Origin of the sequence: Deinococcus sp. AB2017081, from assembly GCF_034440735.1 — a bacterium.
In the GTDB taxonomy this organism is placed as follows: domain Bacteria; phylum Deinococcota; class Deinococci; order Deinococcales; family Deinococcaceae; genus Deinococcus; species Deinococcus rufus.
Map to the genome: position 1 here is coordinate 113,017 of NZ_CP140099.1, position 57,671 is coordinate 170,687.

Consider the following 57,671-nt stretch of genomic DNA (forward strand, 5'->3'; position numbering starts at 1 on the left):
GCACGGCTACAAAGCGTGCGTCGAGCCCCTTCAAGATCGCCTCGGCACTGGCGGCGTACGCGCTGCTGTACGTGGCGGTCAGCGTCGTGGTGTCTGCGGTCGAGATCACCGTGAAGCTCATCTCGTGCGGGGCCGTGCGCACGCTGCTCGCGAACGTCGTCACGTCGACCACCGTCGCATTGGAGCGCAGCACCACGCCGTTGGTCGTGATCTCCTCCGCCCGCCACGGTTGCCGTCCCGGCTCCACCCGCACGGTCGGGGCCAGCGCCACCACCGCCGCCAGCACGGGGTTGTCCCGTCCCGGGGCCGGGGTGCGGTACGTGCGGGTGACCGTCACCCGGGTCGGGGCGGTCACGCGGGTCGGGAGTGGCGCGCAGGCCACCAGGGCTGGAATGAGAAGCAGGATCGCCTTCATACGTCACCTCGCACGGTCGTCATGGGCGGACGCGGTAGCCGTCCACGGTCAGGGGCAGCACGGCCGTCACCGTGTGCTCGCGGTCGAAGGTCTCGGGCGGGATCGCGTTCGGGGCCAGCACAACCGGGTGAGCCTGCAGGTCGCGGATGACGCGGGCGTCCGGCAGGTCGGTGAGGCGGTAGGTGACCGTGACCGACCGGGCGGTGATGCCCGGCACCAGGTAGGGCTGCTCGGCCCCGGCGGTGATGGGGGCAGCGTCGCGGACCACGGTGGCGCTGATCACGGACAGCTTCCCGAAGCAGAACTGCTTGATGTGGCCCTCCCCTACCCAGTGCTGTAGGTAGGGGGCGATTGGGGTGACGGTCACGCGGTCGTACCCGGAGGGAAACGACACGAGGGTCGTCGAACCTTCCAGCAGTCCGTCGAGCAGCGTCTGCGCGGTGTTGAGGGGCTTGAGGCAGGGCCGGACGCGCACATCGCCACTGCTGTCCGGCTGCAGGGCCAGGCCGCCGTGGTCGAGGTAGTCCTGGGCGGAGGCATTCAGGGCAGCAGGGTTCAGCCCGCAGTGGCAGGCCGTCAAGACGGTGCTGAGACTCACCTTCTGATGCCGGAACGAAGGCGTCGTCCGTCCACATAGGTTACTTGCGAACCTCACGCCATAGAAGCTTGCGCTCCCCATGGCTGGCTGACCTACGCTGGGCTCATTCGCGCCCACCCAATCAATGGTCAAGCGTCACTGATCAGTAACGCTTCGACCTTGTCGGCCAATCTCTACTTGACTGGGAAATCAGACTCTTTTGTAAAAGTTATAGTGCTGTTCGCGACGTCCAGGCGCATCCGCTTCCACAACACCCCTCGGCTGCTCTTCACCGTGATTTCCAACGTTTTAACTTTCGAATCGACTGTCACGCTGCGGAAACGTCCGTCGTAGAGCAACGGCTGCAGCTTGCCGGCGTCCGCCCTCACTGCCATGATGGCGTCGCGAGGGAGGTAGGGGCGAACGGCGTACCCGCTGACCTTGACAGCTGTGTTCATCAGGCCATCCGGCAGATTGATGAGGATCCGGGCCGCGTTGGTATATGCGAGCTGGCCAGCCCGTCGCTCAACCCCATAGAAGGGAAAACTCCACTGTCCACCCATCACATCAAGGAGCGCTCGTGTGGACGACGCCTTAATGGCGAACTCCGTGGAGGTAGCATTTACCGTCACGCCGCACCCGACGAATCGATAGGGCGTGCTCAGGACGTACAGGTCTTTTTTAACCGTCTTGACCGGCTCCGGGAAGCGCTCCTGCTCCCTGTACTGGATATCCCACGTACTCAGTACCTGCAGGGTGGCACAGTCTACCGGCCCAGCACCCGCTGTGAGACCGCCAACAGTAATGAGAGCGGCCATCCCCCTTGTGACAGCGGCTACGCAGATCCGACGACGTCCAGTGAAGGTATCCATACGCCGTCAGACTAACGTACTTATCGTTATCACACTTATCGTAACTGTACGGATGGTGATGGCACACCGAGATTGAGGAGATGCTGCACGACAAAAAGTCTCCCAGCCCATCACGGCGGCAGTTTGCTCGCCGACTACGGGAGGAACGGCTGGCGCGCAACCTCACCCAGGAAGGATTGGGAGAACTGGCGAATCTGTCGTGGAACTACATTGGCCAAGTCGAACGGGGCATTCGCAACATCAGCGTCGATAACATGGACGCTCTAGCCCAAGCGCTTGGACTCCCGCTCGCCGAATTACTCCTACCTATTCAGGAATGACCTTCATCGCTCCACTGGATGGGTGGTGGAGACGCTCCCAGATTTAGGAACCACAATTATCTCCAATCCCAGAGCGTCGAAGATTTCCTGCCACATCTTGGGCACTTTGCCGCTCTTGCCGGTCAACACGCGCGTGAGATTAGGGCGCTCTACCGAGATGAGATGCGCAAGGTCGCCATGCGTCATCTTGCGTCTCTTCAACTCCTGCCTCACCGCCTCTTGCACTTGCTTGTTCATAGCGCCCCGAATCTACCACTTCTAAATTTTGTGCCATATATTGACACAAGTATCCTAAAAAGATACAATATTCGCACCGTGTGAGGGCTGGCGCTTTCGTAGGGCGGGCTGCTCTCACACGGAATCCAAGTTGAGGTGGATCACTTGACAGTCTATCAACGATGTGGCGTGCCTTCGCAAGCACGTTCCCGGCCGAATACTGCTATCACTCCAGCCCGATTGAACTCCTCAGTGGTCATGTCTCCTAATACGCTCAGGGCGGTCGCCGCGGCCCGACAGCTCTCCCCGCACCCGGTCGACTGGATCGGCACGTGGGTGATGGGAGCTGACGGCCTCGCTCAGCCCGAGTCGGCCGACCTGCCCGTCTGGCAGCGGGCGCGGGCGCAGGCGCTGGTGTCTGCTGACACCGTTCTCATCACAGTCGGTCACTCCACCGAGCGGCTCGTCGTCCGCGCGTGGGTCGAGGACGACGAGCCGCCGCGCGCGCTCGAGGTCGTCTGGGCCCAGGCGGGAGGAGCACCATGACCGGCCGGACGCTCCTGACGGGGCCCTACGCCGGTCGCATGCTCGGGGCCCTGGGCGAGCGCTGCACTCCGGGCATGACGATCGTCGTCCCGAACGTCCAGGCCGGGATCGCTGTGACCCGGTATCTCCGGAAACACGCCCGGACAGTGACGCTCACGCAGTTGGCCCGGGACGTCCTGCGGCGCTCGGGATGGCGGGCGATGAGGAGCGGGGAGCGCGACCGGCTGCTACGCGAAGTGCTCGAGGACGTCGCGCTCGAGTGGCTGGAGGGCATCCGGGATCGGCCGTCCACGCACGCCGTGCTGCTCGGTCTGATCGGCGAGTTGCAGCGGGCCCACGTCGATCCCGCGGCCCTTTCCTCCGTGGTGGCCAGTCCCCGGGACGCGGACATCGCGCGTGTGTATGCCGCCTACCACGCTGCCTGCGCGGCGCAGCGCGTCTACGACGCGTCCGGCACCGAGCACCACGCCGCGCGCCTCCCGGATCTCGCGCCCCATGTGGTCGCGGTGACCGGATTCTGGTACCTGGACGCGTCGCAGCTCGCCCTGGTGGGCCGGCTCGCCGCGCCGGGGTCGCTCATGACCCTGCCGGGAGGGGCCGGCCTGCCCCGGCGTTCCCAGGAGACGGCCGACGCACTGGGCACCCAGGGCTGGATGACGTTCACGCTTCCGGGCGGCCCGGTCACGGCGGGCGACCACGTCACGGCCGGCGTTCTGGACGGGCATGTGGTGCCGGAGCTCATAGCGGGTGAGGCGGCCGACCTCGACGGTGAGGTCCGGCTCGCCCTGCAGGAGGTGCGGCGGTGGCTGAGGGCGGGCGTGCCGCCCGAGGAGATCGCGGTGATTGTCCGCCTCGAGGGCCGCTACATTGACGCGCTGGCGGACATCGGTGCGGAGTACAGCCTGCCGCTGCTCAGCGGCGCGCAGCGGCCCCTGCGGGAGGCCGGGCTGGGCCGGCTGCTGCGCGCGTGGATCCGCGCCCAGGAGAGTGGATGGGCCTACGCGGACACGCGCGCCCTGCTGACGGATCCGCTGCTCGAATGGCCGTGGACGCTGGAACGGGCCGCGGCGCTACAGGGATCGCGGCCGGCCGGCCTGGACGCGTGGAATCCCGACCTGCGCTGGCTGGCCCTGCCGGCCGTCACGACCCGCGCGGCGGGGTTCCGTGCCGTGCAGCGGCTGCTCCGGGAGGGTGGGGTGGGGGCCCGCTGCCGGCGCGATCCCGAGCTCAACCGGTGGGTCACTGCCGCCTTGCGGCATCTCCGCCCGTGGAGCGCGGACGACGCGGCCGGTGCGCGCGAGGCCGTGCTCGCGGAGCTGGGTTTCGCGCTGGGCGCGGTGACCCAGCCGGCCCTGAACACGCGCAGCGGGGTGCGGGTGCTCAACCCGCTGGGCGCGCTGGGCCGCTCGTTCCGGCGGGTGGTGATCCTCGGGCTGGCGGACGGGACCTTCCCCATCCGGCGCCGCGACCACGCGCTGGTGGACACGGTCACGCGCCGCCGGTGGGCCGCCGGCGGGGTCGCGCTGCCGGACGTGTTGAGCCTCGCGGACGTCGAGGAACCGCTGCTGCTCGGCTGCGTCGCCACGGCGCGCGAGCAGCTGGTCATCACCCGCCCCCGGCGGGACGACGCCGGCGACCCCCTGGCCCCGAGTCCGTTCTGGGCGCGGTTCCAGCCGGGCCAGACGCTGGCTGCTCCGCCGCCCGGCTCGGCGCTGGAGCAGGAGATCCGCCGCGCCCTGCGCGGCCACGCCAGCGCCGACGTGGCGCGCCGCGCGGCCTACGAGCGCGACCGCGTGGCCGGGCACCTGACGGCCCACAGCGGCCTCCTCCCGAATGGCGTGGCCGTGACGGAGCGCGCGTGGTCCCTGAGCGAGCTCCACGTCGCGTCGCTGTGCCGGATGCGGTGGTTTCTAGAGCATGGCCTCGGTGTCCGCGACCCCGGCCGCGCGTGGACGCAGCTGGCCCAAGTGGCGCTCGACGGTGCCCTGGGGGTGGGCGAAGACGGGCCGGACGCGCAGTTCGCAGCGGCCGGGCACGCCGTGGATGTCCGGGCGGCCGAGCTGCGGCGCAGCGGCTGGCACCCGGGCCGGTTGTGGCCAGTGCGGCGCTCGGAACTGCTGGCCGGCACGCGACGGGTGCTGCGGCACCCGAACTGGCAGCCGCCCGGAATGACGGTTCGGCGGGGCACTCACACCCGCCGCGTGACCGTGCAGGCCGGGGCGCATGCCGTGACGCTCAACGTCCGGATCGACCGGCTCGACGACGTGGCGGGTGAGGCCCGGGTCACGCTGTACCGGCCGGGCGACGCTCCCCGGGCCGTGGACACGGCCGCGGCGCTCACGGGGGCCCACCGGCTGGCCCTGACCCTGGAGGCGGCAGGGGCCGCGGCGGGCCGCTACGTGTCGCTGGCCTCCGGGCGGGCAGTGGATCCGCTGCCGGACGAGAATCAGGCGGTCGCGCCGCTGGCCGCGCAGGCCAGGGGGGTGCTGGCCGGGGTGCTGGACACCCTCGCGGCGGGCGACGTGCGGCCGAGGACGCCGGAGCCCCGCGTCTGCGGCGCGTGTCCGGGTCGGGCCGTGTGCCGGGTGGCCGCGTGACGGGGGCGGCGCTCACGGCCGCGCAGCGGCAGGTGGTGGACGCGCCGGGGCACGTGCTCGTGTCGGCCGGCGCGGGCAGCGGCAAGACCCGCGTGCTCGTCGAGCGGCTCCTCACCCTGCTCGGCTCGGGCGTGCGTCCGGAGGCGATCGTCTGCGTCACCTTCACCGACCTGGCGGCGCGTGAACTGTACCACCGGGTCGTGGACGGGGCGCAGCTGCGGTCGGTGGCAGATCCGGCCACCTGGGCGGTGATCCTACGCGATCTGCCGCTGATGACCATCGGCACCATCCATTCGCTGTGCGCCGTGATCGCCCGCACACACCCCGTCCTGAGCGGGGCGGGGGCCGCGTTCGAGGTGCTCGACGACACGGCCGAGCGGCTGTGGCGGCGCGCGCACCTGGGCGCGGTGCTCGCGGCCCTGCCACCGGACGTGGTGACCGCCGTGCCGGGGGCGTGGCGTGGCGATGCGCTCGAAACGCTGCTGGACGACCCGGTGCGGGCGGCCGTGGCCCTGCAGCGGGCGGAGGCGACGGCCGCCGCGGATGATCCGTCGGTGGCGCTGGGCCGGCTGTTCATCCACGTCGATGCCGCGTTCACTGCCCTGCGGTCGGCGCAGGGGGTCGCGACCTTCGCGGATCTCGAACGGTTCGCACTCCGCGCGTTGACCCACGACGAGGTGCGGGCACACGCCGCGACCCGCGTCGCGCACGTGCTCGTCGACGAGGTGCAGGACACCAGCGCGGCGCAGTGGGAGATCCTGCGGACGCTGGCGGGCGGGCACGCCGTGCTCACGCTGGTCGGCGACCGCCGGCAGTCCATCTACGGGTTCCGCGGCGCGGACCCCGCCGTGTTCACGGCCGCGCAGGACTTGGTCGTGGCCCGGGGCGGCTGCGTGGTCGATCTCGACGTCTCGTTCCGCAGCGATCCAGCGCTGGTCCAGGTGTGGAAACACGCACTGCCCCGCCTGCTCGCCCAGGACGACAGTGCACCCGCGCAGCGCCCCACCACGGCCGGACGGCGGGTGAACCTGCCGCCGGGCCCGCGGGTGGAGGGACACGTCGTGCTGGGCGACACGGCCGACCGCGAGGCCGCGCTGGCCCGGGGCGTCACGGGGGCGCTGCAGGCGCAGCTGGGGCGGCCGGTGTTCGACCGGGTCGCGGGACGCGTGCGGGGCGCGGGGTGGGCGGACATGACCGTGCTGCTGCGTGCCCGGACGCACCTCGGCGTTCTGGAGCAGGCCCTGCGCGACGCGGGCATTCCGTACGCGGTGCACGGCGGGCGCGACCTGTACCGCCGGCCCGAGATCCAGGACTGCGTGTCACTGCTGCGCGCGCTGGCCGATCCGCTGGACGACGCCGCCCTGCTGGCCACGCTGCGCGGCCCCTACGGCGGGTGGAGTGACGCGGCGCTGCTCGCGCTGGCCGACGCCCGCCCCCCCGGCACCGCGCTGTGGACGGCCCTGCAGGCCAGCACGTCGCCCGACGTCCGTCCCACGGCCGCGCGGCTGCACGCCTGGCGGGACGCGGCCGGCACCCTCAGCGCGTCGCGGGTGCTGCTGCTCGCCGACCAGGAGTCGCTCGCCCCGGCCGTGCACGCGGCCCTCCCGGACGGGGAGCGCCGCGCGGCGAACCTGCGGCGCTTCCATGCGCTGCTACGCACGTGGGCGCAGGACGGGAAGTGGAGCGTGCCGGCCGTGGCCCGGCACCTGGGCGACCTCATCAGCGTGGACGCGGCGGCCGGCGAGGCCCCGAGCGCCGTCACGGACGCCGTGCAGGTCATGACGGTGCACGCCGCCAAGGGGCTCGAGTTCCCGGTCGTGGCGTATCTCGGGCTGCTGCTGCCCCGGCACGCCCCTCCCCACCACGTACGCCTCGATCCGGAGCTGGGCCTCGTCGTGCGCGGCGAGGGGGCCGGCGCAGCCCGCTGGACCGCGTCTACCGCCCGCGCCGACGGGCAGCGGCGCGCGGAGCACGGGCGACTCGCGTACGTGGCCCTCACGCGCGCGGCCGACCACGTGATCCTGGGACTGGCCGCGGGGGTGGGGGACGTGGGGCCGTCCGCCGTCCGCGCGGCCTTCCCGGACGCGCCCTGGGCCCTGTATGACGCGGCCAGCGTGCCCCCGGTTCGGGCGCTGCCCCTGGTGGAGCGGGGCGGGCGGCGGGTGCTCGCGGCGCGGCCCGGCCCGGGCGCGTCGCTGCCCGGGCACCTGCCCGTCACGGCGCTCGCGGCGTATGCCCGCTGCCCGCAGGCCTTCGCGTGGCGGCACCTGGACGGGTACCTGCCGCTGGCCCCGCTGTGGTCGGCCGAGTCCGCGGACGCCCCGGTGCCGGTCCGCGGGCGGGACGTCGGCACAGCGGTGCACCGCGCCCTGGAGTGCGGGTGGACGCCGGCCGAACTCCGCCGGAGGCTGCCGGGCCTCGGCGACGCCGAGCTCGCCGAGGTGAGGGCGCTGCTCGCGGCCCTGGACGACCCCGCCTACGACGACCTGCGGAGCGGCACGTGGGCGCGCGAGGTGCCGCTGGAGGCCGAGTTCGGTCGGGTCGTCCTGCATGGGATCGCGGACGCCGTCGACCGGGCGCGCGGACTGATCGTCGACTACAAGACGGACCGGGACATGGAGCCGTCCGCGCACCGCCTGCAGCTCGCGGTGTACGCCGCGCAGCTGAAGGCGACCCGGGCAGGCCTGGTGTATCTGCGGCACGGACACGTGCACTGGTTCGGGCCGGACGAGCTGGCAGCGGGGCGGCAGGAGGTGAGGCGGCTGGTCGACCGCATGGTCGCCCTCGACCTGGCACCCACGCCGTCGCCAGCGGCGTGTGGCCCCTGCGCGTACGCCGGAGTGTGTGCCCATGCGGAGATACAGGGGGCAGAGGGTGAGGCATGACGGCACCGGCGGCTGTGCCGGCCAACGTGGGCGATGTCACGCCTGGTGGTCGACGATTAGACTCTGTCGTCGATCACTCCACACGGGCACCTGACGAGCCATCACGGCCCTGGGGCACCCCGTGACTTTGGATGTTTGACCGTCGGGCACCCCGTGACTTTGGAGGTTTGGCTGTCGGGCACCCCGTGACTTTGGAGGATTCAACCCGTGACTTTGGAGGAGTGTTGCCCTGGGGCACCCCGTGACTTTGGAGGTTTGGCTGTCGGGCACCCCGTGACTTTGGAGGATTCAACCCGTGACTTTGGAGGAGTGTTGCCCTGGGGTACCCCGTGACTTTGGAGGTTTGGCCGTCGGGCACCCCGTGACTTTGGAGGATTCACCCCGTGACTTTGGAGGATCTGTCTCAAAAATGACGTTGTCATCGCAGATTTGCCGGATCCCTGATGATGATTCATCATTCTTTTTATTCTTGTTTTTTAAAGATCATGATCAACAACAGGAGCGACCGTAGTCCGCGAGGGCATGACATACCATGGGTACATGTCAAAACCGGTGAGGCAGCCGCGCCCAGTCAATGGACACGACGAGCGGAACCTCGCCCGACTGTCACTGGTGCTGGCCAACAACCGCGTCCCCAAGACCCAGACGTCCTGGATCAAAGAGTTTGTCTCTCCCGACGACCTCGGCACCACGCTCCGCGTCGAGTGCACGGCTCCCCGGCACGACGTCGTGCCGCACGGCATGGACAACGACGTTCTGTTGGGCCTTGTGAACGCCTACATCTCGGCCGGCATGCCCATCAGCGGCGTGCTCCGCACCACCAGCTACAACCTGCTGCAGTACTCCAGCCTGGCGGATTCCGGCTTCCACTACAGCTCCCTGGCCGAGAGCCTGCGGCGCTTCCAGGGCACCATCTACAAGATCACCGACAGCTGGTACGACAACGAGCAGTACCAGTTCCGCAGCGTCAACACGAGCCTGGTGATGAAGTTCGTGGTCGTTGACCGGGATCGCCAGCCCGACGCGTTCAGGGAGCTCAAGGCGGACTCGCTGCTGGAGATCACCCTCGACAGCGACCTCACGGCCAGCATCCGCGGGGGCTTCATCCGCCCGCTTGACCTGCAGTTCCTGCGCAAGCTCTCCCAGCCCCTCCCCCGCCTGCTCTTCCGCGTCCTGAGTGAGCAGCGCCATCCCCACGACCAGCCGCCCGTGGGGAGCTATCAGGTGAGCCTGCGGGCATGGGGACAACACCTCGGCATCCTGGACGACCGGGCCTACCGCATCCGCCGCACGCTCGACCCCGCGCACACACAGCTGATCGACCAGGGTTTCCTCAAGAGTGTGGACTACCTTGGGCGCGGGGAGAAGCAGGAGGTGATCTACACCTTCGCTGAATTCGCCCTCCCGCCGGCGAATCCCGAGGCGGTGTCCCTGCTCACGCAGCGGGGCGTGAGTCACGCCATCTCGGTTCAGCTCGCCGCGGAATTCGGGCATGAACACGTCAAGCAGCAGGTCGCGAAGTTTGATGCGCTGTTGGCAGGCGGGTACAGGGCCCGCAACCGGGCGGCGCTGCTCGTCGATGTGATCCGGAATCCCTCCAAGTACCCCGAGAGCGGGCCGGCGGCACCTGCGCCGGACTCAGTACCCAGGCGAGTCACTCCTCGGGCTCCTGAGCCCCTTCTGGAGCCGCCACGGACGATTGCTGGGGCTCGGGTACTTCTCACTGGCGTGCGTCTGCCGGAGCCGCTCGTGCAACGGGCTGCCGAACTGTTCGTGGGTGGACACGTCTCGGCAACGGAGCTGATCGGCCTCAAGCAGGACAAGGACTCGGCACGCACTGTGACGACATGGGCGAATCGAGAAGCAGTGGATAATTCGTAGTCTGCCCCGAGGCCGGTATATAAATGTTGCCTTATTGTTGGCAATTCGATCAGACGACTCGGTGTGGAACGGCAACTCCGACCGCTTGTGATGCCAGCCTTGCATATATCTGGGAGTCCCAATCATTATCCAGTCGACTTGGCGATATTACAGTCCGTACCTCCTGTTCGACTCTGTGCCCCGGCTGTCTCATGACCTCGACGCCAACCCGCTGCGACCGGCTCCAGCAGAGACCATTCATGCTTCCCTGGAGGCCACGCTGGAACGCATCCGGCATCCCAGGCCCGGTACTCCCGCCGCACGGGCGGTGGCGGCCGTGGAACGTTACCGGCCCATCATCGAAGCGCACATCCGCCGCCGGGAGGCCCGCCACAACGCCCTGATGGTCATGCGGGCACTGACCCAGGCGATCTACACCCTGATCGAGGTGCGCGGGCAGAGCCAGGAGCGCACCACCACGTACACCGTCTTCACCGTGATGGATCTGCTCCCGGTCGTGACGGGCCTCTCCAGCGACCAGTGCGAGCGGGCGACCCGGAAACTGCAGGAGATCGGCCTGATTCACAAGAGCTCCGGAGCACTGCCCACGCGGACGCGGGTGACCTCCAGGGACGCCCAGGGCAATCAGGTCGAGCGTCAGGTCTACAAGGGCGGCACCTGGACGACGACGTCGTTCGTGAATGCCGAAACGGGGGTACGTACGGAGGCGCGGGTCTGCGCCGGGACGTGGGTGGCCGTCGTGCTGCGGCCGGCGCCTGGGCTCACAGCCAGGGTGATCGCGCACGAGCTGCCCCCATGCCCACGGGATCTCACGGCCGACCGTAAATGCGGACGCACCGCTTGGCAGGCCCAGCAGGAGGCACGCCAGGAAGTGCGGGAGTCATTACTCCTTTCAGGAGATAAGTTTGACATTGCCCCCCTATTACGGTGGTCGTTACCAGAAGAAGAAAAGAAATCCCTGGGTACTGAAGACTCCCGCACTTCGCTTTTTGCCGATGCCACCACCCCGCAGGAGCTGGTGTGGAGCCTCAGCCGGATCGTCAGCACCCACCCGCAGCACCGCCGCGAGGCCGTGCAAGAGGGAGCGGCGGCATTGGTCGAGGTGCTCCGAGATGAGGGCTGGGAGAAACACTACTACCGCGTCCTTTGGCGTGCCACTGAGGCAGAATTCCAGGGCATCCCGGCATTCGCACAGCTGGCCTTCGCTCTAGAGCGTACACTGGTCGCCAACCGAGAGCTGTACCTGCACCGGCCAGGAGCTTGGCTCGCCCGACAGCTTGAAGAGTGTGGATGGATGACTGCGGTGGGTAGGCCGACCATATAGCGTGGTGACTGATACGCCGTCACGCTCAGTCGCTCTGTTCTGCGTATGTCAGAACCCATTCATGCGATGGAGCCCAATATGCGCCAGTTATGCACTTTAGGCTAAATAGCCTATTGGCCGAATTTCGCTGAAAACGTAATATTATTCACGTTGGATCTCAACATTTCATTCGCCCATTTTGCAGGAGACTTGATATGACCAAAATCACATTTCATCCTCTTGGCAATGCTGACTGCGCCCGTATCGATCTGGACAACGGTCGCAAGCTGCTGATCGATTACGCCGACACCCACTGCACTGGCAGCGGCGACAAGTACATCGATCTGCCCACCGCCCTCCGCGCCGACCTGCAGCAAGCTAAGCGTAAGCACTATGATGTGGTCGCGTTCAGCCACCTCGACCTCGACCACTGCCAGGGCGCTGGCGAATTCTTCTTCTTCCAGCACAGCAATGCGCGGCAGGCGAGCGACCGCATCGTCATGACGCAGATGTGGGTACCCGCCGCGGTCATCACCGAGTCCAGAAACGACCTATGCGACGACGCAAAGCTCGTTCAGGCCGAGGCCCGGTACCGCCTGCGCGAGGGCCGCGACATCCTAGTCTTCAGCCAGCCCGACTGCCTTGACGAGTGGCTGCGTAACCAGGACATTGATCCCAGCACGCGTGATCACCTCATCGTCACCGCAGGCACGCTCGTTCCCGGCTTTACGCTGGCCCGTGACAACGTCGAGTTCTTCGTCCACTCGCCCTTCGCGTCCCACTTGAACGACCGCGGCTCCACGGTGGTTCGAAATGACGACGCCATTGCCTTCCAGGCGACCTTCCAGCACAGCGGCCGCGTCACCCGGGTCATGTTCACCGCTGATATCGCCTACGAGGTTCTCGGCAACATCGTGCAGGTTACCGAACTCAAGGGAAACACCGACCGACTGAAGTGGGATGTCTTCAAACTGCCGCACCACAGCAGCTGGAAGTCTATCGGTCCCGAAAAGGGGAAAGACAAGACTCAGCCCACGCCGGAGATCGAGCGCTTGTACGGCACCTACGGCGAGCGTTTCGGCATGATCGTTAGCACCAGCGATCCGATCCCCACCGTCGATACCGATCAGCCGCCTCACCGGCAGGCTGCCGCCTACTACCGGGAAAAGGCCCGTGATCTCCACGGCGAGTACATCGTGACCATGGAGCACCCCTCGCTCAGCACGCCCACACCGCTGGTCGTCGAGATCAGCGGCACCGGCCACGTGGTACTCCGGGGAAGCCTGACGCAGACGCCTTACGACAGCACTGCTCCCCGCGCTGGGTGATCATGGGGGTTCACTTTCCCCTGCTCACCACTTCAGCGTCGCTCGAGCAGCTGTGCACCCGCCTTGGCCGGGAACTCCTGCTGACTGCAGCGGCCGATAGGTCTGGTTTTCTGACCGTTACCGAGATTCGGCGCACCGACATCGCGGACCTGATCATCGTCACCCTTCACCCGGAGATTCCTACCTACCCAGTCCATCCCATCCAGCGCGATGAACCCATCGCATTCCTGATACCGGACGATCCGGATATGGCACCCGAGGTCTACGCCCTTCGCGAGGACTTCCCCGGCGTTCCCCACCTGATCCGGCCCCGGGTGGCCTTTCCAGGGCAACTGTGCCTGTTCGATCGGCCGTATGCGGAGTACCGCGCGCGGCTCAGCGGCCAGCACCTCGTGGAACGCACGCTGCTGTGGCTCAAGCTCACCGCGCTTGGTACGCTGCACGGGGAGGATCAGCCGCTGGAAGCGCTGATGCACCGCCGTGCAGGCTTCCTGGTGCTCCCAGCCGCGATGCGGACAGGAGCGTTTCAGCCCCTTGACCTAGTGAGCCGTCGGGACGATCCGAACAGCCCATTCCAGGTTATCGTGCCGAGGGAAGGCGGAACCGAGGTCGCACTCCTGCAGGTCATCACCAAGACTATGACCCACGGGGTGATCCGTCGGGAACCACGCACGCTGGGAGACCTGCACACCCTCCTGTTGACGGAAGTCGGCACCGACCTGCTCTCGGTGCTCGGCCGGCAGTTGCGCGACCACTACGGTGATGTGTCCCGGTACGGGCAGCGTCTGGTGATCCTGCACCTGCGGCTCCCCAAATCGCGGACGGCGGGCGAGCCGTTCAGCAGCACCGAGGATCTAGCGTTCATGATGCGGGATACGACCCTGAGCCAGCTGGGTCAGGTATTGGACGTGTGGGAGCCAGATGGCGCCGGGGGCATGGGCATGCTGCTGGGCACCGTGCCGTACCCGGAGAAATGCAGCTCGGTCGCGCTGGATACCATCACGGTGCTGTTCGACACCAGTCGCCAGGGCAGAGCCGCCATGAGCGGCCTCCCCTCCGACGACCGGCGCTTCGTGGCTCTGGGGGCGGGGGCACTGGGTTCGCAGGTCGTCACAAACTTGGTGCGGGCCGGCCAGGGCACCTGGGTCGTCGCGGACGACGATGTTGTCCTCCCCCACAACTTGGTTCGGCATGCCCTGTTCAATGATATCGCCGGGTGGAACAAGGCCAAGGTCCTCAGCCACGATCTCAACCGAACCTTCCAGGACACGCAGGTCGTAGGTCTTTCTGGTGACGCTTTGAAACCTCGCCCGGACCTTCAGGCGCACTTGGATGCCGCGGACGTCATTCTCGACTTCACCGCCAGTTCGCCGGTGGGCCGCCGACTCGCCCTCTCGCCGGAGCGGGGCCGTCGTGCCAGCGCCTTCCTCAATCCCACTGGCCAGGATCTCGTACTCTTGGTGGAGTCCAGTGATCGGCAGGTGCGGCTCGACCACTTGGAGCACAGCTATCTCCAGGCTCTGGTGGATCGCGACGAGCACACCAGCCATTACGGCTCGGTACCGGCACACCTGCGTTACGGGGGCGGCTGCCGCGACATCAGCGCCCAGCTGCCTCAGGATCTGCTGGCACTGCACGCGGCGACAGTCAGCCGGGCCCTGCGCCGGGCCTTAGCGCAGGAGGCTGCCTCGGCTGTCCTGTGGCGGACAGACGATGACGGTGCTGTCACGGTTCATCCCCTGCCCACGGGCCCATACGTGCAAACGCAGGTCAGTGGTTGGATCGTTCACGTCGACCCGCAGGTCATCGCCACGGCCCGGGCGCACCGGGACACGGCTCTAAGCCAGTCGCTTCCAGTGGAGACGGGCGGCACCCTCGTGGGCTCGATCGACCTGGATCGGCAGCACCTCTTCGTAACGGGGCTGCGGCCGCCGCCCACGGATAGTCGACACTATCCCGCGGCCTTTGAACGCGGCGTGGAGGCCCTACGTAGCGAAATCGAGCACATCGAGGCCCGGAGCGCAGGCGCGTTGACCTACTTGGGAGAGTGGCACACGCATCCCAGAGGGTTCGCGGCTCAGCCTAGCCGTGATGATCAGACGCTCTTGGCGTGGCTGCACGGGATTATGGCGCCATCTGGTTTCCCGGGCGTCATGCTGATCATCGGTGAACACGATGAGCGGTGGCTCGTTCAATCTCCGCAGACCGAGGTAATTCATGGACCTGAGTAAGTTCACTCTGGCGGTCTTCGATATCTTCGCGTATCTCCTTCCTGGCACGCTCCTCCTAGTGCTGCTCAGCGTTGGGGAGGCGACCTTCCTGAGCAGCAGCACCCTGAAGCTCTCCCAGTTCAAGCAGCTGGCCGTGCCGTTCCTGATCGGCGCGTACTTTCTAGGCCACCTCGCCAACAGCGTGGGAACCGTGTTGACTGAGAGAGTGAAGTGGTTGCGGGTGCCGCGGGGCGGGGCCCTCTCGGACAGGCTGTTCACTCAGATCCGGAACCGGGTCGTGTTGACCTTCGGTATCGACGTGTCCACCTTAGACAACCAGAAACTCGAGACTCTGGCGGTCTACAAGTTCGCGGACAGTTTCGTGGTGGCCAAGGACAAGGCTGCTGAACGCGAGAGCCTCCTGCTGCGAGAAGCTTTTGCCCTGAGTACCTTGGGTGTCTTCGTCCTCTGGTCCGTCGTCGGCGTGGCTGCTGCGATCAACGGTGGCCTGGCCTTCCGGATCGACGCCGCCAAAACCATGCTTGACAGAGGCCCAACCATCGCCATCACGGTTGCTGCTCTCATTCTGGCGTTCGTGTTCTGGCGTCGATACCGGCGTTTTGCACTTCAACGGCGCTCTAGCATCTACACGCTGTTCATGGCCCTCACAGCCAAGGTGCCCTGATCGACTGGGATCACATTCGGAATAGAGCGTTCAGGTGGCTGCTACGAGAAAGACTGAATCAACGTCGTCGATCTGAAGGCACCCCTGTTTAAGGCTGCCACAGCTGATGATCGGCAAGTAGGCATTCCATACTGGTGCGGCAGCACATGCAACATTGGTCGGTACTCATATACCGGAGCCTGACGGAACCGAGCGCTTCTCAACCCAGCAGGGATGCAAAGAATGCGCCTCGTCACCCTACCTGGACATGTCATAGTAGAGCCCTCACCGCTTACCTTCCCTTACAGCTGGAAGAGGTCGCCATGATGCCCGTTCCGCCTCAGCGTTCGTGCAATCTGCTACTCGAGGGTGGCATTACCAGCGGGATCGTGTATCCCGCGCTTATTACCACGCTGGCCGAAACGTACCGCTTCCGGCACGTGGGTGGGACGAGCGCCGGTGCGATCGGTGCAGCCTTCACGGCGGCCGCCGAATACGCGCGGAGTGGCACGATCCCTTACGACGGGATGGCAGTCATTGACCGTCTGGCCGCAGACCTCGGGAAGCCGATATCACAGACACCTGGCGCTCCTCTGCTGTTACAGGCGCTTTTTCAGCCCACGGACCAGACCCGCGGCACGTTCGAATTGCTGTCTGCCACTCTCGCGTCCGATCGCCTGACCCGTCTTCCCCTGAAGGCCCTGGCCCAGCAGCCCCTTGCGGGCCTGTTGGGCGCACTGCCGGGGCTTGGCGTGGTTGGACTCACCCAGGCAGCCGGGCGACCACCGGTTCAGGCAGGGGGCCTCGCCCTGGGCGGCGTCCTGGCCGTCGTGGGGGCTGTGACCGCCACCCTGGCTGGCGGAGTGCTGCGCGGCCGTCAGGCACTGGAAGCGTCGAGATACGGCGTTTGCCCGGGCCACATGCCACCTGATTATTCCCCTCCTGCCCTGACCGACTGGCTCAGCCAGGCCATCAATGAGGTGGCAGGCCTGCCACGTGATGGAGCTCCCCTGACATTCGCCGATCTGGAAGGACGTGGCGTTACGCTCAGGACGATCACCACCTGCCTGACGCTGGGGCGGCCCTATTCTCTGCCCTTCGCCAACAACTTGTTCTACTTCAAGAAAGACGAAATGAGAGCCTTGTTCCCAGATGCGGTCGTGAGGCATCTCGTGAACCACGGACGGCAGCCCGCTAATTTAGATGAGAAAAAACTGTACGCGTCGCTTGCACAGCGTGAGATCTATCCCTTGCCTGAAGGGAAGAATCTGCCAGTGGTCGTCGCAGTACGTCTGAGTCTGAGTTTTCCCATTCTGATTAGTGCCGTCCAACTGCATGCGGTCGACTACAGCAGACCGATGCCTCCGGGCGGCTATGACGCGACGCCAGTCCTTTTTACCGATGGCGGCCTGAGTTCTAACCTGCCACTGCATTTTTTCGACTCGGCGCTGCCTGAATATCCGACTTTTGCAGTGAACCTGCGGTCGTTCCCGGAAGGACAAGTCCCGGATCCCGACGAAGCTAAGAACGTCTGGTTGCCAGAGCGCTCGGTTCAGGGGCGTCTACCTGAGTTCCGTCCGGTAAAAGATCTGTCTGGCTTCGGGGAAGGTATTCTCGATACATCCAGAAACTGGAAGGATGGGATCTACATCACCGCCCCTGGCTACCGTGACCGTATCGTCCATGTGCATCTGGACGGGCGCGTGGAGGGTGGTCTGAATCTGAGCATGGACAACACAGTCGTACAGAGGCTCGTGAAGCGGGGGCAAGCTGCTGCCCAGGCGCTGATCGACAAGTTCAGCTCACCCGACGCGTGGAATCGGCACCGCAGGGTACGGCTCGTGAATTTGCTGTGCGCGGTTGCTGACGTAGGGCGGGAATATGAAGCTGCATTCGCGTCACCGGAAGGGACAATGTCCTGGGACGCTGTCCTGGCCGGTGAAGACCTTGGCTATTCATTCGCAGATTCAGAAGCCGCCCAATTCAATGATATCTCCACCAAGTTGCGTGAAATTGGCCAAATTGACGCGACGATGGATAACCGTCCGAAGCCATATCAGCAGCTCCGTCTGATCCTCGAACCGTAGGCCGCAGCTAACATCAAGGTTGTAGGGGAACGTTCTTGAGATGATCGAGTACGAGGCTATCCATCCGGGTGTACAGGGCGGCAGCAATGCCACGGGACGCTTCAAGGTTGAGCGTAAGCCCGTTCATGCGGGCGACGCCTCGTGCGCGCGTACGGTGAAAGTGCAGACCAAGGAAGCTTGACTTCAGGTCATCAATATCAAGGTCGAGGTGTGCCAAGCCAAGGCGCACTTCCTGGTTTACCTTCCGACCCACCGCATACATGAAGTTGAGATTGTTCCCGACCCTGATAGATTCGTCGAGAAGTCTGACCTTGCCGGTATTGCCTTTCTGAGTCAAGGTGTCGACCAGCTGGCTCAACAGGGTGTCCGCCGTGCCTACATACCCTGCTGCTGAACGAAGCAGGTCGGCTACGGCCTGGTCAATAGTGAAGTCGTTTTGCAGGGTTTCAAACGGCTGGTCAATATGGCGGGTTGATTGCCAGCAGCCTAGACTCGACAGGCCTCGCAGATAAGCGTCAAACCATTGATCAGCGTTCTGGCGGCGTCCGCTCACCTCGGCATTTGCACTGCACTGTGCAAAGTAGGTTGAGGTGGCGACAAGATGGGCTTCATCGCCCGTCAGTTCCGCACCCAGTACGATGGCCGAGCCGGGTGCGATTAGTGCATTGGGCGTCCCTGCCGTTCCGGCGCTTCTCGCGAAGGCGTTCCAGTCTTGTCCGTATTCACGGCGCAACACGTCAGTGTCCGGGGCCGCGCTGAGCCCATGCTTTGGCCAGGTATCACTTCGGAGTGCGGTGTCGACGACTGCTTTTGCGGGGTCGGTCATGCGATTCCTCCAGATTCAGCCGGTATTCGAAATACAGTGGCGTCTCGGTGACGCGCTTGGTGAACTCCTTCCATTTCGCCACGTCTTCCGGCGTGGCCCCATTAGGCGGCTCACTAGCCATCGGCTGATCAGCGCGCAGCACGCGGAATGAGGTACGGCGCCGCAACTCGTCGTACATCTCCGGGTAAGGCATGGCCCAGCCTTTCGTGCCCCGCGAGCGGGCGAACACTTCATCGACAGGGATCAGCGCGACGAGGTTTGGATGGATCATCAGTTCCAGCCCCTGGGCCTTCAGGGTTGCGTTGTGGCTCCCATGATGGCCGACCTTGTATATGGCAGTCCGTGCGAGTAGAGCGCGTGCGTCTACCGAGCGTGCCTCAGGCTGTCCTGTGTCGGTGACAGCAAATTGCAGATCAAACCAGGACAGCCAGTTACCGACTTGGGCGTCGCCTGGAAAGAGGAGCACATCCCCCCCTGGGGATAATTCGAAGGCAAGGACGAGGCTGGTGTTGTTGGTGTCCTGATCTAAATTCAAGGCAAGATCCGTTGCCATGCTGATCCACGAGGCGTCGAGTGTACGCCATGTTGCGTCCTGTGCGTTGTAAGCCGGGTAATGGGTCTCGATTCCAGCTTTCAAGTCGATGCGCAGCCGCTCATCGAAAGGGAGGGGAGGGTCGTTCGGTGCTGCGGTTCCGGCAGCGGAAGCTAAGGCATGACCAAGCAGTTGGGAAAGGTAGACCTCTTTGTTTGCTCCGGAGTGCGGATCTGAGCGCCTGAGAAGTGCTGGATCCCGTGGGGGTCCGAGAACGAACACCCGGGTTGCGGTGGGTGAAGCGGGGAGTACCCAACTTTCTCCTGGACTTAGGTAACGTACTCGGCCGCCCTGCTCCGAGACGTGGGCGGCTACCTGCATCATAATGTCGGACACGCTGGGCGCGCTTACGCCGCGAGCTGTGTCACCTGCGAATCCCAGCAGATTCTGTACTTCCTGCAATGCCATCGTCCGGTCTTTGTCACCCTGGTACATACCGGCAAGTGCGTGCGTCGATTCTTGGAGTGTTGTCGTTCGTACGGCGAGACTGTGTCGGAGCACCGCAGCTTGCGGATCGGCAGGATCCTCGGTCCATGCAAGCCACACCTCATCCACCTTAAATGTTTTGAACTTATCGAAGCCCAGGATGAAACCCGAAAGATGGTCGTAATGCTGATGGGTCAGGACAATGGCATGCAGATGCCCCCCAGTAGCCGTATAGATATCGAGTAGCGTTGTATGGAGCCGATTCTTGATTTTTTCCGAGTGTAAAAATAGCCCGCAGTCAATCAGAATGTGCCGCGGTTCATCCTCCCCTGGGAGAGTCAGCAGGAAACAGTCGCCCAGGCCGCCAAGGGTCTCTCCGTCCAGGCCATTGCGGTACATCCGGACGCTGGGGACTGCCGGCCCGGCCATTAGCGGCCCTCCGACGCTTGCCGGTGAACAAGCGCGAATGGCTCATTTAGGACGGTGCCATTGGAAAGTCCGAAATACATAGCGCGCAGTCCAGCGTTCAGGTCGCCGTTGACATACCGCCACACCCGTTCGAGTCGCTTGACACTATCGACGTGCTTGCGGACGCAGTACCGGATTAGTTTAACCGGGGTGGCTTGAGCTTCCCTGGAGGCGTCGTCTTTCGCTTCCTGCGGTAACGCTTCAAGATCGACCAACAGGGTACAACCGCCGCGAAAGACGAAATCCCCGTCTTTTGCCTGGGCAGGAAGTGGTGTACCTGTATTGATCGCCTGGCGAAGAGCATCGTTACTGTAATGGAAGCTCTGGGTCAACTCGATCACGAGATCGAGTTGAGATTGGCCGTCGGGTTCGATCCGTCGCGCCGGCCGAACAGAATGAACCTCGAGGCCACGCTTCTGGAAGTTGAGGCCCAGTGCAGCTGCCACCCCTCCAGGCAGGAGTGAGGTCGCCTGATCAGCCTGTTCCCGGCTGAGAAACTCTGAAAGGTGGTCGCTCAGCACTGTTTTGGCAGCTGCCATGGCCCGCCAGGCGCGTTCCCTATTGTGGCCCAGGGCCCAGCCCTGGACCTGCTGCCGGATCGCATTGAGCACGTCAAGGTTCATCAGGATGCCACTGAGGGTTAGCTGCTCCTGATCCGTCGGTTCCTGCCAGCGCAGGCTGGTTTCGGACAGACTATTGACGTTGGAGGGGTAGATTCCGCGCCGGCGGAATGCTTCGATCATGGCCGTACGGTAGGCCCAGCCATCCTCGCGGGTATGCTCGAAATCGGCTGTGATGATTGCCCGGAGGAACTCGCCAAAGGTGAGGTCGACTGGGGGACAATAGTCGAGAGCGCGAATGCACATATGTAGCACTCGCTCAGCCACCAATGACGCTTCGTCCGCCAGGCGTGCGACCAGATCGGGGTGCAGTGCGCCTGGTCCCAGGATTCCACTCCCTCCCGACGCGAGACGCAGAAGATCAGAGGTGCGGGCCTTGTAAATCATGTTGAACGCGTCAAAAACGGCGCCCACTAGGACGGCACCGCGCTGATGCGGCTCAAGGAGGTTTTCATACTCCGGCGTGTCTGTGCTTCCTCCAGATCCGGGTTCATCGAGACCATCGAGTGCGCTTCGCAGCGCGCCATACAGGCCCGTGCCCTGGCCAAATTCGCGGGCAAGATCTGCGAGCAAATTCTTGCGCCCGAGGTCACCCTGGGTCTGGGCAATTTGATTCCTCACAACGTCTGGGAACGTGAAGTGCAAGAAGAGGGCCACGAGATCTGAGAAGGCTTCGTGAAAGGCCAGAACATCTGGATTGGTTGCCTCGGTGAACCGCGGATGCATGCCGTCCAGCAACGCGTGTGTGGTTTCGTGGGCAATCACGTCATGGGACAGACAGGTGAAGACTGTGCCTCGCGGCATGACCTGTGCGCTACGGCGTGGACGGGCAGCGAAATAACCGAAAAGCAGTGCGACCCGGTCTGGGTCATAAAAGGCATTCTCTTCGGCCATAGCGTGCGGGTAGATCCGCAGACGCTGCACGAACTGGGGTTCGTCCGAGTCTGGGGGATGATCATCGGCCCAGAACGCTGTGCGGCCTAATGCCCGCTCGAAGTGACGAATGGTGGTGCGGGCAATCGCATACACCATTTGCTGATGAAATCGGGGGTCGCCCGTTGATGGCAGCAGACCATCCTGCGCCAGAAGCGACGGATGGTCGAGATTCACTGGCTCATAACAACAGCCGCTTGCTGGATCTATATCGATGACTTCCAAGTATTCGTCCACGGGTCCAGGAGTCACGTGCTCCCAGGGTACCCGCACAAAGGTTTGGTTGATCAGCGCGGTATCAATACCGAGATCAAGGCTGGGATCAAGGGCGTAGACCCGGAGGCGACGCCACTGAGGTGTGTCATATGGACGTGAACTGGAAGACGACGTCATTGTTACCTCCTGTTAACGTATAGAATTTAGGCTGCCTGCTATGCCGAGGCTCGCAAGGTGTGGATAGCCCAGTGCGCGTGTAATGTTGATTCAAGTGTAAGCTTATTTTGGTCGAGGCACAACACATTTTGCGAGGAGGCATGCCGTGGATGACCGCAGGGGTAATCTCGACCATACTGAGAAACGCCGTGATCGCGACGATCCCGACAAGCCCTTCCCCCCTATTGTTGATGATCGTCACCCTCAAGAGCACGAGCGCCCATACGGCGAGCAGCCGCTCCCGGAAGAACAGCCTCAAGATGATTCAGATCCGAGCTGGTAGTAAAGATTAACGCACTTAGGAGCGATTAGCAAAACAGTTGATCGTTACGTTGTTGTCTGTTCAATAGCCTTTACGCGCAATGGGTTAGGGTCTGTCATCGGAATGGATCTTCCAACTACCACTGGTTGATGCGTCGCCTTAGGCCCTGATCACTCCACTTGGCGTAGATTCTTGCCGTATCCAGTACTGAGTGACCGAGATGTCGCGCCACGTCATCAAGAGAAGCTCCTTCCTGAGTCAGGCGCGTCCCTGAGTAGTGCCGGAGGGCGTGATAGCCACGGTACGAAACGCCTGCTCGATGACAAAGCCGATGCAAGCGCTCTACAGAGGCGGTATAACTCCCGCCAACAACTGGTGATTCCCCCAGAGGAACCTTTTTCAAGGCCTTGACAAGCGTCTCGCCAATGACCACTCGCCTCTGTTTGCCACCTTTTCCGCGCCGGACGATGAGTTCCTGGCCGTCCAGGTCGACGTCAATACCTGTTAGAACCAGCGCTTCACTGATGCGCAGGCCACCGTGAGCACACAGTAGAAGCAGAGCCTGCATCCGCGTATCGGCATGCTCAAGCAGCTTCTGAACTTCATCATGGGTATACGGACTCCGCTTGTCCCAGGGAGCAGTCTTTTCGCGGACGGGTCTGACATCAGCGAAGGGGGTCGCCTGAGTCGCGTCTGCCCAGCGCAGCGCCGAATACAGCAGGCGAACGCCGGCGAGCTGCACCCGGGTGCTTGACGCGCTGAGCCCACCCGCTTCCGCTGAGCGCACGAAGCGGACGCCGTCACTGGAGGTGGCCCGCAGGAGGTTCACCGCCTGGGTACCCGCGTAGTTCAGGTACCGGTTCACGGCCCAGCGGTAGGCCCTCAGGGTGCGGGGGCTGGTGGCGGTACCGCTTGCTCCATGCAGGGTGAGGTATGACTCGGTCAGTGACCACAGCGCTTCGACGTCGCGATCCCGGCTCGCCTCGGCTGCACGGCGTCTCCTCTCTTCGGGATTGAGGTCAGCCCATCCCCGGGCGCGGTCGAACATCCCCAGCTGGTAACGCTCGATCGTCATCCCCACACCCCATAGATAACATACCTTAACTATGGGTTACGTGTTCGCTGTTCGCGAATCGCGAACGGCGAATACACTGAATGTATGCTCAAACCCCAGGATCTTCTGCTTCTTCTCAAGCTCCTTCAGTCCGGGTACACCTCGCACATGCAGCTATCAGCGAGCCTAGGCACGAGCTCGTCTGAAGTACACGCTGGCCTGAAACGCCTCAAGCAGTCCCGGCTGGTCAAAAGTGATGGTTCGCCTATCCGATCCGCCGCCCGTGAGGTTCTCCGCTACGGCGTCCCATACTTCCTCCCAGCTGTGAGGGGAGAACTTACCCGGGGCATGCCCACGGCCTACGCCGCCCCGCCCCTCAGCGCCCACATCGTTCAGGGCAGCGACCCGCCACCCATTTGGCCCGACCCTGAAGGCTCTGTCCGCGGCCAAGCCATGATCCCCCTCTACCGCTCGGTGCCGTTTGCAGCCCGGCAGGATCCAGCGCTTTACGAATGGCTCGCGCTGGTCGATGCCCTGCGGGGCGGAAGCACCCGCGAGCGCGAACTGGCCGGCAAGCTTTTGGATGAGCGTCTACAGACCCCGGTGGCTTCATGAGCAGTGCAGCGAACGTTGAGCGGCTCACCGAGACCCTGCGCCGTCTTGGCTCACTCGCCGAGCAATTGGTCTTCGTCGGAGGCAGCACCACGGCCCTCTTCATGACTGATTCTGCGGCCGCTGACGTCCGGGAGACCCTGGATATCGACGCCATCGTCGAGACCACCCGGGCCGGGTACAGCCGCTTGACTGAGGCACTGAACAAGCAGGGATTCTTCGAGGACACCACTGAGGGCGCACCGATCTGCCGGTTCCGCAGTGGCGAACTGATCCTTGATGTGATGCCGACTGATGCACAGGTTCTGGGATTTAGTAACCCCTGGTATCTCCCCGCGATTGAACATGCTGAGACCATGAACCTAGCGGACGGTCTGCAAGTGCGAACCATCGCCGCGCCCTACTTTCTCGCGACCAAACTAGTTGCCTTTCAAGGGCGGGGTGGAGGGGACTATGGCTTAAGCCACGACATCAGTGACGTTGTATCCGTACTCGATGGGCGGCCCGAAGTGGTCGAGGAGATTGGGCAGAGCGGCCACGAGATCAAGGTATTTCTAGCTCAGGCGGCCCGCGACCTCCTGACGACACCGGCGTTCACGGACACCCTTTCCTACCACCTACCGCCCGATTCAGCGAGTCAAGCCAGGGAGGGACTGATACTCGAGCGTCTGAGGCTCATTGCAGAAGTCGACCAAGAGCGTTCCTGAAGAGGCCAAGCAGCCCCTGTAGATCAGCTGATTCACCATCCTGGAGGGGTCAGGTCCGCGGGTCAACCTCTCGATCCCAGATGACGAGCACTTCGCTGATTGCAACGGTTACGTCTTGCGTGCGCCACCATATTCACTCATGGTCGATGGCCGCCAGAGATCAGGTAGACAATCACCACATTGAGCTGCATGTCTTGCACTTGGTCATCAGCTGGAAGGACCTCCACATGAATGCAGGCTCTGCAGCAAAAGGCGCAGCGCGTGGTCGAAAGTGGTGCCGGCCAGATCGGGGTTGGCACCCAGCGGTGGGCAGGCGAGGGATGTTTCCGGTGGACGGGGCAGGGGGTACGTGAGGGCAATGCGGATGGCCTGCCGGGCCTCCGAGGTGTGGCAAAGGTAACTTGTCAGGCTGCCGTACTCGGGTCGTGGGGGAAGTATCAGTGAGCGGGGGAGCTCCTGAAGCGGGGAAGCTGGTTGCACGCAGCGTGGACGGGCGAGGCACATGAGCTGAACACCCACCGCTCTCGCCGCTGCGTCCAGACGGGGAAGGGTCGGGGGCCTGGGCCGTACGGCACGTATCAAGGCCCGATTGGGCAAAAGTTTGCCGTCGTGCTCGACTCCTCCCACTCGGGTGACCAAGTGGCGGTCTCGGTGAAGTAAGTGACGCAACCCCCGTACGGCAGGGTGAACTGGGCAGCTTGCGGTGGCATCCCTGGCCTCATTCGGTAGGAAGGGAGTGAACGTGGCCAGCTTGGCGAACGCCTGGATCCTCGAAGGAGCGGGCACTGTACACCTGGGCCTCGGCGTTATGCCAGGTCAGCGTGTTGATCGCTTGGATGGCGGGCGAGACGAGGGACACAACACGGTGCGGGGGCAACCTCATGCGGCTCTGCGTCAAGGTGTAGGCCACGCGGGGGGTAAGCGGGTACACCAGTTGAAAGCCCTTGCGGCCCAGGCCCTGGCTGGCGGTGACGATCACCTTCCCGCCCTCACCCGTCTCCAGGCAGGTACAGACCGGGTGATCACTCGTCAGGAAAAAGGTTTCCGGCGGGCTGACGAGCAGTCCCGGGTGCAAGGTGCCGAAGTGCTCGGCCATCTGCGGGATGAGCTGGCCCGTCAGCATTTGCAGGTGCGCGCCCGTTGACAACTGGGTTTCACTCAGGGTTACCCCCGGCAGACCCACTTCCTGCCGCGCACGCTGGAATAGTTGTCGGCGGATGCGGGGTGTGCGCACCAACTGGAGGGCCGTGAATGTTCGGAGCAGCGGATCCAACTGCGCGACCGCCAGGGTGGGAACGTGCTGCAGGGCGGCAGGCACGATGCGCAGCAGGGTGGCGAGGTGGTTGTCGTACTGGTTCGCCAAGGCGGTCTCCACCTGAACGTCCAGCGCCTGGCCGTCGCGCCAGGCGTAGAAGTTTCGCTGCTGGGCAATGTTTAGGGGACTGGTGCTAAAGGTTTTGCCCGTGTCCTTGCAGTAGACGTGAACTTGCTGACGTTCATCCGCAAACTGGTACAAATACCCTTGCGGCACATAGTGGTGCCGGCGGGGCGTGTTGCCCTTCTTCCCCTTCACTGGGTCTCCCCCATCCACTCCAGATTCAACGCCAGCAAGCGCGAGAGCACCTCGTCCTTCAACGGCCTCTCCCCCCATACGTCTGCGAAGCCGGTTTCCCTGGTACTGGCCTTCTTAACGTGCTTCTCAAAGGCGTATTGATCTCCCGTCGCTTCCCTGAAGGGGGGAATTCGCCGAGGAGGGTGGACAGGCCGTGCCAGTGCTTCAAGTAGGCGGCGCGCTTGGAGGGAGTAGATGCGCAGGCACACCACTTCAGTGCGAATTCGTGCGGGTGCATGAAGGGCAGTATGGCGTGTGATGTCGAAAGGCCAGAACAGAAGTGGGTAACTTGGACAACGCTGCTGCGGCCAGGAACCTGACCTACCAGCTTGCGTACCTGCTTACCGTTACCCGTCAGGAAGAACGTCGTGCCCACATCTGTTTGGGCTTAACCTAGCGAAGGCCCAAATTCTGTCCAGATCGTCTGAGGAAGTGGTTCCGGAGGCCGAGACAGCTCCCTTCAGCAGCAGGTAGAGCGTGCTTCCTGTTCACACTCCTTACCTGAGAGGTGCATCCAGATGCCCTACTGCACGCATACGGGAGGTATGCCTGTCCTCCCCGCCGCCTTCCCTGGGTGTCATGCCCCGGAATGGCGGCCGGTGCGGCAGACTGCAGTCATGCCCGTCACCCTGCCGCCCGGCCTGGAGTACCAGCGGCTGATCGTGCAGCTCCAGCATGGACAGGAGGGTGCCCTGAAGGCCCTGTACGATGCGCTCGCTGGCGTGACCTACCGCGTGTGCCTGCGGATGCTGGTGTCCCCGGAGGACGCTGAGGAAGTCCTTCAGGACACCTTCCTGCGCCTGGAGGCCCAGGCCGGACGCTACGATCCGGCGCGCGGCACGGTGCAGACCTTCGTGTTGACCATCGCCCATCACCTGTGCCTGGAGCGGCTGCGTGCCCGCCGCGCCCGGCCACAGGCCCAGGACGGTGCGTTCGACGATCCGGCGTTCGACCTGCCAGCGCCTTCCCCACCGCGCGATCCCCTGGATCAGGCCCTGCTTGGCACCGCCCTGAGATCGCTCCCGGATACCGACCGGCTGCTGCTGGAGGACATGTTCTTCGGCGGGTACACCCACGCTGAACTCACGGCCCGCACGGGGTTGCCCCTGGGCACTGTGAAAAGCCGCCTGCGCCGTGCGCTGCTGAATCTCCGCGGAAGGATGACCCCATGATCCACCCGACGGAACTGCTGCCCGAATACGTCCTGGGTGACCTGGACGCGCCGGAGTTGGAGAGTGTCGAAGCGCACCTGACCGTCTGTGCCCCCTGCCGCACCGAGGTGGCCCGGCTGCGGGACGCCGTGTTCTCGCTCGCCGACGACCTGCCCGAGGCGGCCGTGCCCACCGGCACCTGGGAACGCCTGCAGGCCCGCCGTACCGCCGGGGCGATCCAACATCCGACTCAGCCGACGCCCACAGTGGTGCCCCGCCTCCACCGCCCGCGCTGGCCGTGGTTGGCGGCGGCCGCCGTCCTGGTGCTGGCCCTGAACCCCCTCACGATCCGCCTGATGACGCCACCGTCGCCGCAGACCACCGCTGAGCGGTGGGAGGCCCAGGGCGCGTCCCGGCTGACCCTCGCGTCGCCGGACGGTCGGGCGTTCGGTACGATGCTGGTGCGGTCGGACGGACAGGCCCTGGTGATTCTCACCCGGCCGGCGCCGGCCGGGCAGGTCTACCAGGCGTGGGGTCGCACAGGCAGTGGGACGGGCGCCCGCGTGCCGGTCAGTCTGGGGCTCACGGGCGGCACCGTCCTGCAGGTGGGCTGGCGGGGCTACGCGTCCGTGGGCATCAGCGTGGAACCCGCCGGGGGCAGCCCGGCCCCGACCCGCCCGCTCGGCCGGGTGGCGCTGCCCGGCGTGTAGACCCGAGGCGGTGATGGGCACGGCCACAGGCGGCCAGTGGACTCATCACAAGGGCGGCCCCCACGAGAGTGGGGGCCGCCCCGCCTCGGGCGCTCAGCCCTTGGTCATCTTGACCGGGGCGCAGATCGGCACGACGCTGGGGTCACTGGCATAGTGGACGTTGATGTACGCGCCCATATCGCCCGCGATCTTGGCCATGTCACCGCTCACCGTGACGGTCGCGTTGCCGCTGGCGTCCGACATGAAGTTCGGGAAGCCCAGCGTCACCGGCCCGTTGGACGCGCAGGGATCCGTGCTCGACGCAGGCCCGAAGGCGTGGTAGTGCGCGATATACGCCTTGCTGGGCGTCAGGCCGCTCACCGTCAGGGTGGTGCTGACCATGCCGCCACTCATGGTCGCCACGGCCTTGCCCATCGCAGCGGGATCGGCCGTGTTGGCGTTGTGCTTGAAGGTGTAGGTGGTGCCGCCAGCGCCCATCATCATGCTGCACGAGCCGAGCAGTGCGGTGGTGGCCATCCCCAGAACGATCTTGTATACGAACATACTGTCCTCCATGGTGCGTGTCCTGCGTTGACTCCGCCTCAGCGGTTGGTCACAGTGATCGTGGCGCTCATGCCATCGTGGTACGAGCAGTAGTAGGTATAGGTGCCGGGGGTCTTGAAGGTGTAACTGTACTTGTCCCCTGGCCGCAGGTCTGGCGACTTCAGGTCGGCCACTGTCAGGGACAGGACGTTGTGGGTGACCTGCCCGGTATGGAGCCAGGTCACGGTGGTGCCCGCTTTGATGCTCAGCGTGGCCGGCTGGAAGCGGTTGTCAGCAATGTTCACCGTCACGCCGGCGATGGTGGTGGGCGCGGCGGTGACCGGCGTGACTGCACCTTTCAGGACGGCAGCACACAGGGGAACGTCGGTCAGGTCGGACGCCCTGTGGACGTCGACATATGCCCCCAGCGGGCCGCGCAGGCGCGTGGGATTGGCCCGCAGAGTCACCGTGGCCTGACCCTGCGCGTCCGTTCTGAAGGCCGGGAAGCCTAGGGTGATGGGGCCACCAGACGCGCAAGGAGCCCCGCCTGCCGAACCCAGGGCATGGTAATGGGCGGCGTAGGCCGTGTTGGGCGTCAAGCCACGCAGGGTCAGTACCGACAGCGACAGGGCGGACGACACCGTGCGGACACTGAGCTGTCCAGATGCGCCAGCCGCTGTACCGGTGGCCAGCAAGGGGAAGGCCTGGGAGGTCTGCGTCTGGGCCACGGCGGGCGTCAACAGCAGGGCGGGCACCAGCGCGAAGTGAATGGATCTGAACATCTGGAGTCCTGTTAGCGCGTGAGGGGGCTGGTGGCGGCCGCGTCGTTGCTGTCACTCAGGATGGCCGGGCCGGCGTTCAGATCGGTGTCGAAGGGAGATACGGCGTAGGGCTGACCCTGATCGGTGAAGAGCTTGGCGGTCGTCTGGGGGTCTTTCGGCCAGACCACCAGATGGTCGAGGTTGACCTTGCTGGACTTGATGGCCGGGCCGTCAGGTTTACCGTCCTTGGCCGTGCCCCGCAATGTGAAGGCGTCGAAGATGCTCGCCATCGCGCTCGCCTCGACCTTGCCTTTCTTGTCGGCCTTGAAGTCCATCACGTGCTGCATGAGGCCGAAGGGAGCCACCGGCGACTCGGTCAGGAACAGGGTGTACTGAGCGCCGGGCGTGAGGCCCTCGGCCTTGAGGGTCAGGTCGTCCGTTCCTTCCAGTGACCGGATCACCACGTTCCCCGCGACGCCCTTAAGGGCTGCCGGCAGGAACGCGAAGGGCTTGTCGGGCACGCCCAGCTTGATCTTCACCGACGGCAGGCCGACCCGCACGGTTTTCAGGTTCTGGGTGCCCGCTCCGCTGGGCACGGCATTCGCCACGTACACCAGCGCCTGTGGCATCTGCCCGATCGGGATGGTCTTGATGACCGCATTGCTGGCCGTGTCGATCACGTCCACCGCGTCCTGGTCTTCCAGGCCGACGTACACCCGCGTGTTGTCACCACTGGGCCAGATCCCGTGCGGGGTCATACCGGTGGGGATGGTCGCCACGATCTGCGGCTTCGCGCCCCGTTTGATGACCTTCACGACGTTCTCACCGCCCACGGTGACATAGATGAAGTCGCCGGCCCCAGTACTCACCGCGTTCACGTGGTTGGTCACCTTGCCGGTGTCGAGCACGTGCAGCACCTTGAAGGTGCGGGCGTCGATGGCCGTGACCTTGCCCACGTCCTTGTGGGTCAGCCACACCTCCTTACCGTCGGGCGTGACCACCAGGTTGGGCGAAAAGGGACTGACGACCGGCACGCGGGCGATCACCTTGTGGGTAGGAACATCGATCACGTCGAGCTGCGCGGTGCGGCTGGAGTCCACGAAGGCGCGCTGTCCGTCCGGGCTGAAGACGACCATGCCCGGCCCCTGGGCAACCCTGATACGCCCGGTCTCCTTCAGGCTCGCCACGTCGATGACCGAGAGGTAGTCCTCACCGCGCACGGTGACCCAGACCTGCTTGCCGTCTGGGGTGAAAAAGCCCTCGTGCGGGCCGCGCCCGGTGTATACCGTGCCCATCACGTGGTTGTCGCGCGTGCGGATGATGGTCACGCCGTTCGAGGCATTGCTGATGACGCTCAGGTACCGCCCGTCAGGCGAGAATCCCAGGCCGTGGACGTTGACCTGCATGTCGTCGAGCGCTCCGAGTACCCCGGGCCGGGGGTGACCCAGCGGGATCTGGCCCACCACCGTATTGGTGGCGGGATTGATGACCGTGACGGTGTTCGAGGTCTGGTCAGCCGTGTACACCCGGTCACGGGAGGACAGGGCCGGGCCATTCAGCGTGGGCGGCTGCGTCATGCCCTGGGCGCCGCCGCCGCTGGCGTACTGGGCAAGGGCGAGGGCGCCGGTCACGCTGGCGGTGAGGAGGGCGGCGAGGGCGGGACGGGATGGACGTGGACGCTGGAACATGCTGACCTCGGAAACCAGGGGGATGGCTCTGCGACTGGGAGAGCGACGGACGGCTGGATGGGTGCCTTCATCACCCGTATGCGCCGCCTCCAGCTCCTGGATGCCCCCAGCACTTCACCGAAGCTTCACGGTGTCACGTGCCGGCATCCTCGAAGTGAAGGTCGCGCGACGTCCCGCTGATCTGCCGGCTCCGGGCAACCGGTACGCTCAGCCATGCCTACCTTCGATGCTCCGCACCCCATCACGCAGGGTGCAGGAACCGATCTGCGTGCGAACTGGACACCTGATGGCCAGTGGATCGTCTTCGAACGCTTGCAGGATGGTCGTCGGCGGTTACACCGTGTGCATCCGGATGGCTCTGATCTGGAAGCCCTGGCCCTCGATGAACCCGACGGCTCAGACAGCACCGGCCGTCCTGCGTTCTTCACGCCCAACGATGTCGTCTTCGTCAGCAACCGCCTGGGCCGCACGGCCCTGTTCCGGGAAACTCAGGGCCAGGTGACGCGGCTGCACGCCAGTGGGGAGCCCTGTTACGGGCCGGCCCTGGGCACCGCCGGCACCTGGCCGCTGCTGTACTTCCAGTCTGACGGTTCAGATGCGATGCACATCTCCGCGCTGGGGCAGGATGGGCAGGTGACCCGGCTCACCCACGCGATGGGCGTACAGGATCAGCCGTGGCCGTTCTCGGACGGACAGACCTTCGTCTATCACTCACAAGAGGATGGACGACATGTGGTGTGCCTCCAGTCCGTGCAGGCCGGGGCTGCGCCCGTAGTCTTGAGCGATGCGGATGAGGAGACAGCCTACGTGACCCCGTTCCCGTCGCCGGACGGCCGGTGGATCGCATTCACCTCGGCCCGGGGGGGCCAGGCGCAGGTGTGGGTGATGCGCCCGGATGGTTCCGAACGGCAACAGGTCACTTCTGGCGCACCGCACAGCTTTCCGGCCTGGAGTCCGGATGGACGCGCGCTGGTGTTTACCCAGGGAACACCGACGGCGGAGGTGCCCAGCGGGTACCTGGTCATCATCGGCGTGAGCTGACCTGCACACGCTGGGGATGCCCTTCGATATCGCAGGTAGCAAGTCCGCGAATGCTTCCTGGCCGCCAGCCATTTGGCGGGAGCGCGGTAGGCCCCACAACGGCTGACGACCGCAGCGTCACGGCGCGTGGGTTTCAGGCGTGTAATGGGCGGTCAGATAGGCGATGATCTTCCCGGCAGTCTCGTCGCTGATGAAGGTCGCACCGTACTTCTCCTTCATCTTGTACACCTCGTCGTGCCACGTGCTCCCCGGCAGAGGCGGCTGGGACGAGATAAAAGTGGTGGCGTGGCAGACACTGCAGTTCGTCTGCACCAGTTCCACGTCCTGGCCGGGCACGAGCGGCGGCGTGTCCTGCGGAATGGTGCCGATGGCGTAACTGGCGTCGGCGGTGTAAGGCGTCCTGGCCACTTGATCAATCACGCCGCGTCGCTGATCGACATACTGGGCAACGGTGGTGGCTGGCGTGGCGGCAGTCGCCTGCCCGTTCTGGGACGCTGTTGTGATGGCACCTGATGCGCCGCGCCCAGAAGCAGCGGTGGTCGAGGTACCTCCAGAGGAGCTGGCTGGGTTTGCGTCTGGCCTGATGGTGAGTGCGAACAGGGGCGCGGCGATGGCGAGCGCCCCCAGCGGGATGAGCAGGGCCGTCAGTACCGGTGATTTCATGCTGCTCCTTACCCGGCACGGCCGACGGTGACCGTCTGGCGCTCGGTGGTGTTCCACAGGTACCCGGATGGATTCCAGATGGCGTCGTCCGTCTGCGTGGCACCGCTGGCGTCCGTCGCCCGCACCGCCAGGGTGTAGGTTCCGGCTTTTTTTGGCGTCCAGGCGAAGCTCCAGGGCCGGAACGCGTATTCACCGTGGTCTTCACCCAGATTCGCTTCCTTCCAGGTCTTGCCGTCGTCCGTGGACACCTCGACCTTCGTGACCGCGCCGCGCCCGCTGAATGCCAGGCCAGACACGGTCATCGGCAGCCCGGCGGGAACCTTCACGGTCTCATCGGGCGTCACCATGAACGACCGCACCGGCATGCTGCCCACGGGCCGGAACTTCACCGCCTTGTCCTTGACCGCCTGCGGCGTGGTCGTCCCCCGGAGGTTGTCGGGCTGGAGGTAGGCGGTCGCCATCCAGAAGTTGCTGTCCTTCTCGGTCAGCAGCCGGATGAAGCTCAAGGTCTTCATCCAGTAGGTGGCGAAGTACCCGGGCACGACCAGCCGCACCGGGAAGCCGTTGACCAGGGGCAGGGGCTGACCGTTCATGGCATACGCGACCAGGCACCGGTCAAGCACCGGGTCGTCCAGGTTCAGGCTCTTCTTGTATTCTGCTCCGCCGCTGCCGGGTGCGCCCGCGCCCCGATCCAGGCCCTGGAACTGCACCTGCACGCTGCCCGCCTTCACACCGGCCTTCCCCAGCAGGTCGCGCAGCCGCACCCCCGTCCAGGTGGCGCAGCCCATCGCCCCATTCCCCCACTGTCCGCCGGGGCGGCGCGGCTGAAACCGGGTGCGGCTGTTCCCGGTGCACTGCATCACGGCGTTCACGGTGACCGGCTCGAACTCACTCAGCAGCTGAGCCAGACTGAAGTCCACGCTTCGATCCACGTGGCCCTCCAGTTTTAGCCTCCAGGTGCTCAGGTCGATGCTGGATGGGAAGATCGAGAGGTTGGAACGGATGAAAAACGCGGCGGTCGGTGTGAGGGCGCTGGCGAAGTAGGCGCGGGGCGTCTCGTAGAGCGGCGGTCGGTCGACCAGTCGGATGAGCGGCACCTTCTGCGGCAGGGTGATCAACGGCCCCAGGCCGTTCCAGGTGCCGAGGGGGCCGGGGCCGCTGAAGATCGGGGCGGCGCTGGTGGGTACGCTGCGCTGAGCCAGGGCGCTGCGGCCCAGGGCGAGGGTGGCCCCGGTTCCGCCCAGCAGGGCCAGGGCCGAGCGGCGGGTGAGGAGCGGACGAAATTCGGTGTCGTCGTTCATAGGGCCTCCAGAAGAGGGTAAGAGGGTGCACGGAGGTTGGGACCGTCTTCACGCATAGGGCAGGCCGGTCTCCTTCGACAGGGATGGGCTCTGGAACAGGTGACCGTGCCATGCGCCGTGGGTCGTGCGGGCCGTGACCAGGATCCAGAGGGCCGCCAGGATGACGACCAGCACGTGTCCCAGGGTGGTGAAGAAGTCCAGATGGGTCAGGGCAGCGAGCGCGAAGGTGGCAGCTGTGTACACCCCGAGCGGGAAGGTCAGGCCCCACCAGCCGAGGTTGAAGGGCAGGCCGCCCTTGAGGAACCGCAGGGTGGTCAGGGTCGCCAGGGCGAGCCACCACGCCCCGAACCCCCAGAGCATCACGCCGCCGATCAGGCCCAGGCCTACGGCAACCGGGGCCAGCGCACTCAGCCCCTGGGCCTGCAGCACACGGGGCGCGGCCTCCCCGAGTTGCAGCAGCGCCAGTGCGCCTGTGCCCAGCGGCCCCAGCGGCAGGAACATGCTCACGCCCAGCTCGGCACCTGGGAGGTTGTGTTGCGCGAGGCGCAGCACGAGGATCGTGATGATCATCAGGGCCAGTGGTACCGAGAGGGCAAACAGCACGTAGCCGGAGTACACGAGCGTTCCAGCGCCCGCGATATCCAGGTGCGGCGCGATCAATCCGGCGCTGGCAGCCGCCACCTCCGAGGCGACCACGGGCAGCAGCCACAGCGCCGTCATCTTCTCCAGCGCGTGATCCTGACGGGTGAACATCAGGTAGGGCACGAGCAGGCCGACTCCGGCCGAGAGCAGGGCGTCGAAGGCCCAGAGGTCGCGGGCCAGCCGCGCCGCGTCCAGCCCCCAGTGCGGCACACCGAAGGTGATCAGGCCGTTCACGATGGTGGCCAGTCCCATCGGGACGGCTCCCAGGAACATGCTCTGCACCGGGTGGTGGAGTGTGGCCCGGCTGTCGGCCGGGTACATCACGATGCGGGCCAGCGAGAGCAGGGTGAACAGCGCGAACAGCGCCATATTGAGTATCCACAGCACCTCACCGGTGGCTGCTGCCCCTGGGAGGGGCAGCTTGGGCAGCGTCAGCGACAGGATGCCGGTGCCCATACAGGCGGTAAACCAGTTGGGCGTGAAGCCCCTGATGGCCTCCGTGGGGGCCGCCAGCCGATTCAGCGGGTGCGTCATGATCATTCCCACAGGGTAGGGAGGCTAAGCTATAAACTCAAATAGCATCTCATTGTAGAGACCCAAATTTAGTGTATATCGCGAGCATGGCCTTGAACCCCGAGCATCTCCTCACGTTCGTACAGGTGGTGCGGCACGGCAGCTTGAGCGGGGCGGCAGCGACCCTGAACCTGACGCAACCCGCGGTGTCCAGCCAGATGAAATTACTTACGCACGCGGTTGGGGAGCCGCTGTTCACCCGACACCGCGCTGGCGTGACGCTGACCACAGCGGGGGACGGCCTGCTGCCCCACGCCCTGGCGCTTGCACGTGCCCTCGACGGCGCTCAGGGCTACGTGCGCGACCTGCATGGGCTGGCCTCCGGTACGCTCAGTGTGGCCGCGAGCAGCACCGTCGCGGCGGCCATCGTGCCGGCCGTTCTCGCCCGCTTTCACGCGCAGTACCCGGCGGTGACCATTCACGTACGCCAGGGCAACACCAGCGAGGTCATGACCGCACTGCACGGTGGTCAGGTCGAGCTCGCACTGATTGAGGGCTCGGCAGGCCCCCTCGGCCCTGATCTGCAGGCCGAGGTCTTCGCTGAGGATCACCTGGTGCTGGTCACGTCTCCAGACCATCCACTGGCGCGTGCTGGAAGCGACCTGACGGCCCTGCCACTGGTGTGGCGGGAACGCGGATCCGGCACGCGGGAGGTGGCCGAACTCGCGCTGGCCCGGGCCGGTCTGTCAACGATCACGCTGCTGGAACTCCCCGGCACGGAGGCCGTCAAGGAAGCGGTGATCGGTGGCCTGGGAATGGCCTTCCTGTCTGATCTGCGGGTGCGGCGTGAACTGCGAGCAGGGATTCTCACGCAGGTGCCCGTGCAGCTCCCCGGACTGCGCCGGCCGCTGACGCAGGTCACACCCCCGCCAGAGCAGCAGTCCCGCGCCGCTCGGGCGTTCCTGCACCTGTTGCAGCACACCGCGCAGAACGCCACGGATGCTGGGCCAGGCGGAACCTGAAGACGGTTCGGGCCTGCCTACAGGCGTGTCTGGCTGTTGGAGGGAAACACAACGGCCTTTCTACCTTCTGCCAGTCACCGAACAGCAAGTGCGTGGAGTAGCAGGTCATCGTGGTTCAGGGACTGTTGAGGACAGTTCAGTTCGTCAGAAGAAAGCAGAAGGGCACCACAGGTCGGCGTTGAGAATGCACCTATCGTGGGATAACGAACGTTTGCGCAAGGACTTTGATGAGGTGATGGCGAGCAGGTTCCGGGGTTGCGAAACACTGTTGCATAATCAGCAGCATCCGCACTACGTTTTCGCAACCCCGGAGGCCCCATGCAGATCGGTTACGCCCGCGTCAGCAAGCAGCACGACCAAGACACCGCCGCCCAGCTCCGGGCCCTGGAGGCGGCCGGCGCAGAGCGCGTGTTCACCGAACACGCTTCGGGAGGACGCTGGGATCGCCCCGAACTCCACCGCATGCTCGACCAGCTGCGCCCCGGGGACGTGGTGGTCGTCTGGAAGCTCGACCGGCTCAGCCGCAGCCTGAAAGATCTGCTGCACCTGATGGAGCTGCTGGGTGAGCGGAACGTGGGCTTCCGCAGTCTGACCGAGGCCATCGACACCACCACGCCCGCCGGCCGGATGATGATGCAGATGGTCGGCGCCTTCGCCGAGTTCGAGCGCGCCATGATCCGCGAGCGCACCCTGGCGGGACTGGAGCAGGCGCGCTCCGAAGGGCGCGTCGGCGGACGTCGGCGCAAACTCCTCCCGCACCAGGAGCAGGACATCCGCGAGTCGGTGCAGGCCGGGCGGCGCACGGCAGCACAGTGCGCCCGGTTGTTCGGCGTGCATCCCAGCACCATCACCCGGCTCCTCCAGCGGTGAGCGCCGCATGCACCGCCCCTGGACGCCCGAGGAACTCGCCCACCACTTCACCCTGACCACTGGGGAACAGGCCTTTCTGGGCCACAAGGGCGCGGCCGCCACGCTCCACCTAGCCGCGCTGCTCAAGACCTTCCAGCTTCAGGGCGAGTTTCTGGATCGTCCGCAGGCGGTGCCTGCGGCGGTCATCGACGTCCTGGCCCAGCAACTCGGCCTCTCTCCAGTCCTGTGGGCGGAGGTGGACTGGTCAACCCGAACCGCGCGGCGCTACCGCGACGAGGTGGCGGATTTCTGCGGCTTCCGGGGGTTCCAAGCTTCCGATGAGGCCGCCCTCATCGCTCACCTCACGCCCCTGGTCGCCGACCTCAACACGGACTCGGAGGTTCTGAAGCAGCGCGGCCGGGAGTTTCTGCGGGGACAGCGTCTCGTTCCGCCCACGGCACAGCGGTTCGGACGCTGCCTGCGCGCGGCCGTGGGCGCACAGGCAGAGCACTGGATGCAGCGCGTCCAGCGCCAGCTCAGTTCCCAGACCTGTCGGGCCCTCGACGCCCTGATCAGCACCGACGCGGCGGCGGATGACCTGCAACCGCTGCTGGTCGTCCGCTCCACGCTGGCCACCCTCAAGGACACCGCCGGGCGGGTCAAGGTCGACACCGTCCTGGCGGAACTCGCCAAGCTCACCGAGCTGCGCGCCCTCGGCCTTCCGCCGCAGCTGTTTCAGGGGGTTCCTCCCAGAGTGCTCCAGCAGTACCGGCGCCGGGCCGCCAGTGAACCGCCCCGCGAATTGCGCCGCCATCCCGCTCCCCTGCGCCACGTCCTGCTCGCCGCGCTGTGCTGGGAGCGGCTGGTCGAGGTCACCGACGACCTGGTGGAACTGCTGATCTCGGTGGCCCACCACATCGGCACCCGCGCCGAGAGCAAGGTGGAGGCGGAGGTGCTGCGGCACCTCCGGCGGGTGCAGGGCAAGAGTGCGCTGCTGTTCAAACTCGCCAAGGCCGCCCGCGCCCAGCCGGAACGGGCGGTGCGGGACGTGATCTACCCGGTGGTTCCGGAGACGGTGCTCGACGACCTGATCCGCGAGATGGAGGCCGAGGGAACCTATGGCCGCGAGGTGCGCCTGGTCACGCGCAACTCGTACGGTCACCATTACCGCCGGGCGATCTCGCTGCTGCTCGGCGTCCTGACGTTCCGCTGCAACAACGACCGTCACCAGCCGATCATGCGGGCGCTTGCCCTGCTGACGAAGTACCGGGATCGCCGGATCGGCACCTTTCCCCTGGGCGAGGACGTCCCCCTGGGTGGCGTCGTCAAGGACGACTGGCAGGCCCTGGTGCTCGATGATGCCGAGGGGCGCAGGATCAACCGCGTCACCTACGAGATGTGCGTGCTGACCACGCTGCGCGACAAGATCCGCTGTAAGGAGGTGTGGATCGAGGGGGCCGGGCGCTTCCGCAATCCCGACGAGGACCTCCCGGGCGACTTCGAGCAGAAACGGGCCGAGTACTACTCGGCCCTGAACCAACCGGGTGAAGCGCAGACCTTCACCGCTCAACTCCGCACCCGGATGGAGCGCGCGCTGGACGCCCTGAACACCGACCTTCCCGACAACGCCAGGGTCAGGCTGATCACGTCCAAGAAAGGCAAGGGGCGGCTGTCGGTCTCCCCGCTCACGGCGCTCCCCGAACCGCAGAACATCACCCGGCTGGCGGCGGCGCTGGTGCAGCGCTGGCCGATGACCAACCTGCTGGACGTCCTGAAGGAGACCGAACTGCGTACCGGGTTCACCGACGCCTTCCACACGGTGGCTGCCCGTGAGGTGCTGAGCCGTGAGGTGGTGCAGCGCCGCCTGCTCCTGTGCCTGCATGGGATCGGCACCAACGCCGGTTTGAAGCGGATGTGCAGTGGGGGTGGGGAGGACAGCTTCGCTGACCTCCAGTACATCCGCCGCCGATACGTTCAGAAAGAGCAGCTCCGGGACGCCATCAGCCGCGTGTGCAACGCCATCTTCCAGGCCAGGGACGCCGCCCTGTGGGGCGAGGCCACCACCACCTGTGCCTCGGACAGCAAGAAGTTCGGGGCCTGGAACCAGAACCTGATGACCGAGTGGCACGCCCGCTACGGCGGCCCCGGCGTGATGGTGTACTGGCACGTGGAGCAGCATTCGGTGTGTATCTACAGCCAGCTCAAGCGCTGCTCAAGCAGTGAGGTGGCCGCCATGATCGAGGGGGTGCTCAGGCACGACACCGAGATGGAGGTGGACAAAAACTATGTCGATACCCACGGCCAGAGCGAGGTGGGCTTCGCGTTCTGCCACCTGCTCGGCTTCCAGCTCCTGCCGCGCCTGAAAAACATGGGGCGCCAGAAGCTGTACCGCGCGAACAGGGGCGAGCCGGAGAAGTACGCCCAGCTCCAGGCGATCCTGACCAGGCCGATCCAGTGGGAACTGATCGAGCAGCAGTACGACGAGATGATCAAGCTCGCCACCGCCCTGCGGCTGGGGACGGCGGACGCCGAGAGCATCCTGCGGCGCTTCACGCGCCAGAACGTCCAGCACCCGACGTACCGGGCGCTGGCCGAACTGGGGAAAGCGGTGAAGACCGCTTTCCTATGCGACTACCTGCGCCAGGAGGAGCTGCGCCGCGAGATTCACGAGGGCCTGCAGGTCATCGAATCGTGGAACAGCGCGAACGACTTCATCCTGTACGGCAAGGGCGGCGAATTCACCAGCAACCGGATCGACGAGCAGGAACTTCAGATGCTGGGCCTGCACCTGCTGCAGGTCAGCCTGATCTACGTCAACACCCTGATGATGCAGCAAGTACTCGCCCAGCCGGAGTGGCAGGGCCGGCTGACCGGGGCAGACCTGCGGGCGCTGACGCCGCTGAAGTGGCAGCACATCAACCCGTACGGCACCTTCACGCTGGACATGCACGAGCGGCTGCCCCTGGAGTTCTAGCGGGCGCAGACGAGTTGGCCAAAATGTTGGCCTTCGCTAGGTTAAGCCCTGTTTACGTGACAGCCTCTGCGGTTCCGCCTACTCAGCGCTGGAAGGGTCTGGGTCTTCGTCTTCCACCACGGCCCAGGGCTCAAACAGGAAGGGGTATCGCATGCAATAGAGCGGGATCTCGGGGTCTGCCTCTGGCAGTTTGTCCAGGGACATGACGTGTGTCTCCGGGCAACGTTCGTTCGCCACCCCCTGAATCTCGTTTTCTAGGATTGCCCGAAGTGAGTGCCCGGTGGTCTTGGCCTGATGAACCGCCATCTCCAGCTCAATCAGGTCCATGAGCAGCATGTCGTAGGACGCGTTGTTTAAAGGATCGGCGGGGTACTGCCGCAGGTGACGGCCCAACAGCCGCCCAGCTCGGGGGGGCAGATCGTGAACCAGCGCGATCACCAGAGGACGACCTGACGCGGCATCAATTTGGGTCTGCACGTCCTTGTACTCTGAAAGATGGGCCCGGAGGTCGGAGATCTTCCGTCCTGCCTTGTCAGGGTGAAGGGCCTCGAAGGCCGCACCGTAATTGCGTTTTAAACGCGGTGCCGTCGGATCGGGAGCGGTCGTGGGTCGAGTTCGCGTGGCCTTGGCCTCAATCAGGATGGGGCGGTCGTCTCTAGGATCCAGCAGCAAGAGGTCGGGCCCCTTAATCCGCTCCCTTGTAGTACGCCAGTACTCCCGTTCAGACACGACCCGCGCTGGCGGGGGAAAGGCGTCCTGAAAGAGGTGCAGAAGGTACGTCTCCAGTGCTTTCCCGCGGGTGTTGTTGTAGGCGTCCTGCTTATCTGCCGGTATGGCTGCATCAAGCAGGGTGAGCAGCGTGTGGGATACCGCGATGCGTAGGCTGCTGCCCTCTGGAAGGACGTATTGCCCGTTCTTGAGGCGCACCAGGGGGCGGTGGTCTAGTGCGAAGGGGATGGTCTGTGGGGTGTCCGTCAGCCCCAGATGCATATGGCTGTCCTGCCAGGCACGTAGCTCTGGTACGGTGGCCGAGAGACAGGCGAGCGCTGCGTCCACCACCGCCCGGGGAATCCGTAAGGCCTGCGTAAACCGCTCGGCAGTGAACTGGAGGTGCTGAAGGCGCCAGGGTCGCCCACCTTCCACCAATGCGAACCAGACCTCCATCCTCTCAACTTGAGAGTTGAGGTGCAGGGCTTGATCGACGCCTTCGCCACAGGAGAGCTGCCAGGCTTCGAGCAGGATGATGAAGCGCAGCAGGTCGACCAGGGACAGCCCGTAGCGGTCGGCGAACACCTGATCGACATCGAGGTATTTCTTTCCCTGTGGGGCCGAAGCGATCAGGTGGCCGTACACCTGCTGGGCCCGGGCCGCCAACGTGATGTTCTGGTGCCTCAGTTGATTGGCCATCAACGGCAGGAGAAGCGTGAACAGGGTGTCTCGCTCCTCGGGCATGTGAAGACCGTCCACGGTCATGCACTCGGTCCAGCGCTGATCCAACTCACGTGCGGTGATCCGTTGCGTCTTGTACTCGGCGGCTTTCGAGCGCAGGACGGCGAGGAGAAACAGGCGCCGGAGTGCGAAGACCAGCAGCGTCCGCGCCGCTGGGACTTTGCCCTGCAAAGGCTCGTCGCTCACGTTGAACAGGGCGCTGAGGGTGAGCAGGTCCGTGAGGTCGTACGGGTTCAACCTCTCCCCGATCTCGTCAATGGTGGACGGTGGAGGACGGGTCGCCCTGGGGTTCCTGCGCTGATCCGGAGGAATACGGGATACCCGCTTGCTGCTCATGCGAGGCGACTCCACTGGGGAGCGGTGGAACGTGTCCACCACCCGACACGTGGCCGGAAGCGCCCCCCAACGTTCTTCATCGAGCTGATTGCGTCACGAAGGCGACGTTGAATTTGGGCATCGCGAACAGTATGGCGTAACCCATGTCCCAGCGCGGCCCAGTTGCGACTGCAACACTTTGAAGGGTTGTGTCGCCTTAGAGCCAGGATCAGAACACGTGTTCAAACAGCGTGCCGGGACGTGGCTGCTGACTGCCCTGCAGGAGTTCCGGGAACAGGAACGGCATGCCACGTCTTTCGCACCGCAGGTGATATTCGAGGTGGGCGTGGTAGCGCTGGCTGGGCAGGACGATGAGGTTGTCCGGGGCATTATTGGTGCTGTTGCCGTCCTTGTGGTGGACGACTTCGCCGGCCAGCAGGGGGCGGCCCAGCAGCTGTTCGGCAAGGACGCGGTGCAGCGTACGGCGACGGCCGGTGCGGGTGTCTCTGATTCTGATGTAGCGTTTGTAGTGTCGCATGTGAAGGCCGCTCCAGTCATTACCGGGCACAAGATGAAGAACGTTGGAGATCACGTTTTTAATGATGTTAGTCTAACATAACTTATAACGTTACTTTCAAGGTCAAATCTGAAGTGTCTTCTCGGAGTAACCTGAATTTCACTTATTTCATTTGACTGCGGTATACTGCGGGCATGACTGTGGCGTTCACCCCTCCCCAGCAGGATCTGGAGCAGCTCAAGGTCCTGGCCGAGCGCCTCTCCCAGGCGGACGGCCCCCTCGAGCTCGTGCTCGGGCAGGGCGATCACGCCCAGCGGATCACGCTCTCGCCCCTGGTGGCCCAGCTGCTCCAGGCCTCCGTCCAGGAACTGGGGGACGGCCACACCGTCGCCCTGGTCGCCACGGAGCAGGAACTCACCCCCGCCGCCGCGGCCCGGCTGCTCGGCGTCAGCCGCCCTCACCTCGTCAATGCCCTGCTCCACACCGGCCAGTTGCCGTACCGCATGGAAGGCACCCATCACCGCATCGCCCTGACTGACGTGCTCGCCTACCGCGACGAGCGCGACCGGCGTCACGCCGCGGCGGACGCCCTGACGCGGCTGACGGAAGACCTCCAGCTGTACGAGCAGCCAGCAGGGAACCCACAGTAAGTGACGGCCGGCCCGTCACCCCACCTTCCAGAAGCGTTCTGCGACGCCAACGTGCTCTACCCCTCGCTGCTCCGTGATCTGCTCATCCGGCTGGACATCGAGGGCCTGTGCCGCCTGCGGTGGTCGGACGAGGTCAACGAGGAATGGATCCACGCGCTCGTCCGTGACCGCGGCCTGCCGAGGGCACCCCTCGACCAGACCCGGCTGCTGATGGACGCGGCCGTCCCCCACGCCCGGGTCACGGACTACCAGCACCTCATGCCAGGGCTGCACCTGCCGGATCCCGACGACCGGCATGTGCTGGCTGCCGCCCTTCACAGCGGTGCCCCTGCCCTGATCACCTTCAACCTGACCGACTTCCCGGCGGCCGCCGTGCCTGGCACCGCCCTGGCGGTGGTGCATCCTGACGGCTGGCTGGCCCCGGTGCTCGCGTAGCACCCGCAGGCCACTGATCGGGTGCTGCGTCGGCTCATGGCACCATTTAAGAAGCCTACGCTCACCAGCAGCGATGTGGCCACGGCGTTGTCCCACCTGCAGCTCCCACAGTCAGCTGCCGTACTGCAGGACATGCTCGACCAGTGAATCTGTTAGGTTACTTCACAGGTTGATTTCAACGTTAGCAATAACGTTTGATTTGAGGTGCACATGATCTATGTGGTAGGCGGCATCAAGGGTGGGAGTGGCAAGACGACCGTGGCGACAAACCTGGCGGTGGCCCTGGCGCTGGATGGACGGGATGTCCTGCTCGTAGACGCCGACGACCAGGAAACGGCGACGGACTTCTCCGCGTGGCGGAACGAACGCCAGGGTGGACAGACGGGTTATACCGCCGTCCAGTTGACCGGGCAGGCGGCCCGTGAGGAACTCAGGAAACTGGCGGCCAAATTCCAAGACGTCGTGATCGATACCGGGGGGCGCGACACGACCAGCCAGCGGGCCGCCCTGACCGTGGCCGACCTGTACCTCGTGCCATTCAACCCCCGCAGCTTCGATGTGTGGACCCTGGAGAAGGTGGCGCGGCTGATCCAGGAGATCCGGACAGTCAACCCGGAACTGAAGGCCCACGCGTTCCTGAACCGGGCCGATCCCCGTGGCAGCGACAACGACGACGCGGCGGAGGCCCTCAAGGAATCGGAGGCCCTGGCCTTCCTCGACGCGCCGCTCGGGAACCGCAAGGCCTACGCCAACGCGGCCGCGCAGGGCCTGGGTGTGCTGGAGCTCCGACCGGACGACCGCAAGGCATCCCAGGAATTCCTGCACTTGTACCGGCAGGTCACCGGCAGGGAACCGCAGTTCGCAGCGGGCAGGGGAGAGTAGGCATGGCCGTCTCGCGTGCCCCCAAACGGCCACCCGCTCCGCCGGCCATCCCGGAAGACCGGGTACAGGAAGTCATTCGCCGCGGGGGCACGGTCGCCGCGGATCTCACCCTGCCCACCGCAAGGGAAGCCGACGCTCAGGTCGACGAGCTGAAGAACGTCCAGCTCCGACTCTACGAGAGCACGCTGGGTGAGATTGACCGCCTCCGGCAGGCCGCGTCCAGAGGGAGGCGGCCGAAGTCACGCCATGCCTGGCTGGTCGATGCCATCGAGGAAAAGCTGGAACGGGAACGTCGAAAACAACGTTGAAAAGAATATTGGATTAAACGTCGCTGAAAACCTCGGATCCGGTGTTGGTAGTAACGATACGCGTATGGCTTTTTCCTCTTCTATGCTGCATACCGTACGTCTGCCGCACCCGTGGTCGTCAATCGTGCCTGCCCCAACATCACCAGTGTCGCAATGATCTCTTCCACCTGACTGGGCCTTGCGCCTGTGAAGGCCAACGCAACCTCACGTGAGGTCAGCGGCTGTCCTGCCTGCTGCAGACGTTGACGCACCGCCTGAACCTGCGCCGGCAGGGACGTTGGGAAGGGCTGGAGTGCCGCCACTTTCGGCACGGTAGGGGGCACCGCAATTCCTAGGCCCTCCTGCACACGGCGTCCTGGATCCTGGTATTCGGGTCGAAGGTAGCGAACGGTGCCCGCGCGTTCCTCCGCAGCCCGAGCGGCATTGAGGGAAGCGAGGGTTGCCAGGATGTCCTGGTCTGACGGCCGCGATGCGGTGCCGTAGGCAGCTGCGACTGCCTCATCCAGCCGGTCATGAAGCTCCCTGAGCACCGTGATGAGGCCTTGATCGTGAATCTTCTGTTCGGCGGCATCAAGGGGCTCCCCACTCCTGAGCTTGGCGAGGACGTTGTACATCCCTGTCAGCGTCAGGGCCGGGTGAATCTCCTGCCTGGCCTTCCGATGGTCATCGAGGGCCTGAGCGGACTCACGGATTTGGCCCTGCTGTTCCGGGGTGGCGTATGGGAACGGGAACGTCTCGAAACAGGTCGTCTTGTTGTAGCGGGGATCATTGCCCACCCCTAGCCTGCTTCCCTGAGCGAGAGACCACACCACGTGGTGTCGGCTGCTCAGCACTCCGAGGTGGTACGCGTCCTCGAAGCCAAAGGTCACCAGCGTGCTGTCGGGGACAACGCTGGCGTCAATAAATTGGAAGACCTGGTGCTTCGCTGTCTCCAGCGTCACCACGTAGCGGGTCAGCCCTGCCGTGAACGCCCGGAACACGGGCCGCGAGTGACCCAGCACCCACCAGAGCTCCCGGAACAGGGCGTTGTTGTTTTGCTGACGCAGGTCATAGACGTGGTTGCGCAGGTGCTGGTAGAGGGCGGGGAACTCGGAGCGTACTCCCTCTTCAGGAAGACCGTGGAAGTCGATGACGTACTTTCCACGTGTCCGGCTCATCAGATCCCGCCCATTAACGTAGGGGCGGACGTGCCTGGCCACCACGGGATCCGTCATCGCTCCGAAGCTTGCGGCTTCGTCCTCAGTCAGCAGAAATCCCGCGCCAATGGTTTTCATACCGACGGCGCAGAGTCCATCGTTGGCTTTCAACGGAAGTGTGTCGGTCAGGTTCACGCCAACCGTCAGGTTCGGGTGGATCATGCCGGTCACGCTGGAGGTCTCGCCGACCAGCGTGTCGCCTTCACCGGCCGTGTCCAGCTCACGCGTCACCGTCGTGAGCTCGCCACTTGTCCGGCCGGCCTCGCCGACGGTCATGGCCACCCGCACCGCCGCCCCATCAGCGGCATCCACCCAGGGATGATCGGGAATAGCGGACACCAGCGACAGGGGGGTGGTCTCGTTCTGGAGATGACCTTCGAGAACCCGCCGGTTGTAGGCCTGGGAAATGGAATTGGTGGTGATGAAACCGAAGCGACGCACCGCTCCCGCCCGAACCAGCTCAGCGGCCCGATCCCACCACCGCAGTACGAAGTCGGTGGCCTGCGGCACCTGGGGCCACGCCGCCTGAAGGGCATCCACGTAGCCGTCCCCGAGCGTCTCGCGCATGCGTTTCGAACCGAGAAACGGTGGTTTCCCACGATGTAGTCCGCCCGTGGCCAGGGTGCCGGCCGAGGATTGAGGTAGTCCTCGTCCTGACGTGTAGCCGCCTCATCCGGAACGTTGACTCCAGTGACCGGGTGCACCCTGAAGGTCGCGCCGTCCCAGCGGGTGACGGGAAGGCCGGTGCTCGTGACCCGGGGACGTCGGTCGTCGTAGGCGAGCACCGCATCTCCCTGGCGGATGTTATGGAAAGCCTGGAGGATCGGCTCTGGAGGCCGGGCCTTCCCATGTTCCCGGGCGTACAGCTGGAGGTAGCCGATCCACAGCACCAGCTCGGCCACGCTGGCGGCCCTGGGATTGAGCTCAATGCCCAAGAACTGCTCCGGGCTCACACCTATCAGGGGGGCGGGTCCGCCCAGGGCGACCAGCGTTTCCACGACCTCGGCCTCAAGGCGTTTCATCAGTTCCATGCTGACGTACAGGAAATTGCCCGTCCCACATGCGGGATCAAGCACCTTCGTTTCCTGGAGATGCCCCAGGAAGCGCTCGACCAGGGTACGGGCCTTCCTCCGGGCCGCGTCGTTGCCCTCATTTCTGTCCAGGGTGTTCTGAACTTCCACCTGCGTGTTGCGCCAGGTCTCACGCAGCGGCACCATCACCGTCTGATTCACCAGACGCTCCACGTACGCCCGTGGCGTGTAGTGGGCACCCAGCCTGTGCCGCTCCACCGGGTTCAGGGCACGCTCGACAAGCGTCCCGAAGATGCTAGGTTCTACCTGACTCCAGTCATGTTCGGCCGCCTGAATGAGCAGGTTCAACTGCGGGTCGGTGACCGGCAGCACCTCCACCCCTTCGAACAGTCCGCCATTGAAGTGCAGCACCTGCTCCTGCAGCGCGACGCTGTACCCACCCGTCGCCATCTTGCTCCACAGCTCCTCGACGGTCGGGACGAAGGCCTCCAGTCGTCCTCGCAGGGTCTCCAGCGTGCGGCGGAACCGGAAGTCGGAGATCAGGCCGACATCTTCCGCGAACATGGTGAAGATCATCCGCGTGAGAAAGGCGCTCACGCGTTCGGAACTCAGGAACTGCCCCTGCGCATCAGTCTGCCGTTCCAGACTGCGGCTGAGGGTGGCCAGCGTCTCGGCCACCTGCCGGGTGACCCGGGCGGCATGGTGGCTGGGATCGAGGCTGAGTGGGTCGAGCCAGATTCGTCGCAGCCGCTCACGTACGTCCTCGCGTCGGAGGTCGTCGAGGAGAATCCGGTGGGTTCGGGCTTCGGGGAAGGGCAGGTAAGCGCCGCCTGTCCGGGTGAATTCCGCGTAGACCTCGATGGCATGGCCGACGTCCACGACCAAAATGAATGGCGGTCTGCCCTCGCTGGGTGGCAGGAGCCGGACATACTGCTCGGCCTGCTCGCGCGCGCGCCGCATGAAGGTGTCCCACCCTGCAGTACCCCGCGTCCCATGTCCCTTCTTGCGCAGCTTCTTCCCCATTGCAGTCAGCAGCGCCTCTTCCTCGGCCACCTCGCGCTCGACACCCTGTTTCGCTTCCAGCACGAAACTGCCCCGGCGATAGAGGTCGATGCGCCGGACGCTGCGCTGCCCCTCATCGTGGGCCTCAACCACACTGCGTTCCAGGACGTATGCGTTATCCCGATCGTCAGGTCGGGTCGGTTCCGGTTCAGGCACGCCGAGCACGCGGCACAGTTCACTGAGGAACTGCCCGTAGTTGGCACGCTCGGCACCGCCGGAGCCGGCCCAGCGCTGGATAAAAGTGTCCACGTTCATTCGTCGCCTGGAGTCTGTCATACCGTCGTGGCGTCGCGAGGCGCAAGATGTTCGTTGCCTACAAATAGGAAGGCACTGATCTACTCTGTAGCGGCTGTGTTGGGAGGACGGGTCAGCACATGCTAGGCCGTGGCCTGGATGCCGTACCTGCGCTGACACTGGCCTCTACGCCGTGCATCATGGCTTCAGGTGTCGAACGCCTCGAATTCACATTCAGATCGCGTGACGGCACAGCTTGACGCGCTGGTGACGGAATCGGCTGTCCAGCACGCCGTCCGTCAAGGTGGGCATCACGTGGCCGGTTTCGGGCTGTGGGCGCTGCGCCGTCAGGCCGGCCGACGCGATGTGGTGGCCCGCGTCCTCGGAGAAACGCGGGACTGGACGTGGCTGGCGTTCATGGCCGCGTCGCCCCATGATCTGCTCCCTTCAGATGCGACGCTGCTTGCGGATCTTGTTCACCGCCTGCATGGCGTAAGTGCCATTCAGTGGATGGCCGGGGAGAATACCTTGACCTTCACCAGTTGGCCGCTGAGCACCACCACGCTGCGCGGCCGGCCGCACTTGGTACCGGGGCGTCCTGCCCCTGTCCGCACCGTGCCGCTCCCTTCCTGGCCGGCGGCCGACCAGGAGCTCCGCTGGCCGGGTGTGTCGCGGGAACGGCTGCGCGCTGCACTCGTGGAGGCCACCTATGTGGAGCAGGTCGCGGCGGCGCGCCCAGGCGACTTCACGAACATCGATGTGGTCGCCGCAGGGGAAACCTGTCCGGTCATCGTCGAGGTCAAACGGCGCACCCGCCGTCCAATCCGAGAGGGGGATCCGCTGCGGCTCACCCTGAGCCAGACGGCCACCCTTCACCACCTGGCTCAGGTGGGATGTGAGGTGCACATCGCCCTGCGGATCGTGCCCCCCAGCCAGGCGTCCCCTGCCCAGTGGCTGACCGCCGGCCGGTGGCACGCGGCCTCACCGGTGATCAAGCCAGGCTGGACGGAGGCCCTGGTGGAATTGTACGGCGAGGTCGGTGACCCTTCGGTCGATGCCCTACGGAAGGCCCGAAGCCTGGGTCCGGTCGGGGATGGGACCCCGCTGTTCCCTGCCGCTCCCCCAGTCCCGGTGATCCTCCCCCCCCAGCCTCCTCTGAAGGCGATCAACACACCGGCCCGGTCGGAACCGCGGGTTCCGCAGACACCTCGGGTCAAGCCTCCCCGGAGGCTGACAGCCTTTACCGGCACTTACGCGTTCCTGGACGCCTGGCATCCAGTGCCGGTGCGTCTGGGAGGCCGAACTTACACCAGTGCCGCGACCGCCTTCCTCGCGGCCCAGACGCTCGACAGCGTGGCGCGCGAGCGCCTGACCCAGGTGGACACGCCCAGCCTCGCCCTGCAGGTGGCGCGGCGCAGCGACCTGCGCGCCGACTGGGCCGAACTGCGACCCACCGTCGCCCGGGAGATCCTGCGGTTTGCCTTCCGGGCCGAGCGGGCCCACGCCCTGGTCACGACCCTGCCGCTGGTGCTCGCGGACGGGGAGGTGCTGGACGGCCGGCTGTATGGCCTGCAGGGCCGCCCTGGCTTGGAGACGCTCACCGGGGTACGGGCCGATCTCGCACGACAGCAGGCGACCCTCGGGGGCCGCACCTGCTGGGCCTGCGCGAGGTCCCAGCCGTCGCGCTGGTCGGCTTTCGTGCGCTGTGTCCACCCAGCCGGGGTGATGGGCACCCTCGCGTGTGTGGGGGCCGCCGCCGTTCAGGGGCCGACCGGGGATGCGGGCGCGCCGACAGTGCCCGTAACGACTCTGGCCGGGCTAGACTTTCTCCCTTCAGAAGAGGCCGCCTTCCGGCCCTGAGCGGGGGGTGGCGGGCTGCCGTGCGGCCGCGTCTCGGGCCTGCACGGCCAGCTGGTCGGCCCGTTCGTTCTCCGGGTGACCGGCGTGTCCCTGCACCCACTCGAAGGTCAGGGTGTGGGGTCGCGCTGACTGGGCCAGAGCCTGCCACAGATCCGGGTTCTTGACGTTCTTCCACTTCTTCGCGATCCACTTCTCCAGCCAGCCCTGCTCGAACGCATCGATGACGTACTTCGAGTCGCTGACGACGTGCACCCGGCAGGGCTTCTTCAGCGCGCGCAGGCCCTCGAGCAGGGCGGTGAGTTCCATGCGGTTGTTCGTCGTGGGGTGCTCCCCACCGGAGAGTTCCTTCGTGTGCCCGCCGCTGGACAGCAGGCACGCCCAGCCGCCGGGGCCGGGATTGCCGGAACACGCGCCGTCCGTGACGAGGCGCACCAGGGGCCGGGAGTCGGCAGAGCTCACGACCGCAGTGTGGACGACCCTGGCCAGGTGGAGGTGACGATCTGACAACGGGGCCTACGCTCCACGTTGACAGTACCTGCCAGCGGACAGGGTGCAGCGCCTCCTCGACATGAATCCCTGCAATCTGGACAGCACGGCGGCATGCTGCATGCCACACTGATGTGATTCGGAGTTGTACCCAGGTCAGGGGTGTGAGCACACCACGAGGTTTGGAATGAAGTGCCCCGTCTGTCTGTCCGACTTCCCTGAGGGACCAACCGCCTGCCCAACGTGTGGCTGGCCCGTGCCAGTCGACGAGACGCTGCCACCTGGAACCCTGCTCCAGGGCGGCCAGTTCCGCCTCGAAGGCACGCTCGGCCAGGGCGGGTTCGGCATCACCTATCTGGCCACAGACCTTCAGCTCCAGCGTTCGGTGGCCATCAAGGAACTGTTTCACAGTGACTGGAAGCGTCAGGGCCTGGTCGTCCAGCCATCTCGGAAGCTGACGGCTGCGGAGTTCCAGGACGTCCGTGACAGTTTCCTGGCCGAAGCACGGGTGCTGGCGCAGTTCGCGGATCCTGGGATCGTGCAGGTGTACGCGCAGTTCACCGAGCACAACACCGCTTACCTGGTGATGGAGTACCTCCAGGGCGAGTCGATGGCATTTCGGCTCGGTCGCACGGGTACCATGCCTGCTGCGGATCTTCTGCGTGTGACCAGGGAACTCGCCCGGGCCCTCCGTCACCTGCATGCGGCGAACAAGCTCCACCGAGATATCAAACCGGAGAATGTCATCCTCGAACGCACTGGGCGTGCTGTGCTGATCGACTTCGGTTCGGCCCGGGAGTTCCGGGCGGGCCAGACCACCCGGATGACCCAGCTGGTCACGCCAGGGTACGCGCCGCTGGAGCAGTACCTCGCGCAGAGCAAGGCGGGGCCGCCTGCGGATCTCTACGCTCTCGGCGCGACGCTGCATCATGCCCTGACCGGGCAGATGCCGCCGTCCGCCGTGGAGCGCGCGGCCGGCACCCCACTGCCACCCCTTCCCCGCGGTACGCCTGCCGGTCTGGCGCAGGCCGTGGACTCGGCCCTGCAGATGCATATTGGCGACCGGCCCCAGACGGCCGATGACTTCCTGAGCCTGCTGACAGCGCCCCAACCTGCCCCCAGAGCCCCACGACCGGCACCCCAGGCACCGGCACCACCCAAGTGGCCCAACTTCGGACCGAAGCCGCTGATCGGTTATCTGAAGCACCAGCGGCTCACCCCCAACGACTTCATGAATCAACTGGAGGACGGCCGCATTCAGATCAGCGAACTGCCTCCTGAGGTGCGCGCCGAGCTGCTCCGCATGTCATGGATCAATGCCGCAGGGGATCTCACTTTCCGCCACGCGTGGGGGAACGTGCCGAAGGCCCAGCCCCCCAAGCCCACGGGGTCGCCTTCTCCACCAGCACCCAGCAGGCCGAAACCTCAGCCTGCCCCGCCATCTCCGCGAACACCCGCACCGGCTCCACGACCGGTACCTCCGCCACAACCAGCGGTGCCAGCGCCCCCTCCGTCAGGCAAGTCTCCAGTACCACCCCCCTCACCAGCTCCATTCCCGGCTCCCGACGAGATCCGCCACCTGTGGGCGGCAATCATGCATGTGCCGCGTCCCGTCGATATCCCACTGGCGGTTCCACCGCTGCCACGGCCGCCCCGTAAGATCTCGGTGCGCACCTACGTCACGGTGGCCGGGCTGATGCTCTCGCTGGGGGGCTGCGCGTGGGGATTCGGCACCCTCAGTCTGACCTCGGTGGGGTTGAGCCTGTTGGGCTTGATCGTGGTTGCCCTGATCTCCTCGGGGAACCAGGGATCCCCTGAGTCACGTCTCATCGCCCAGGTGGAGGCGGTCGATCACCGCATCGCGCAGCGCGTGAACCGCTATCAATACCATGAAGGTGTATGGCAACGGTTTGATGCCCAGCTGAGCGCATTGGAGGGCATCCGTGACCAGCTGTACGCTGCCGATCAACTGCTTGTTCGCCGCGAGGAGGAGGCCCGCGCCAAGCGGAAGGCGGCTGATCTGGAGTGGGAGTTGCGGCGAACCCGGTTGGAGCCCGGCGTGGTGACGGGAGTCGGCGTCAAACGTGTCGATGCACTCCGGCAGCGTGGTCTTTCGACGGCCCATGCCATGGATCGGGGGAAGCTGGCGCGCGTCCCGGGCATCGGCGAGAAGACGATCCGAGATCTGATGCAGTGGCGGGCTGAGGTCGAGAGAAGAATTGAGGCAACGTTGCCCACTTGGTCAGGTGATCCGCTCCTCCACACTGCCGTGTCGCTCGAACTCCAGCAATTGAGACAGCAGCTGGCGGATGGCCCCAGTCGTCTGCAACTCGTCATCAGAGAGGGTCAGGCTGCTCACACTTTGGCGCAGCATGAGGTACAGCAACTGGTGGCCGAGCGCGATGGACTCTTGGCGCAGCTCTGAGTGTAACGGTCGGGTCAGATGCTACTGACTTCGCAGTTGGGTTCCTATCAGCAATGGGGGAGGATCAGCACCTGTCCACTGTTCAAGGAACGCAGGTGCTTCGAGTAAATACCTTCAGTGTACTTTATTCCGCCCGGCCCCTACGACTACACCGGTTGTGGCAAGTTGTTGGCGCCAGGGCAATGAAGGAGACCCAGTGAAGCAGGTGGCCTGAAGTTCAGGCCACCTGCTTCACGACGTCGCGCCAGAGCGCGAATGCCCGTTGTTGGTGGTGACGACGATGATGCGCGGGAACGGTACAGCGGGCCGAGTGGTGTAGATTCGTGATTCTGGCGTGTAGGTCAAGGAATCCCTGGGCTCGATGTCGTGACCTGAATCCTCGCTGCTGCCGCTCTTGTCGGCGTGTGGGTCGATGGGATTGTTCCACGAGGTTATTGCAGCGAGCCGTAGACACGACTTGGACGTGCTCCACGCTGTGGAGCACGGGAAGCGTGCGAGGCGCCGCACCGTAGCTCCACAGCTTGTCGGTGTGGATGATGGCTGGGACGTCATGCTCACCCAGGAGCCGGAGGAAGAAAGCCTTAGCCGTCTCTGTGTCCCGGCGCCGCTGAAGGAACACATCCAGCACAACGCCATGTTCGTTGACCGCCCGCCACAACCAATGAGTAATGCCCCCGACCTCCACACGCATTTCGTCGAGATGCCACCGGGAACCCCGGCGGGGTTCCCGGTGGCGCAGGTTCTGGGCGAGCGGGTCACTGAATTTGATACACCAGCTGCGGATGGAATCACGGGTGACGCAAATCCCTCGTTCCAGCAGCAGTTCTTCGACGTCTCGGTAGCTCAGCGTGAAGCGGTGGTAAAGCCAGACGGCGTAGCCGATGACGGCCAGGGGAAACCGGTAGCCGGGGAGCTTCTGACCGCTCAGCATCGCATCACCCTACGCCACCAACTTGCCACAACCCTGGCGTTGAGGTGGGAGCAGTGGAGCCAGTTGGCTCCACTGCTCGTCCGTCAGTTCATAGCGTCGTACCACAAGTCATTCTTGCCTGTGGATGACACTTTGCGGACAGAACCTAGCAGATGTTTGTACTCATGTCAAGCTGATGAGAGCCGCATCTATGCTGGAGTGTTTGTAGAATTGATATGTCTAAGAAAATTTAAAATCTTAGATGTTGTGAGCATGGAGGAAGCCATGGAAGATCAGACCTTAGCGAGTGATTTTACGTTCAGCCTGACATCGTTCATTGACTCTGCTAAAACTGATGGAGGTACGCCTGAAAATGTTGTACTTAGCCGCCCAGTTGGCAGTGTGACATATCAGTGCTCACGTTGTTGTACTCAGACCTATCCTCCTTCATGTGGTGGTGGCGGTGGAATTGTCGATTTTGAGGATATTTGATTGTTTAAGAGATCACAAGTAGTAATTGGTGATTCTATATAGTTTTTGTAGAACTCTTGCTATATTAGTGCCCGACTTGACAAAAATCATGTCGGGCACTAGTCTGTATATATGACGCAGCATGGAGAGGCGGCTTTGCTTTATGAGATTTTTTCAGGTAAAAGAATAATAGATTTTTTTTCTAATGCTACCAAAACCACTGTTGATGTGATAGAGATACAAGAGAAACTGGAAAAGATACTACAGATGTCTGGTAAATTATTGAGTGTTGAGCCGTCTGGAGACCTCTGGAGAGTCAATTTTAGAACTCGGGTGCTCCTAGTTCGCATCGTTGTTAATGCTCTGATGAAAATATCAGATCTTCGTGTTATCTCTATGATGGACGTATGCGAGAGTATCGACAGTATTTGTGATGAAATTAGAGATTTCGGTGATTGTGTTTCCTTTTCGATTACAAGAAATGGATTAGAGGTACAAAATCATAGAGTCGATTCTCAAATGCAAATTGCGTCACTGTTTAAATTATTTATTGCTCGAGAGTATTTGGATTTGAAGAAAAATTATTCTGATTTTGACAATCGGATTATAAAGATCGACTCAGCTATGGTAAGTCTGCAAACTGGAATTCTTCAAGATTTCCCAGATAAAACTTATATTAATTATAATATGATTTTTAATCTTATGTTATGTTTGAGTGATAATACAGCTGCCGATATGTTGTTAGACATAGTTGGCAGATCTTCTATCGAAAAGTATTTATCTGAGAGTAGTATTCCTGCGATGAAAACACGCGAGTGTTATGTTATGAACACTTATTATGAAAAATACGCAGATCTATGGTTTGCATCAGACTATCATACTAGGTTGAAAGTTTTGGCTTCAACTCCCTATGACACACCCAGTATTCTACATTTTTATAGAGAGATGATTGGTACACCAATTGGATGGTATTCAACAGCAAAAAAGATTAACAATGTAATGTCTGATTTGATCGAGTGCAGTATATTGGGTTTTGGTAAGCCGCCGATTATATTTGACGTCAATAGATTCACTTTTTTTCGCTATAAGGGCGGCTCATCTCCAGGTGTATATGCTGTATCTATTTCTCTAAAGTGTCATTCGTCAGATCTATACACTATGACGTTTATTTTAAATAATTTTCTATCACATATGGATTTTGATACTATGCAGAGAAAATTGATAGCTCTAATTAGAAAGATGTCGTATAGTTTGGAGATGGCATGAATAGTCAAGCAAAGATGTATGAATTTTTTAAGATATACAGACGGACTTTTGGATTAGCAATGCAAGCTGATAAAAATGACACACAAGTCATTCTAATTATGTCTTGCATTAATGCATTTTCGCCATTAATTGGCATTTTCATTACTGGACAGATTGTAAATCACCTTGCTCAAAATCCACTTAACGTCAAATACTTGCTTACTCTGGTATCGTGCTGGGCGATAGTCTCAATCCTATCTACTTATTTGTATACAATTTTACCTATAAAGCAGGCTCGGCTTGCGGATAAGCTAAATATATTCATCAATGTCAGTGTAATGGAAAAGAGCAAATCGTTTCAAGGGATTGGAAAATTCGAAAACGTTGATTTTCATAATAACCTTACGCAAATTCAAAATGAAGCAGTGTATAGAGCTAATAACTTGGTTTTTATGTCAATTAACATTATCACTAATACAATTCTGTTAGCAGGAATATTAATTCTAATATCTAGTATTAATGTACTCCTTGCCGCTATACTATTTGTAGTCTTGTTACCATATGCAAAAGAAACAAGTAAAATTGCTAGGATACAGTTAGAAGAAAATTATGCCATGAACACAGACTACAGGAGAATATCTTACTATTCGCAATCTGTCTTATCTGGTACTACTGCAAAAGAGGCAAGAATGTTTAATTTTTATGAATTTTTTATTGAAAGATTTAAAATTCTTTCAAATGAAAGGGCCAATACATTGCATAAACAACGGATTGCAAGATCTAAAATTTCCCAAACATTACTAGTTATTGAGGAATTAGTAGCATTTTCTGGTTTAGCTTGGTTAATACGTAGCGCTTATTTAGGTAATTTAACATACGGAAGCATAATTATTTATATACAAGGTGTAGCGCGATTACAACAGGCATTAGATCAGACTGCTCAAGATATATCTATGCTATCTGGAGATCTGCTTTACATTAGCGGACTTTACTCATTTTTAGATTCACATGATGAAATGGAAGGCGGACATTTAACGCCTAATCTCGACACAGTTGAAATTACTTTTGAGAATGTATCGTTTTCGTATCTGCCTGGAATAGAAATTTTGAAAAATATATCATTAACGATTGACAACAGGCAAAGCATCGCCATAGTTGGGGGAAACGGCAGCGGTAAATCTACGCTAATGAAGTTGATTTTGAGGTTTTATGATCCAACAGAGGGAAGAATATTGATAAATGGCATTGATTTGACTTTGATTGATCAGGAGTATTGGAGATATCACATTCTTGTTATGTTTCAGGATTATAATAAATACCATCTAACTATTGGTGAAAATATTTCATTCGATAGTCAAGATATCAATTTTATGAGTGGTGCTACGAAGATTTCTGGATTCTCAAAAACTATGGATAGTAAACTATTAAGCTACTCGACTCAGTTGGGCCGGCAATTCGATGGCGTAGAGCTATCTGGAGGAGAATGGCAGAGGCTGGCTATGGCACGCGCACTAACGAAAATGAGTTTCGCAAAAATTGCTATTTTAGATGAACCCACGTCGGCTATAGATCCTGTAATCGAATCGGAGGTTTTTGACTCTTTGACTACTGTTCTAAACAAGATGACATCTATTGTAATTACACACAGGATGTATGCCGCTAAAGTTTGCGACATTATTATTGTAATGGAAGAAGGACAGATTGTGGAAAGAGGCAATCATATTGACTTAATAAAGAGTAATAAAAATTATAAACAACTTTGGGATACACAAGCTGGATTGTATGATTTAGCGTTAGGAGATAATAATGAAGATTAACTACTTTAAAAGATTTGTTTATAGACTTCCAATTTTAAGTTTTGATCAAATATCGCCTATATTTGAAGGAAAGTATGATATTTTTAATAATCACGA

At 63.2% G+C, this 57,671-nt stretch carries 48 protein-coding genes and 2 pseudogenes (2 of these 50 only partly in view); 28 read left to right on the forward strand and 22 right to left on the reverse strand.

Annotated features, from left to right (window positions below):
- From U2P90_RS18840 to U2P90_RS18850, 3 genes are all read right to left on the reverse strand, one after another.
- Positions 1-415: the 5' portion of a hypothetical protein gene (locus tag U2P90_RS18840; protein WP_322474739.1), read on the reverse strand. Its footprint begins 5 nt before the window's first position; the window shows 415 of its 420 coding nt (coding positions 1-415); the start codon lies at positions 413-415; the stop codon falls past the left edge of the window.
- A 19-nt stretch (positions 416-434) separates the two neighbouring features.
- The gene (locus U2P90_RS18845) at positions 435-995 is read right to left on the reverse strand and encodes a hypothetical protein (RefSeq protein WP_322474740.1); all 561 of its coding nucleotides are present in this window, start codon (positions 993-995) and stop codon (positions 435-437) included.
- A 191-nt stretch (positions 996-1,186) separates the two neighbouring features.
- On the reverse strand, positions 1,187-1,864 hold the full coding sequence (locus U2P90_RS18850) for a hypothetical protein (protein WP_322474741.1): 678 nt from the start codon (positions 1,862-1,864) through the stop codon (positions 1,187-1,189).
- Between the two features lie 80 nt (positions 1,865-1,944).
- Between U2P90_RS18850 and U2P90_RS18855 the strand changes: the two genes are divergently transcribed.
- On the forward strand, positions 1,945-2,184 hold the full coding sequence (locus U2P90_RS18855; RefSeq protein WP_322474742.1) for a helix-turn-helix domain-containing protein: 240 nt from the start codon (positions 1,945-1,947) through the stop codon (positions 2,182-2,184).
- A gap of 3 nt (positions 2,185-2,187) precedes the next feature.
- On the opposite strand, the gene U2P90_RS18860 is transcribed toward U2P90_RS18855, so the two are convergent.
- A complete protein-coding gene (locus U2P90_RS18860) occupies positions 2,188-2,421 on the reverse strand; it encodes a helix-turn-helix transcriptional regulator (RefSeq protein ID WP_322474743.1) in 234 nt (77 codons plus the stop codon).
- 237 nt (positions 2,422-2,658) lie between these two features.
- Between U2P90_RS18860 and U2P90_RS18865 the strand changes: the two genes are divergently transcribed.
- From U2P90_RS18865 to U2P90_RS18905, 9 genes are all read left to right on the forward strand, one after another.
- Entirely contained in the window at positions 2,659-2,946 is a 288-nt protein-coding gene (locus U2P90_RS18865) for a hypothetical protein (RefSeq protein ID WP_322474744.1), read from the forward strand.
- Positions 2,943-5,543: a PD-(D/E)XK nuclease family protein gene (locus U2P90_RS18870; protein WP_322474745.1), complete on the forward strand. Its 2,601-nt coding sequence runs from the start codon at positions 2,943-2,945 to the stop codon at positions 5,541-5,543. Before U2P90_RS18865 ends, U2P90_RS18870 begins: the two co-directional genes overlap by 4 nt.
- The gene (locus tag U2P90_RS18875; RefSeq protein ID WP_322474746.1) at positions 5,540-8,428 is read left to right on the forward strand and encodes a UvrD-helicase domain-containing protein; all 2,889 of its coding nucleotides are present in this window, start codon (positions 5,540-5,542) and stop codon (positions 8,426-8,428) included. Before U2P90_RS18870 ends, U2P90_RS18875 begins: the two co-directional genes overlap by 4 nt.
- A 612-nt stretch (positions 8,429-9,040) precedes the next feature.
- Positions 9,041-10,309, forward strand: coding sequence for a replication initiator protein A (locus U2P90_RS18880; protein ID WP_322474747.1), 1,269 nt, complete (start codon positions 9,041-9,043; stop codon positions 10,307-10,309).
- A 316-nt stretch (positions 10,310-10,625) separates the two neighbouring features.
- Positions 10,626-11,633 (forward strand): hypothetical protein, encoded by a 1,008-nt coding sequence (locus tag U2P90_RS18885; RefSeq protein WP_322474748.1) that lies wholly within the window; start codon positions 10,626-10,628, stop codon positions 11,631-11,633.
- A gap of 194 nt (positions 11,634-11,827) precedes the next feature.
- Positions 11,828-12,940, forward strand: coding sequence for a hypothetical protein (locus U2P90_RS18890; RefSeq protein ID WP_322474749.1), 1,113 nt, complete (start codon positions 11,828-11,830; stop codon positions 12,938-12,940).
- A gap of 2 nt (positions 12,941-12,942) precedes the next feature.
- On the forward strand, positions 12,943-15,171 hold the full coding sequence (locus U2P90_RS18895; protein WP_322474750.1) for a ThiF family adenylyltransferase: 2,229 nt from the start codon (positions 12,943-12,945) through the stop codon (positions 15,169-15,171).
- Positions 15,158-15,835 (forward strand): hypothetical protein, encoded by a 678-nt coding sequence (locus U2P90_RS18900; RefSeq protein ID WP_322474751.1) that lies wholly within the window; start codon positions 15,158-15,160, stop codon positions 15,833-15,835. The genes U2P90_RS18895 and U2P90_RS18900 overlap by 14 nt, the downstream gene beginning before the upstream one ends.
- 302 nt (positions 15,836-16,137) lie before the next feature.
- The gene (locus U2P90_RS18905; RefSeq protein WP_322474752.1) at positions 16,138-17,901 is read left to right on the forward strand and encodes a patatin-like phospholipase family protein; all 1,764 of its coding nucleotides are present in this window, start codon (positions 16,138-16,140) and stop codon (positions 17,899-17,901) included.
- A 13-nt stretch (positions 17,902-17,914) separates the two neighbouring features.
- Here the strand turns inward: U2P90_RS18905 and U2P90_RS18910 are convergent, their stop codons facing one another.
- From U2P90_RS18910 to U2P90_RS18925, 4 genes are all read right to left on the reverse strand, one after another.
- Positions 17,915-18,727 carry a hypothetical protein gene (locus U2P90_RS18910; protein WP_322474753.1) on the reverse strand — a complete coding sequence of 271 codons (813 nt, stop codon included), beginning with the start codon at positions 18,725-18,727 and terminating at the stop codon, positions 17,915-17,917.
- A complete protein-coding gene (locus tag U2P90_RS18915) occupies positions 18,681-20,174 on the reverse strand; it encodes an MBL fold metallo-hydrolase (RefSeq protein ID WP_322474754.1) in 1,494 nt (497 codons plus the stop codon). Before U2P90_RS18915 ends, U2P90_RS18910 begins: the two co-directional genes overlap by 47 nt.
- A complete protein-coding gene (locus U2P90_RS18920) occupies positions 20,174-22,159 on the reverse strand; it encodes a hypothetical protein (protein ID WP_322474755.1) in 1,986 nt (661 codons plus the stop codon). Before U2P90_RS18920 ends, U2P90_RS18915 begins: the two co-directional genes overlap by 1 nt.
- 437 nt (positions 22,160-22,596) lie before the next feature.
- Positions 22,597-23,535: a tyrosine-type recombinase/integrase gene (locus U2P90_RS18925; RefSeq protein ID WP_322474756.1), complete on the reverse strand. Its 939-nt coding sequence runs from the start codon at positions 23,533-23,535 to the stop codon at positions 22,597-22,599.
- Positions 23,536-23,619: 84 nt separating this feature from the next.
- On the opposite strand from U2P90_RS18925, the gene U2P90_RS18930 reads away from it, so the two are divergent.
- Both U2P90_RS18930 and U2P90_RS18935 read left to right on the forward strand, forming a co-directional pair.
- Complete coding sequence (locus tag U2P90_RS18930) at positions 23,620-24,129, forward strand: hypothetical protein (protein WP_322474757.1); 510 nt, start codon at positions 23,620-23,622, stop codon at positions 24,127-24,129.
- Complete coding sequence (locus tag U2P90_RS18935) at positions 24,126-24,833, forward strand: hypothetical protein (RefSeq protein ID WP_322474758.1); 708 nt, start codon at positions 24,126-24,128, stop codon at positions 24,831-24,833. Before U2P90_RS18930 ends, U2P90_RS18935 begins: the two co-directional genes overlap by 4 nt.
- A gap of 718 nt (positions 24,834-25,551) precedes the next feature.
- On the opposite strand, the gene U2P90_RS18940 is transcribed toward U2P90_RS18935, so the two are convergent.
- Positions 25,552-26,406 carry a DUF4238 domain-containing protein gene (locus tag U2P90_RS18940; protein ID WP_322474759.1) on the reverse strand — a complete coding sequence of 285 codons (855 nt, stop codon included), beginning with the start codon at positions 26,404-26,406 and terminating at the stop codon, positions 25,552-25,554.
- A 656-nt stretch (positions 26,407-27,062) separates the two neighbouring features.
- On the opposite strand from U2P90_RS18940, the gene U2P90_RS18945 reads away from it, so the two are divergent.
- Positions 27,063-27,617, forward strand: coding sequence for an RNA polymerase sigma factor (locus U2P90_RS18945; protein ID WP_295814223.1), 555 nt, complete (start codon positions 27,063-27,065; stop codon positions 27,615-27,617).
- Positions 27,614-28,306 (forward strand): anti-sigma factor domain-containing protein, encoded by a 693-nt coding sequence (locus U2P90_RS18950; RefSeq protein ID WP_295814225.1) that lies wholly within the window; start codon positions 27,614-27,616, stop codon positions 28,304-28,306. Before U2P90_RS18945 ends, U2P90_RS18950 begins: the two co-directional genes overlap by 4 nt.
- A 93-nt stretch (positions 28,307-28,399) precedes the next feature.
- Here the strand turns inward: U2P90_RS18950 and U2P90_RS18955 are convergent, their stop codons facing one another.
- From U2P90_RS18955 to U2P90_RS18965, 3 genes are read right to left on the reverse strand one after another with little or no spacing between them, the layout of a single operon-like run.
- The gene (locus U2P90_RS18955; protein ID WP_229832291.1) at positions 28,400-28,849 is read right to left on the reverse strand and encodes a CHRD domain-containing protein; all 450 of its coding nucleotides are present in this window, start codon (positions 28,847-28,849) and stop codon (positions 28,400-28,402) included.
- A gap of 38 nt (positions 28,850-28,887) precedes the next feature.
- A complete protein-coding gene (locus U2P90_RS18960; protein ID WP_295814229.1) occupies positions 28,888-29,610 on the reverse strand; it encodes a cupredoxin domain-containing protein in 723 nt (240 codons plus the stop codon).
- Positions 29,611-29,621: 11 nt separating this feature from the next.
- Positions 29,622-31,277 carry a hypothetical protein gene (locus U2P90_RS18965; protein WP_295814232.1) on the reverse strand — a complete coding sequence of 552 codons (1,656 nt, stop codon included), beginning with the start codon at positions 31,275-31,277 and terminating at the stop codon, positions 29,622-29,624.
- A gap of 213 nt (positions 31,278-31,490) precedes the next feature.
- Here U2P90_RS18965 and U2P90_RS18970 point away from each other — a divergent pair, with 213 nt between their 5' ends.
- Positions 31,491-32,318, forward strand: coding sequence for a TolB family protein (locus tag U2P90_RS18970; RefSeq protein ID WP_295814234.1), 828 nt, complete (start codon positions 31,491-31,493; stop codon positions 32,316-32,318).
- Between the two features lie 117 nt (positions 32,319-32,435).
- Here U2P90_RS18970 and U2P90_RS18975 read toward each other — a convergent pair whose 3' ends face one another.
- Genes U2P90_RS18975 through U2P90_RS18985 form a run of 3 tightly spaced genes read right to left on the reverse strand, consistent with a single transcriptional unit; the run spans position 32,436 to position 35,458 of the window.
- The gene (locus U2P90_RS18975) at positions 32,436-32,981 is read right to left on the reverse strand and encodes a cytochrome c (protein ID WP_295814236.1); all 546 of its coding nucleotides are present in this window, start codon (positions 32,979-32,981) and stop codon (positions 32,436-32,438) included.
- Positions 32,982-32,989: 8 nt separating this feature from the next.
- Positions 32,990-34,282, reverse strand: a complete 1,293-nt coding sequence (locus U2P90_RS18980) for a molybdopterin-dependent oxidoreductase (protein WP_295814238.1) — start codon at positions 34,280-34,282, stop codon at positions 32,990-32,992.
- Between the two features lie 48 nt (positions 34,283-34,330).
- Complete coding sequence (locus tag U2P90_RS18985; RefSeq protein WP_295814241.1) at positions 34,331-35,458, reverse strand: TDT family transporter; 1,128 nt, start codon at positions 35,456-35,458, stop codon at positions 34,331-34,333.
- Positions 35,459-35,544: 86 nt separating this feature from the next.
- On the opposite strand from U2P90_RS18985, the gene U2P90_RS18990 reads away from it, so the two are divergent.
- The 3 genes from U2P90_RS18990 to U2P90_RS19000 all read left to right on the forward strand — a co-directional run bounded on the left by U2P90_RS18990 (position 35,545) and on the right by U2P90_RS19000 (position 40,282).
- The gene (locus U2P90_RS18990; RefSeq protein ID WP_295814244.1) at positions 35,545-36,459 is read left to right on the forward strand and encodes a LysR substrate-binding domain-containing protein; all 915 of its coding nucleotides are present in this window, start codon (positions 35,545-35,547) and stop codon (positions 36,457-36,459) included.
- A gap of 318 nt (positions 36,460-36,777) precedes the next feature.
- On the forward strand, positions 36,778-37,329 hold the full coding sequence (locus tag U2P90_RS18995) for a recombinase family protein (RefSeq protein ID WP_295814246.1): 552 nt from the start codon (positions 36,778-36,780) through the stop codon (positions 37,327-37,329).
- Between the two features lie 7 nt (positions 37,330-37,336).
- The gene (locus tag U2P90_RS19000; RefSeq protein ID WP_295814249.1) at positions 37,337-40,282 is read left to right on the forward strand and encodes a Tn3 family transposase; all 2,946 of its coding nucleotides are present in this window, start codon (positions 37,337-37,339) and stop codon (positions 40,280-40,282) included.
- A gap of 78 nt (positions 40,283-40,360) precedes the next feature.
- Here the strand turns inward: U2P90_RS19000 and U2P90_RS19005 are convergent, their stop codons facing one another.
- The gene (locus U2P90_RS19005) at positions 40,361-42,067 is read right to left on the reverse strand and encodes a hypothetical protein (RefSeq protein ID WP_322474760.1); all 1,707 of its coding nucleotides are present in this window, start codon (positions 42,065-42,067) and stop codon (positions 40,361-40,363) included.
- 208 nt (positions 42,068-42,275) lie between these two features.
- Positions 42,276-42,638 (reverse strand): HNH endonuclease, encoded by a 363-nt coding sequence (locus U2P90_RS19010; protein ID WP_322474761.1) that lies wholly within the window; start codon positions 42,636-42,638, stop codon positions 42,276-42,278.
- Between the two features lie 119 nt (positions 42,639-42,757).
- Here U2P90_RS19010 and U2P90_RS19015 point away from each other — a divergent pair, with 119 nt between their 5' ends.
- The 4 genes from U2P90_RS19015 to U2P90_RS19030 all read left to right on the forward strand — a co-directional run bounded on the left by U2P90_RS19015 (position 42,758) and on the right by U2P90_RS19030 (position 44,838).
- Positions 42,758-43,213: a helix-turn-helix domain-containing protein gene (locus U2P90_RS19015; protein WP_322474762.1), complete on the forward strand. Its 456-nt coding sequence runs from the start codon at positions 42,758-42,760 to the stop codon at positions 43,211-43,213.
- Positions 43,214-43,648, forward strand: coding sequence for a PIN domain-containing protein (locus tag U2P90_RS19020; protein WP_322474763.1), 435 nt, complete (start codon positions 43,214-43,216; stop codon positions 43,646-43,648). It abuts the gene before it with no gap.
- Positions 43,649-43,858: 210 nt separating this feature from the next.
- Positions 43,859-44,530, forward strand: a complete 672-nt coding sequence (locus tag U2P90_RS19025; RefSeq protein ID WP_322474764.1) for an AAA family ATPase — start codon at positions 43,859-43,861, stop codon at positions 44,528-44,530.
- A gap of 2 nt (positions 44,531-44,532) precedes the next feature.
- Complete coding sequence (locus U2P90_RS19030) at positions 44,533-44,838, forward strand: hypothetical protein (RefSeq protein ID WP_295821749.1); 306 nt, start codon at positions 44,533-44,535, stop codon at positions 44,836-44,838.
- Between the two features lie 80 nt (positions 44,839-44,918).
- On the opposite strand, the gene U2P90_RS19035 is transcribed toward U2P90_RS19030, so the two are convergent.
- The 3 genes and pseudogenes from U2P90_RS19035 to U2P90_RS19045 form a co-directional block, all read right to left on the reverse strand.
- Positions 44,919-46,346, reverse strand: a complete 1,428-nt coding sequence (locus U2P90_RS19035; protein WP_322474886.1) for a type IIL restriction-modification enzyme MmeI — start codon at positions 46,344-46,346, stop codon at positions 44,919-44,921.
- Positions 46,347-46,358: 12 nt separating this feature from the next.
- Positions 46,359-46,601 (reverse strand): annotated as a pseudogene (locus U2P90_RS19040) (hypothetical protein); the annotation flags it as partial.
- Between the two features lie 275 nt (positions 46,602-46,876).
- Positions 46,877-48,403: pseudogene (locus tag U2P90_RS19045) on the reverse strand (type IIL restriction-modification enzyme MmeI); the annotation flags it as partial.
- Between the two features lie 168 nt (positions 48,404-48,571).
- Here U2P90_RS19045 and U2P90_RS19050 point away from each other — a divergent pair.
- The gene (locus tag U2P90_RS19050) at positions 48,572-50,221 is read left to right on the forward strand and encodes a hypothetical protein (RefSeq protein WP_322474765.1); all 1,650 of its coding nucleotides are present in this window, start codon (positions 48,572-48,574) and stop codon (positions 50,219-50,221) included.
- Here the strand turns inward: U2P90_RS19050 and rnhA are convergent.
- Positions 50,195-50,680, reverse strand: a complete 486-nt coding sequence (gene rnhA / locus U2P90_RS19055) for a ribonuclease HI (protein WP_322474766.1) — start codon at positions 50,678-50,680, stop codon at positions 50,195-50,197. The two genes, U2P90_RS19050 and rnhA, sit on opposite strands and share 27 nt — an antisense overlap.
- A gap of 283 nt (positions 50,681-50,963) precedes the next feature.
- Here rnhA and U2P90_RS19060 point away from each other — a divergent pair, with 283 nt between their 5' ends.
- On the forward strand, positions 50,964-53,132 hold the full coding sequence (locus U2P90_RS19060) for a protein kinase domain-containing protein (protein ID WP_322474767.1): 2,169 nt from the start codon (positions 50,964-50,966) through the stop codon (positions 53,130-53,132).
- 217 nt (positions 53,133-53,349) lie between these two features.
- On the opposite strand, the gene U2P90_RS19065 is transcribed toward U2P90_RS19060, so the two are convergent.
- A complete protein-coding gene (locus U2P90_RS19065) occupies positions 53,350-54,063 on the reverse strand; it encodes an IS6 family transposase (RefSeq protein ID WP_380101690.1) in 714 nt (237 codons plus the stop codon).
- A 264-nt stretch (positions 54,064-54,327) separates the two neighbouring features.
- Between U2P90_RS19065 and U2P90_RS19070 the strand changes: the two genes are divergently transcribed.
- The 4 genes from U2P90_RS19070 to U2P90_RS19085 all read left to right on the forward strand — a co-directional run.
- Complete coding sequence (locus U2P90_RS19070) at positions 54,328-54,534, forward strand: hypothetical protein (protein WP_322474768.1); 207 nt, start codon at positions 54,328-54,330, stop codon at positions 54,532-54,534.
- Positions 54,535-54,645: 111 nt separating this feature from the next.
- Positions 54,646-55,779 (forward strand): serine hydrolase, encoded by a 1,134-nt coding sequence (locus tag U2P90_RS19075; protein WP_322474769.1) that lies wholly within the window; start codon positions 54,646-54,648, stop codon positions 55,777-55,779.
- Positions 55,776-57,575 (forward strand): ABC transporter ATP-binding protein, encoded by a 1,800-nt coding sequence (locus tag U2P90_RS19080; RefSeq protein ID WP_322474770.1) that lies wholly within the window; start codon positions 55,776-55,778, stop codon positions 57,573-57,575. Before U2P90_RS19075 ends, U2P90_RS19080 begins: the two co-directional genes overlap by 4 nt.
- Positions 57,565-57,671, forward strand: the start of a protein-coding gene (locus U2P90_RS19085) for a thiopeptide-type bacteriocin biosynthesis protein (RefSeq protein WP_322474771.1). Its footprint extends 2,605 nt past the window's final position; only the first 107 of its 2,712 coding nucleotides appear in the window; the start codon lies at positions 57,565-57,567; its stop codon lies off the right edge, out of view. The genes U2P90_RS19080 and U2P90_RS19085 overlap by 11 nt, the downstream gene beginning before the upstream one ends.

Bases quoted from the DNA above. Each gene is read 5' to 3' on its own strand.
- U2P90_RS18995 (WP_295814246.1), top strand. From the start codon at position 36,778: ATGCAGATCGGTTACGCCCGCGTCAGCAAGCAGCACGACCAAGACACC.
- U2P90_RS18900 (WP_322474751.1), top strand. From the start codon at position 15,158: ATGGACCTGAGTAAGTTCACTCTGGCGGTCTTCGATATCTTCGCGTAT.
- U2P90_RS18930 (WP_322474757.1), top strand. From the start codon at position 23,620: ATGCTCAAACCCCAGGATCTTCTGCTTCTTCTCAAGCTCCTTCAGTCC.
- U2P90_RS19075 (WP_322474769.1), top strand. From the start codon at position 54,646: ATGACGCAGCATGGAGAGGCGGCTTTGCTTTATGAGATTTTTTCAGGT.
- U2P90_RS18955 (WP_229832291.1), bottom strand. From the start codon at position 28,849: ATGTTCGTATACAAGATCGTTCTGGGGATGGCCACCACCGCACTGCTC.
- U2P90_RS18985 (WP_295814241.1), bottom strand. From the start codon at position 35,458: ATGACGCACCCGCTGAATCGGCTGGCGGCCCCCACGGAGGCCATCAGG.
- U2P90_RS18855 (WP_322474742.1), top strand. From the start codon at position 1,945: ATGCTGCACGACAAAAAGTCTCCCAGCCCATCACGGCGGCAGTTTGCT.
- U2P90_RS18905 (WP_322474752.1), top strand. From the start codon at position 16,138: ATGATGCCCGTTCCGCCTCAGCGTTCGTGCAATCTGCTACTCGAGGGT.
- U2P90_RS18945 (WP_295814223.1), top strand. From the start codon at position 27,063: ATGCCCGTCACCCTGCCGCCCGGCCTGGAGTACCAGCGGCTGATCGTG.
- U2P90_RS18910 (WP_322474753.1), bottom strand. From the start codon at position 18,727: ATGACCGACCCCGCAAAAGCAGTCGTCGACACCGCACTCCGAAGTGAT.
- U2P90_RS19000 (WP_295814249.1), top strand. From the start codon at position 37,337: ATGCACCGCCCCTGGACGCCCGAGGAACTCGCCCACCACTTCACCCTG.
- U2P90_RS19065 (WP_380101690.1), bottom strand. From the start codon at position 54,063: ATGCTGAGCGGTCAGAAGCTCCCCGGCTACCGGTTTCCCCTGGCCGTC.
- U2P90_RS18950 (WP_295814225.1), top strand. From the start codon at position 27,614: ATGATCCACCCGACGGAACTGCTGCCCGAATACGTCCTGGGTGACCTG.
- U2P90_RS18980 (WP_295814238.1), bottom strand. From the start codon at position 34,282: ATGAACGACGACACCGAATTTCGTCCGCTCCTCACCCGCCGCTCGGCC.
- U2P90_RS18960 (WP_295814229.1), bottom strand. From the start codon at position 29,610: ATGTTCAGATCCATTCACTTCGCGCTGGTGCCCGCCCTGCTGTTGACG.
- U2P90_RS18890 (WP_322474749.1), top strand. From the start codon at position 11,828: ATGACCAAAATCACATTTCATCCTCTTGGCAATGCTGACTGCGCCCGT.
- U2P90_RS18990 (WP_295814244.1), top strand. From the start codon at position 35,545: ATGGCCTTGAACCCCGAGCATCTCCTCACGTTCGTACAGGTGGTGCGG.
- U2P90_RS18965 (WP_295814232.1), bottom strand. From the start codon at position 31,277: ATGTTCCAGCGTCCACGTCCATCCCGTCCCGCCCTCGCCGCCCTCCTC.
- U2P90_RS18850 (WP_322474741.1), bottom strand. From the start codon at position 1,864: ATGGATACCTTCACTGGACGTCGTCGGATCTGCGTAGCCGCTGTCACA.
- U2P90_RS19080 (WP_322474770.1), top strand. From the start codon at position 55,776: ATGAATAGTCAAGCAAAGATGTATGAATTTTTTAAGATATACAGACGG.
- U2P90_RS18895 (WP_322474750.1), top strand. From the start codon at position 12,943: ATGGGGGTTCACTTTCCCCTGCTCACCACTTCAGCGTCGCTCGAGCAG.
- U2P90_RS19070 (WP_322474768.1), top strand. From the start codon at position 54,328: ATGGAAGATCAGACCTTAGCGAGTGATTTTACGTTCAGCCTGACATCG.
- U2P90_RS18935 (WP_322474758.1), top strand. From the start codon at position 24,126: ATGAGCAGTGCAGCGAACGTTGAGCGGCTCACCGAGACCCTGCGCCGT.
- U2P90_RS19005 (WP_322474760.1), bottom strand. From the start codon at position 42,067: ATGAGCAGCAAGCGGGTATCCCGTATTCCTCCGGATCAGCGCAGGAAC.
- U2P90_RS18865 (WP_322474744.1), top strand. From the start codon at position 2,659: ATGTCTCCTAATACGCTCAGGGCGGTCGCCGCGGCCCGACAGCTCTCC.
- U2P90_RS18925 (WP_322474756.1), bottom strand. From the start codon at position 23,535: ATGACGATCGAGCGTTACCAGCTGGGGATGTTCGACCGCGCCCGGGGA.
- U2P90_RS18870 (WP_322474745.1), top strand. From the start codon at position 2,943: ATGACCGGCCGGACGCTCCTGACGGGGCCCTACGCCGGTCGCATGCTC.
- U2P90_RS18860 (WP_322474743.1), bottom strand. From the start codon at position 2,421: ATGAACAAGCAAGTGCAAGAGGCGGTGAGGCAGGAGTTGAAGAGACGC.
- U2P90_RS18920 (WP_322474755.1), bottom strand. From the start codon at position 22,159: ATGACGTCGTCTTCCAGTTCACGTCCATATGACACACCTCAGTGGCGT.
- U2P90_RS18915 (WP_322474754.1), bottom strand. From the start codon at position 20,174: ATGGCCGGGCCGGCAGTCCCCAGCGTCCGGATGTACCGCAATGGCCTG.
- U2P90_RS18970 (WP_295814234.1), top strand. From the start codon at position 31,491: ATGCCTACCTTCGATGCTCCGCACCCCATCACGCAGGGTGCAGGAACC.
- U2P90_RS18975 (WP_295814236.1), bottom strand. From the start codon at position 32,981: ATGAAATCACCGGTACTGACGGCCCTGCTCATCCCGCTGGGGGCGCTC.
- U2P90_RS19030 (WP_295821749.1), top strand. From the start codon at position 44,533: ATGGCCGTCTCGCGTGCCCCCAAACGGCCACCCGCTCCGCCGGCCATC.
- U2P90_RS19015 (WP_322474762.1), top strand. From the start codon at position 42,758: ATGACTGTGGCGTTCACCCCTCCCCAGCAGGATCTGGAGCAGCTCAAG.
- U2P90_RS19025 (WP_322474764.1), top strand. From the start codon at position 43,859: ATGATCTATGTGGTAGGCGGCATCAAGGGTGGGAGTGGCAAGACGACC.